Origin of the sequence: Methylobacterium soli, assembly GCF_008806385.1 — a bacterium.
Lineage (GTDB): Bacteria > Pseudomonadota > Alphaproteobacteria > Rhizobiales > Beijerinckiaceae > Methylobacterium > Methylobacterium soli.
On record NZ_VZZK01000005.1, the window covers coordinates 57,672 to 113,027 of the forward strand.

The 55,356-nt window shown below is 71.8% G+C and carries 50 protein-coding genes, 1 pseudogene and 1 riboswitch (2 of these 52 running past the window's edge); of the genes and pseudogenes, 26 read left to right on the forward strand and 25 right to left on the reverse strand.

Annotated features, from left to right (window positions below):
* A protein-coding gene (locus F6X53_RS06315; protein WP_150998393.1) for a Crp/Fnr family transcriptional regulator crosses the window boundary here: on the reverse strand, positions 1-509 show its 5' portion. Its footprint begins 178 nt before the window's first position; the window shows 509 of its 687 coding nt (coding positions 1-509); it begins with the start codon at positions 507-509; its stop codon lies off the left edge, out of view.
* A gap of 373 nt (positions 510-882) precedes the next feature.
* Here F6X53_RS06315 and F6X53_RS06320 point away from each other — a divergent pair, with 373 nt between their 5' ends.
* From F6X53_RS06320 to F6X53_RS06330, 3 genes are all read left to right on the forward strand, one after another.
* Positions 883-1,806 carry a UDP-3-O-acyl-N-acetylglucosamine deacetylase gene (locus F6X53_RS06320; RefSeq protein WP_238297092.1) on the forward strand — a complete coding sequence of 308 codons (924 nt, stop codon included), beginning with the start codon at positions 883-885 and terminating at the stop codon, positions 1,804-1,806.
* 299 nt (positions 1,807-2,105) lie between these two features.
* Positions 2,106-3,977, forward strand: coding sequence for an ABC-F family ATP-binding cassette domain-containing protein (locus tag F6X53_RS06325; RefSeq protein ID WP_150998396.1), 1,872 nt, complete (start codon positions 2,106-2,108; stop codon positions 3,975-3,977).
* A gap of 56 nt (positions 3,978-4,033) precedes the next feature.
* On the forward strand, positions 4,034-5,047 hold the full coding sequence (locus F6X53_RS06330) for an alpha/beta fold hydrolase (protein WP_150998399.1): 1,014 nt from the start codon (positions 4,034-4,036) through the stop codon (positions 5,045-5,047).
* 37 nt (positions 5,048-5,084) lie between these two features.
* Here F6X53_RS06330 and F6X53_RS06335 read toward each other — a convergent pair whose 3' ends face one another.
* Entirely contained in the window at positions 5,085-6,179 is a 1,095-nt protein-coding gene (locus F6X53_RS06335) for a hypothetical protein (RefSeq protein ID WP_150998402.1), read from the reverse strand.
* A 125-nt stretch (positions 6,180-6,304) separates the two neighbouring features.
* Here F6X53_RS06335 and F6X53_RS06340 point away from each other — a divergent pair, with 125 nt between their 5' ends.
* The 4 genes from F6X53_RS06340 to F6X53_RS06355 all read left to right on the forward strand — a co-directional run bounded on the left by F6X53_RS06340 (position 6,305) and on the right by F6X53_RS06355 (position 10,594).
* Positions 6,305-6,739 carry a GlcG/HbpS family heme-binding protein gene (locus F6X53_RS06340; protein ID WP_150998404.1) on the forward strand — a complete coding sequence of 145 codons (435 nt, stop codon included), beginning with the start codon at positions 6,305-6,307 and terminating at the stop codon, positions 6,737-6,739.
* A gap of 4 nt (positions 6,740-6,743) precedes the next feature.
* Positions 6,744-8,345, forward strand: a complete 1,602-nt coding sequence (locus F6X53_RS06345; protein WP_244965531.1) for a peptide ABC transporter substrate-binding protein — start codon at positions 6,744-6,746, stop codon at positions 8,343-8,345.
* 94 nt (positions 8,346-8,439) lie between these two features.
* Entirely contained in the window at positions 8,440-9,363 is a 924-nt protein-coding gene (locus tag F6X53_RS06350) for an ABC transporter permease (RefSeq protein WP_150998410.1), read from the forward strand.
* A 94-nt stretch (positions 9,364-9,457) separates the two neighbouring features.
* Positions 9,458-10,594, forward strand: coding sequence for an ABC transporter permease (locus tag F6X53_RS06355; protein WP_150998413.1), 1,137 nt, complete (start codon positions 9,458-9,460; stop codon positions 10,592-10,594).
* A 153-nt stretch (positions 10,595-10,747) separates the two neighbouring features.
* Here the strand turns inward: F6X53_RS06355 and F6X53_RS06360 are convergent, their stop codons facing one another.
* Positions 10,748-11,023, reverse strand: coding sequence for a hypothetical protein (locus F6X53_RS06360; RefSeq protein WP_150998415.1), 276 nt, complete (start codon positions 11,021-11,023; stop codon positions 10,748-10,750).
* Between the two features lie 113 nt (positions 11,024-11,136).
* Between F6X53_RS06360 and F6X53_RS06365 the strand changes: the two genes are divergently transcribed.
* Positions 11,137-12,627 carry an MFS transporter gene (locus F6X53_RS06365; protein ID WP_150998418.1) on the forward strand — a complete coding sequence of 497 codons (1,491 nt, stop codon included), beginning with the start codon at positions 11,137-11,139 and terminating at the stop codon, positions 12,625-12,627.
* Between the two features lie 18 nt (positions 12,628-12,645).
* On the opposite strand, the gene F6X53_RS06370 is transcribed toward F6X53_RS06365, so the two are convergent.
* A complete protein-coding gene (locus F6X53_RS06370) occupies positions 12,646-13,644 on the reverse strand; it encodes a glucokinase (protein ID WP_150998421.1) in 999 nt (332 codons plus the stop codon).
* 91 nt (positions 13,645-13,735) lie between these two features.
* Positions 13,736-14,491 (reverse strand): trehalose-phosphatase, encoded by a 756-nt coding sequence (gene otsB / locus F6X53_RS06375; RefSeq protein WP_238298038.1) that lies wholly within the window; start codon positions 14,489-14,491, stop codon positions 13,736-13,738.
* 161 nt (positions 14,492-14,652) lie between these two features.
* Between otsB and F6X53_RS06380 the strand changes: the two genes are divergently transcribed.
* Both F6X53_RS06380 and F6X53_RS06385 read left to right on the forward strand, forming a co-directional pair.
* Positions 14,653-15,147 carry a DUF427 domain-containing protein gene (locus tag F6X53_RS06380; RefSeq protein ID WP_150998426.1) on the forward strand — a complete coding sequence of 165 codons (495 nt, stop codon included), beginning with the start codon at positions 14,653-14,655 and terminating at the stop codon, positions 15,145-15,147.
* A gap of 105 nt (positions 15,148-15,252) precedes the next feature.
* Positions 15,253-16,479, forward strand: coding sequence for a serine hydrolase domain-containing protein (locus F6X53_RS06385; protein WP_150998429.1), 1,227 nt, complete (start codon positions 15,253-15,255; stop codon positions 16,477-16,479).
* Positions 16,480-16,938: 459 nt separating this feature from the next.
* Here the strand turns inward: F6X53_RS06385 and F6X53_RS06395 are convergent, their stop codons facing one another.
* The 4 genes from F6X53_RS06395 to F6X53_RS33615 form a co-directional block, all read right to left on the reverse strand.
* Positions 16,939-17,370: a GFA family protein gene (locus tag F6X53_RS06395; RefSeq protein ID WP_150998435.1), complete on the reverse strand. Its 432-nt coding sequence runs from the start codon at positions 17,368-17,370 to the stop codon at positions 16,939-16,941.
* Positions 17,371-17,566: 196 nt separating this feature from the next.
* Positions 17,567-18,223: a DUF2147 domain-containing protein gene (locus F6X53_RS06400; protein WP_150998438.1), complete on the reverse strand. Its 657-nt coding sequence runs from the start codon at positions 18,221-18,223 to the stop codon at positions 17,567-17,569.
* Between the two features lie 265 nt (positions 18,224-18,488).
* The gene (locus tag F6X53_RS06405; protein WP_150998440.1) at positions 18,489-18,698 is read right to left on the reverse strand and encodes a hypothetical protein; all 210 of its coding nucleotides are present in this window, start codon (positions 18,696-18,698) and stop codon (positions 18,489-18,491) included.
* A 177-nt stretch (positions 18,699-18,875) separates the two neighbouring features.
* Positions 18,876-19,071: riboswitch (cobalamin riboswitch) on the forward strand.
* Complete coding sequence (locus tag F6X53_RS33615) at positions 19,066-19,188, reverse strand: hypothetical protein (RefSeq protein WP_280526003.1); 123 nt, start codon at positions 19,186-19,188, stop codon at positions 19,066-19,068. Its footprint overlaps the riboswitch before it by 6 nt.
* 186 nt (positions 19,189-19,374) lie before the next feature.
* On the opposite strand from F6X53_RS33615, the gene F6X53_RS06410 reads away from it, so the two are divergent.
* On the forward strand, positions 19,375-21,564 hold the full coding sequence (locus F6X53_RS06410; RefSeq protein ID WP_150998443.1) for a TonB-dependent receptor: 2,190 nt from the start codon (positions 19,375-19,377) through the stop codon (positions 21,562-21,564).
* A gap of 9 nt (positions 21,565-21,573) precedes the next feature.
* Positions 21,574-23,157 (forward strand): PepSY domain-containing protein, encoded by a 1,584-nt coding sequence (locus tag F6X53_RS06415; RefSeq protein ID WP_244965532.1) that lies wholly within the window; start codon positions 21,574-21,576, stop codon positions 23,155-23,157.
* Here F6X53_RS06415 and F6X53_RS06420 read toward each other — a convergent pair.
* Positions 23,104-24,075, reverse strand: a pseudogene (locus F6X53_RS06420) (DUF2336 domain-containing protein); the annotation flags it as partial. The gene F6X53_RS06415 and the pseudogene F6X53_RS06420 overlap by 54 nt on opposite strands.
* 345 nt (positions 24,076-24,420) lie before the next feature.
* Between F6X53_RS06420 and rnhA the strand changes: the two are divergent.
* The gene (gene rnhA / locus F6X53_RS06425; protein ID WP_150998449.1) at positions 24,421-25,212 is read left to right on the forward strand and encodes a ribonuclease HI; all 792 of its coding nucleotides are present in this window, start codon (positions 24,421-24,423) and stop codon (positions 25,210-25,212) included.
* 56 nt (positions 25,213-25,268) lie between these two features.
* Here rnhA and aptA read toward each other — a convergent pair whose 3' ends face one another.
* Entirely contained in the window at positions 25,269-26,606 is a 1,338-nt protein-coding gene (gene aptA, locus F6X53_RS06430) for an omega-aminotransferase AptA (protein WP_150998834.1), read from the reverse strand.
* Between the two features lie 164 nt (positions 26,607-26,770).
* On the opposite strand from aptA, the gene F6X53_RS06435 reads away from it, so the two are divergent.
* Positions 26,771-27,319, forward strand: coding sequence for a cupin domain-containing protein (locus tag F6X53_RS06435; protein ID WP_150998452.1), 549 nt, complete (start codon positions 26,771-26,773; stop codon positions 27,317-27,319).
* 63 nt (positions 27,320-27,382) lie between these two features.
* Here the strand turns inward: F6X53_RS06435 and acuI are convergent, their stop codons facing one another.
* The 4 genes from acuI to F6X53_RS06450 form a co-directional block, all read right to left on the reverse strand.
* On the reverse strand, positions 27,383-28,366 hold the full coding sequence (gene acuI, locus F6X53_RS06440; protein WP_150998455.1) for an acrylyl-CoA reductase (NADPH): 984 nt from the start codon (positions 28,364-28,366) through the stop codon (positions 27,383-27,385).
* Between the two features lie 52 nt (positions 28,367-28,418).
* A complete protein-coding gene (acuR, locus tag F6X53_RS06445) occupies positions 28,419-29,069 on the reverse strand; it encodes an acrylate utilization transcriptional regulator AcuR (RefSeq protein WP_150998458.1) in 651 nt (216 codons plus the stop codon).
* A gap of 95 nt (positions 29,070-29,164) precedes the next feature.
* Positions 29,165-29,287, reverse strand: a complete 123-nt coding sequence (locus F6X53_RS33620; protein WP_280526004.1) for a hypothetical protein — start codon at positions 29,285-29,287, stop codon at positions 29,165-29,167.
* Positions 29,288-29,445: 158 nt separating this feature from the next.
* On the reverse strand, positions 29,446-30,705 hold the full coding sequence (locus F6X53_RS06450) for an MFS transporter (protein WP_150998460.1): 1,260 nt from the start codon (positions 30,703-30,705) through the stop codon (positions 29,446-29,448).
* Positions 30,706-30,891: 186 nt separating this feature from the next.
* Between F6X53_RS06450 and F6X53_RS06455 the strand changes: the two genes are divergently transcribed.
* A complete protein-coding gene (locus F6X53_RS06455) occupies positions 30,892-31,827 on the forward strand; it encodes a LysR substrate-binding domain-containing protein (protein ID WP_150998463.1) in 936 nt (311 codons plus the stop codon).
* 21 nt (positions 31,828-31,848) lie between these two features.
* Here the strand turns inward: F6X53_RS06455 and F6X53_RS06460 are convergent, their stop codons facing one another.
* The 5 genes from F6X53_RS06460 to F6X53_RS06480 form a co-directional block, all read right to left on the reverse strand.
* Positions 31,849-32,448, reverse strand: coding sequence for a cytochrome b (locus tag F6X53_RS06460; protein ID WP_150998466.1), 600 nt, complete (start codon positions 32,446-32,448; stop codon positions 31,849-31,851).
* Positions 32,445-33,497, reverse strand: coding sequence for a catalase family peroxidase (locus F6X53_RS06465; protein ID WP_150998469.1), 1,053 nt, complete (start codon positions 33,495-33,497; stop codon positions 32,445-32,447). The genes F6X53_RS06460 and F6X53_RS06465 overlap by 4 nt, the downstream gene beginning before the upstream one ends.
* Before the next feature lie 337 nt (positions 33,498-33,834).
* On the reverse strand, positions 33,835-36,282 hold the full coding sequence (gene gyrB / locus F6X53_RS06470) for a DNA topoisomerase (ATP-hydrolyzing) subunit B (protein ID WP_150998472.1): 2,448 nt from the start codon (positions 36,280-36,282) through the stop codon (positions 33,835-33,837).
* 234 nt (positions 36,283-36,516) lie between these two features.
* Positions 36,517-37,161, reverse strand: coding sequence for an MBL fold metallo-hydrolase (locus F6X53_RS06475; RefSeq protein ID WP_150998475.1), 645 nt, complete (start codon positions 37,159-37,161; stop codon positions 36,517-36,519).
* 134 nt (positions 37,162-37,295) lie between these two features.
* Positions 37,296-38,963, reverse strand: coding sequence for an alpha-amylase family protein (locus tag F6X53_RS06480; RefSeq protein WP_150998478.1), 1,668 nt, complete (start codon positions 38,961-38,963; stop codon positions 37,296-37,298).
* A gap of 183 nt (positions 38,964-39,146) precedes the next feature.
* On the opposite strand from F6X53_RS06480, the gene F6X53_RS06485 reads away from it, so the two are divergent.
* The 4 genes from F6X53_RS06485 (at position 39,147) to F6X53_RS06500 (ending at position 44,690) form a co-directional block, all read left to right on the forward strand.
* Positions 39,147-39,632, forward strand: a complete 486-nt coding sequence (locus F6X53_RS06485) for a hypothetical protein (RefSeq protein ID WP_150998481.1) — start codon at positions 39,147-39,149, stop codon at positions 39,630-39,632.
* 48 nt (positions 39,633-39,680) lie between these two features.
* Positions 39,681-40,283 (forward strand): hypothetical protein, encoded by a 603-nt coding sequence (locus F6X53_RS06490; RefSeq protein WP_150998484.1) that lies wholly within the window; start codon positions 39,681-39,683, stop codon positions 40,281-40,283.
* A gap of 115 nt (positions 40,284-40,398) precedes the next feature.
* Positions 40,399-43,464, forward strand: a complete 3,066-nt coding sequence (locus F6X53_RS06495; protein WP_150998487.1) for a penicillin-binding protein 1A — start codon at positions 40,399-40,401, stop codon at positions 43,462-43,464.
* A 128-nt stretch (positions 43,465-43,592) separates the two neighbouring features.
* A complete protein-coding gene (locus tag F6X53_RS06500; RefSeq protein ID WP_150998490.1) occupies positions 43,593-44,690 on the forward strand; it encodes a hypothetical protein in 1,098 nt (365 codons plus the stop codon).
* Positions 44,691-44,789: 99 nt separating this feature from the next.
* Here the strand turns inward: F6X53_RS06500 and F6X53_RS06505 are convergent, their stop codons facing one another.
* On the reverse strand, positions 44,790-45,017 hold the full coding sequence (locus F6X53_RS06505; protein ID WP_150998493.1) for a hypothetical protein: 228 nt from the start codon (positions 45,015-45,017) through the stop codon (positions 44,790-44,792).
* A gap of 228 nt (positions 45,018-45,245) precedes the next feature.
* Between F6X53_RS06505 and F6X53_RS06510 the strand changes: the two genes are divergently transcribed.
* Positions 45,246-45,515: a hypothetical protein gene (locus tag F6X53_RS06510; RefSeq protein WP_150998496.1), complete on the forward strand. Its 270-nt coding sequence runs from the start codon at positions 45,246-45,248 to the stop codon at positions 45,513-45,515.
* 90 nt (positions 45,516-45,605) lie between these two features.
* Positions 45,606-46,277 (forward strand): hypothetical protein, encoded by a 672-nt coding sequence (locus tag F6X53_RS06515; RefSeq protein WP_150998499.1) that lies wholly within the window; start codon positions 45,606-45,608, stop codon positions 46,275-46,277.
* Positions 46,278-46,362: 85 nt separating this feature from the next.
* Here F6X53_RS06515 and trhA read toward each other — a convergent pair whose 3' ends face one another.
* Together trhA and F6X53_RS06525 are read right to left on the reverse strand one after the other, a co-directional pair.
* On the reverse strand, positions 46,363-47,046 hold the full coding sequence (trhA, locus tag F6X53_RS06520) for a PAQR family membrane homeostasis protein TrhA (protein ID WP_150998502.1): 684 nt from the start codon (positions 47,044-47,046) through the stop codon (positions 46,363-46,365).
* 150 nt (positions 47,047-47,196) lie between these two features.
* Entirely contained in the window at positions 47,197-48,318 is a 1,122-nt protein-coding gene (locus F6X53_RS06525) for a COX15/CtaA family protein (RefSeq protein WP_150998505.1), read from the reverse strand.
* Between the two features lie 255 nt (positions 48,319-48,573).
* Here F6X53_RS06525 and F6X53_RS06530 point away from each other — a divergent pair, with 255 nt between their 5' ends.
* Together F6X53_RS06530 and F6X53_RS06535 are read left to right on the forward strand one after the other, a co-directional pair.
* On the forward strand, positions 48,574-48,780 hold the full coding sequence (locus F6X53_RS06530) for a DUF2842 domain-containing protein (RefSeq protein WP_150998508.1): 207 nt from the start codon (positions 48,574-48,576) through the stop codon (positions 48,778-48,780).
* A gap of 95 nt (positions 48,781-48,875) precedes the next feature.
* Positions 48,876-49,244, forward strand: coding sequence for a hypothetical protein (locus F6X53_RS06535; protein WP_150998511.1), 369 nt, complete (start codon positions 48,876-48,878; stop codon positions 49,242-49,244).
* Between the two features lie 13 nt (positions 49,245-49,257).
* On the opposite strand, the gene F6X53_RS06540 is transcribed toward F6X53_RS06535, so the two are convergent.
* Positions 49,258-50,316: a polysaccharide deacetylase family protein gene (locus tag F6X53_RS06540; RefSeq protein WP_150998514.1), complete on the reverse strand. Its 1,059-nt coding sequence runs from the start codon at positions 50,314-50,316 to the stop codon at positions 49,258-49,260.
* Positions 50,317-50,478: 162 nt separating this feature from the next.
* Here F6X53_RS06540 and F6X53_RS06545 point away from each other — a divergent pair, with 162 nt between their 5' ends.
* Entirely contained in the window at positions 50,479-51,678 is a 1,200-nt protein-coding gene (locus tag F6X53_RS06545; protein WP_373875985.1) for a GNAT family N-acetyltransferase, read from the forward strand.
* Positions 51,679-51,728: 50 nt separating this feature from the next.
* On the opposite strand, the gene F6X53_RS06550 is transcribed toward F6X53_RS06545, so the two are convergent.
* Complete coding sequence (locus tag F6X53_RS06550; RefSeq protein WP_150998520.1) at positions 51,729-54,047, reverse strand: exopolysaccharide transport family protein; 2,319 nt, start codon at positions 54,045-54,047, stop codon at positions 51,729-51,731.
* Between the two features lie 189 nt (positions 54,048-54,236).
* Here F6X53_RS06550 and F6X53_RS06555 point away from each other — a divergent pair, with 189 nt between their 5' ends.
* Both F6X53_RS06555 and F6X53_RS06560 read left to right on the forward strand, forming a co-directional pair.
* Positions 54,237-54,809, forward strand: coding sequence for a polysaccharide biosynthesis/export family protein (locus F6X53_RS06555; RefSeq protein ID WP_150998838.1), 573 nt, complete (start codon positions 54,237-54,239; stop codon positions 54,807-54,809).
* A 218-nt stretch (positions 54,810-55,027) separates the two neighbouring features.
* On the forward strand, positions 55,028-55,356 hold the beginning of the coding sequence (locus tag F6X53_RS06560; protein ID WP_150998523.1) for a glycosyltransferase family 4 protein. 886 nt of this gene lie beyond the right edge of the window; 329 of the gene's 1,215 nt are visible here — the first part of the coding sequence; the start codon lies at positions 55,028-55,030; its stop codon lies beyond the right edge, outside the window.

Genomic DNA, 55,356 nt, shown 5'->3' on the forward strand with positions numbered 1-55,356 from the left:
GGCGTGACAACCCGCTCGTCCCCCGCGCCGGCGCGCGGCACCGACAGGCGCAGCAGTTCCGCATAGAGGCGGTGGCGCAGATCGAGAAGCGCATGCTCCATCAGGCGGGTATTGAGTTCGCGCACGCGCTTCGTGAGCAGGCGAAAAAGCCGGTCGGCGATCGCTTCCGAGGCGAACACCATCTGGCGGAAGACGGCGGCCGGCACCACGCAGACCTCGCCGCGGGTAAGCGCCGTGACGTTGGCCGAGCGGCCGATCCCGTCGAGAGCCGCCAACTCCCCGAAGAACGCGCCGGCCCGCATCTCGCCGAGGATGACCTCCTTGCCCGATTGTGAGCGATTCAGGATGCGCACCTCGCCCGCGGCCAGGAAGTACACGTCGGTCGAGACGTCGTCGTAATCGACCAGAACCTCGTTCTCGTCGAAGCGCCGCCAATGACATCGGGTCTCGAAGGACGCGAGCTCGATGCCTGGCTCCTTGAAGAACGGAATGCTCGCTAGCCGACCCATTCCCTCAGCCCCTACGCAATCCGACGCGATCACGTCCCGCACGTCCCCGCGCGCAAGCCTTCGGTCAACAAGGCCAGGTGGGGCAATGGGCCGGTTGGACCCGAATGTCGGCAACGTCAAGCTGTACGGGATCGTGGCGACAGCGGTTTCGCCGGTCAAGTCGAGGAAACACGAAGGGCGTGGATGATCTACGCGCGAGAAAGCCCCTGCGCGGCCATTCGCGATGACGAACCTTTTACTTCCTCAACGGATCGGCGCCGGATAGGCAGCGCGGCCGGATCAGCACCGGCCGAGGCTCGAGAGCCACCATGCCGGATCTTCCGATGAACGCCGCGGCGCTCCTGTCCTGCCATTCCCACTGAGTCCGGGTGCGATGTCTGCCCCGCCAGCCATGATCGCGCAACCCGACGATCCGGTCGCGCGTAGTGGCGCCGCGTCGCCCATGCAGGCGACCATCGCGGCGGCCTTCGCCTGCCAGGGCCGCGGTCTCCACACCGGGCGTCACACGAACGTCCGCGTCACCCCGGCGGAGGCGGGCACGGGCATCGTTTTCCGGCGCCAGCTGCGGAGCGGCCGAACCATATCCGTCCCGGCCCTTTGGCAGGCCCGGGTTTCCCAGCCCTTGTGCACGGCGCTCCAGGCACCCGACGGCACGCTGGTCCGCACCGTTGAGCATCTGCTCGCGGCTCTCAGAGCGCTCGCGATCGACAACGCGCAGGTCGAGCTCGACGGCGAGGAACTGCCGATCTTCGACGGGAGTGCGGCACCCTGGTGCGCGGCGATTCGGGATGCGGGGCGGGTCGATCTTGCCGTTCCGTGTTCCAGGATCCGCGTGCGGCGCACCGTCGAGGTGCGTGACGGGCGGCGGTCGCTGCGGATCGAGCCGGCCACGAGCCTGTCCATCGCCGCGAGCCTTTCGCTCTCGCATTTCGGCGAATTGCGGTGGGAGGGCATGATCACACCGGAAATCTTCGAGCGCGATCTTGCCCCTTCGCGCAGCTTCGGCCGCCTCAAATGGGCGCTGCCCGCGAAGCTTTACGCATACGCCACGGGCCGCCCGCTCCTGCGCGGAGCCAACTTCTCGACCACGGCCGCGATCTACCGGGACCGTATCATCGGGGGGATGCGCGTACCCGAGGAACCCGTGCGTCACCGCGTCCTCGATCTCATCGGGGACCTGTCGCTCGCGGGGCATCCGATCCTGGGGCACGTCACCGCGGCACATACGGGCCACGAGCTGAACCATGCCCTCGTGGCCAAGCTGATGCGAGACAGCGCGGCCTGGGAGTTGATCTGAGACGGTTCAGGATTCGAGGCGCTCGCCGAGCCATCGCTCGATGGCATCGCGCAAACGCAGGAGCCAGTTGCTGGACTGCTCAGAACCGAAGACGAGCTGCGTGACGCGTAGCATCCGGGACCATCTACGCCCCATCGAAGGGGGCGCCGCGAAGGGCCCCCCCCGGCGAAATCGGCGCAGCCTGACGGGCTGCGTTCACCGCCTTTATGTCCTGTGGATCCTCGAACTCGCAACCCTCGCGACGCGATAGGGCGCTTTGGCCGCTTGCCTCGGGCCGCCCGCCTCGCCAGAACGCACCCATGCTCCGCGTCAACGATCTCACCTACCGCATCGGCGAGCGCGTGATCCTCGATCGCGCCTCCTTCGCGATTCCCGACCGCGCCCGCGTCGGACTCGTCGGCCGAAACGGGGCGGGCAAGACCACCTTGTTCAAGGCAATCCTCGGCGATATCCCGACGGAGGGCGGCACCATCGGGCTGCCGAGGGGGATGCGCATCGGCGCCGTCGCGCAGGAAGCGCCGGCCGGTCCCGAGACCCTGCACGCGGTGGTCCTGGCGGCCGACACCGAGCGCAGTCGCTTGATGGCGGAGGCCGAGCAGGCCGAGGGCTTGCGTCGCGCGGAGATCGAGACGCGCCTTGTCGATATCGGGGCGCACTCGGCGCCCGCACGCGCCGCGGCGATCCTGCACGGTCTCGGCTTCGATGCCGAGGCGCAAGCCCGTCCCTGCTCCGATTTCTCCGGCGGCTGGCGCATGCGGGTTGCCCTCGCCGCGGTCCTGTTCTCCGAGCCCGATCTGCTCCTCTTGGACGAGCCGACCAACTATCTCGATATCGAGGGCACGCTCTGGCTCTACGACTACCTCGAGCGTTACCCGCGCACGGCGATCATCATCAGCCACGACCGCGACCTGCTCGACGAGTGCGTGGACCACATCCTCCATCTCGAGCGCGGGCAGCTGACCCTCTGGCGAGGCGGCTACACCGCGTTCGCCCGGCAGCTCTCCGAGAAGCGCGTGCTGCAGGTGAAGGCGCGGGCAAAGCAGGAGGCGGAGCGCGCCCATCTCCAGAGCTTCATCGATCGCTTCAAGGCCAAGGCGACGAAGGCCCGGCAGGCTCAGTCGCGGGTGAAGCGCCTCGCCAAGATGGAGCCGATCGCGGCTCTGATCGAGGATGACGTGCCGGTGATCCACCTGCCGAGTCCGGAGCGCCCCCTCTCGCCGCCGATCGTCGCGATGGAGCGGGTCCAGGCGGGCTATGCGGACCGGATCGTGCTTTCGGGGCTCAATCTCAGCCTCGCGCCCGACGATCGCGTGGCCTTGCTCGGCGCCAACGGCAACGGCAAATCCACCTTCTGCAAGCTGATCGGCGGCCGGCTCCCCCCGCTCGCGGGCGAACTCAAGCGCTCGGGCAAGATGGAGGTCGCGTATTTCGCGCAGCATCAGCTCGACGAGCTGCGCCCCGCCGAGAGCGCCTACGCGCATGTCCGCGAGCGGATGCCCGACGTGCCGGAGGCCAAGGTGCGCGCCGCGACGGCCCGCCTCGGCTTTCCGGCCAGCAAGGCGGACACTCCGGTCGCGCAGCTCTCCGGAGGCGAGAAGGCGAGGCTGCTGATGGGCCTTGCCGCCTTCAATGGGCCTCACCTCCTCATCCTCGACGAGCCGACGAACCACCTCGACATCGAGAGCCGCCAGGCCCTCGTCGAGGCGATCAACGATTACGAGGGCGCGGTGATCCTGGTCTCGCACGACCGCTTCCTGGTGGAGGCCTGCGCCGACCGTCTCTGGCTGGTGTCGAACGGGTCGGTGAAGACCTTCGATGGCGACATGGACGATTACCGCCGCCTCGTCCTCGCCGGGCCGGAGCGCGAGGAGACGCGCCAGGCGGAAGGCACGGGCGGCCAGAAGGCGGAGGCGCGCCGCTCCGCCGTCGAGCGCCGCGCCGCGCTCGCGCCGCTTCGCAGGAAGCTGGAGGCCGTCGAGGCGCGGATGACCAAGCTCTCGGAAGCCATTGCCAAGATCGACGCGGCGCTCGAGGACGGCTCCGCCTTCCAGCAGAACGCCGCCAAGGCCGGGGAGATCGCGCGGATGCGGGCGGAGGCTGCCGGCGCCCTCGGCAGCGCGGAGGAGGAGTGGCTGGCTTTGAGCGGGGAGATCGAGGCCGCGAACGCCTGAGGCAACGTTCGCCGCGGCCGCGACGTTGTCGCCCGAACCCTGAGACGAGGCGCAAAATGGCGATCCGATCCGACCGATTCCTTCCGGCCCGGGCGTCCGGCATCGCCAAGACCCTTGGGCTCGGCTCCCTCGGGGCTGCTGCCGGATGGCTCGCCTACAGCCGGCTTGCCATCGACCATCGGATGCCGCTGCCCCCTGCCCTCCCGGGTCGGCGCGAGGATCTGCGCACCCGGAGCGGTCGGGCCAGCTTCTACGGCGATGGGCCACCCGAGGGCACGCCGCTCCTGCTGATTCACTCGATCAACGCGGCCGCGAACGCCTACGAGGTTCGCCCGCTCTACCGGCACTACGCGAAGGCGCGCCCGGTCTACGCCCTCGATCTGCCGGGCTTCGGCTTCTCGGAACGCCGGCGACAGGTCTACACGCCGCGCCTGATGGTCGACGCGATCCACGCGGTGGCGGGCGAGATCCGGCGGCGGCACGGGGGCGTGCGGCTCGATGCCGTCGCGCTCTCGCTCTCGGCGGAGTACCTTGCCCGCGCGAGCCTGGAGCAGGCGCAGGATTATCGCAGCCTCGGTCTGATCAGCCCGACCGGGTTCGACGCCCGCCTCTCCGGCCGGGGGCCGCTCGGGGGACACCGCGGCAACGACGTCGCCCGCTCGGCCGTGGACTTTCCGCTCTGGGGCCGAGCCCTGTTCGACGCCCTCGTGAGCCGCCCGAGCATGCGCTACTTTCTGGAGAAGACCTGGGGCTCGCGCCGGATCGACGAGGGCCTGCTCTCCTACGATTACGCCTCCGCGCATCAGCCGGGCGCCGAGCACGCGCCCTTCTCGTTCCTGGCCGGACATCTGTTTCCGACCGATGCCACCCGCCTCTACGAGGCCCTGTGGCTGCCCGTCTGGATGATCCACGGGATACGCGGCGACTTCGTGGATTACCGCCACGCCGCGGGCTTTCACGAGCGGCCGAACTGGACGATCGAGCGCATGCCGACCGGGGCATTCCCGCATTTCGAGCGGCCCGGCGCCGTGACGCGCAGCTACGACGCCTTCTCGGCCGACCTCGCCTGAGGGGGCCCGGGTTTCCGGGCCCTCGCTCGGAGCAAAATCAAGGCACCCGCCAGCGGCTATAGCCGGTCAGGCGCGCGAGATGGTCGGCCGCGGCCTCGGCGAGATCGGCGGGGATGCGCTGCCAGGGCGCGGGGGTGCGGAAGCCGAAATGGGCGATCGTCTCGGCCATCAGGGACTCGATCTGGGCCTCGGTCTCGGGTGAAATCGCCTGTCCCGCCAATTCGTTAGGCGGGCGCGCCGGAGCCGGCTTGACGACGCTGCCCCAGGGCGCGCCCCAGAGCGCGCGGGCGAAGCGCTCGTTCGACAGGGCGGCATGGGCCTCGATCCGGCTGCGCAGGTCGGGCGCGTCGCCCCGAAACGGCTCGGGATCGAGGCCCCGGCCCCAGGCGGCGTTGTCGAGGACGTGGCCGATATGGCGGGAATGACCGCGAAACTGGGTGTGGACCCGGAGGCGGCGCAGGCGGCGCGCCGCCTCGACGGCGATCGGGCCGGGGCTGCGGTTGGTGACGAGGCGCTCGGCTTCCGCGCTCATCAGGGGTCCGAGGCGGTCCTCGAGGCCGAGATCGCGGACGATCCGCCCCAGGAGCGGGGCCTCCGAGCGGACATCCCGCAGGGGGATCGCGGTGACGCGGCCATCGGCGGCGCGGCGCCAGGGCTCGATCAGGGCGGCGTAGTCGAAGCGGCCGGAGCGCCAGGTCTGGCGGGCGAAATCTCGGAAGGTGCGGGTCTCGCGCACCAGCTGGGCCAGGTGGGCATAGGCGGAGTTGAGCTGCTCGAATTGCGGCTTGACCACGATCGCGACCTCCATCCGGAAGCCGTGGGCCTGGAACAAATCATGCACGATTTGCGGAATTCCGAGCTCTGGCTTCTGAACCGCGAAATCCTCGTACGACAGGATCACGGTCTCGGCCCGGGTCGAGGCCAGAACCCCGGACAGGCGCGCGAGGCTGGCCGCCCGCTCGCGGGCCGGGCGGCGGCCGTCGAGGGCCTCGCCGAGGGGCTGGTGGTTCACGTCCGATCCGTCCGGGCTGCCGGGCGGGGCGAGCGCCGGATAATGGAGCCCGACGGCGCCGAGCCGCGGCCGGAGGTTCGTCAGCACGGCCTGAAGCGAGGTGGACCCCGTCCTCGGCATTCCGATATGGATGATCCCCCGGCGCATGATCCCCCGCTGGCCCGACTTGTCCTGATACAATCTGGGCGTGTTCTTAGACGATGATGCCCGTAAAGGGCGAGGCCGCCCGCCATCCGAGATCCGAGATGCCCGAACTGACCCTCGCCGCCGCCCGCACCATCGTGACGACCGCCCTGGAGACGGCCCGCGCCCGCGGCCTCAAGCCGCTCGCGGTGGTGGTCTATGACGCCCGCGGGTCTCTCAAATGTGTCCAGGTCGAGGACGGCACCTCGCTCCGCCGCGCCGAGATCGCGCTCGGCAAGGCCAACGGGGCCCTGGCGCTCGGCCTCGGCTCCCGGGCCATCGCCAAGCGGGCCGAGGAGCAGCCGCATTTCGTGGCGGCCGTCAGCCATCTCGTCGGCCCCGCCGCCCTGGTGCCGGTGCCGGGGGGCGTGCTGATCCGCGACGGCGCCGCGATCCTCGGCGCGGTCGGGATCTCGGGCGACACCTCGGACAATGACGAGACCTGCGCGGTGGCGGGCATCGCGGCGGCGGGCTTTGCCGCCGAGACCGGCGCCTGAGCCCGTGCAGCCGCGCCGCAGGGATTGCCTCGCGGGCGCCGCCGCGCTCGCGGCCGGCCTCAGCCTGCCGGCGCGGGCCGCCGGCGAACCCGGCCTCTACCGGCGCGGCAACGACGCCGACCCGGAGACCCTCGACCCGCACAAATCCTCGACGGTGGCCGAGGCCCATATCCTGCGCGACCTCTACGAGGGGCTCCTCACCTACGACAACCGGGGCGCCATCATCCCGGGGGCGGCCGAGAGCTGGTCGGTCTCCGAGGATGGGCTGACCTACACGTTCCGCCTGCGGGCGGACGGGGCCTGGTCGAACGGCGATCCCGTCACGGCGCAGGATTTCGTGTTCTCGCTCCGCCGCATCCTGGCGCCCGCGACGGCGGCGAAATACGCCGAGGTGCTCTATCCCCTGCGCGGCGCGGCGGCGGTGAACCGGGGCGAGCGCCCGCCCGAGGAACTCGGCGTCGCCGCCCCCGATCCCCGCACCCTGGTGATCACGCTCGAGGGGCCGACGCCCTACCTCCTCGAACTCCTCACCCACCAGACCTCGATTCCCGTGCACCCGCCCTCGGTCGAGGCCCATGGCGACGGCTTCACCCGGCCGGGCCGCCTGATCTCGAACGGGCCCTACATCCTCGCCGGGCTGGTGCCCAACGACCGCATCACCCTGGAGCGCAACCCGCGCTTCCACGACGCGGCGCGCGTCGCGATCCCCCGCGTCGCCTTCATCCCGACGCCGGACCTCGCCAGCGCGGTGCGGCGCTTCGCGGCCGGCGAGGTCGATTCGCTGGCCGACCTGCCGGGCGACCAGATGGCGGCGCTGAAGGCCCGCTTCGGCGATCAGGTCGTGCTCGGGCCGGCGCTCGGCGTCGCCGCCCTCGCGGTCAACACCCGCAAGGCCCCCTTCTCGGATGCCCGGGTGCGGCGCGCCCTCTCGCTCGCCATCGACCGGGAATTTCTGGCCGACGCGGTCTGGGGCTCCACCATGGCGCCGGCCTACGCCCTCTGCCCGCCGGGCCTCGACCATTACGGCACGCCCCCGGAGACGACCGGCCGCGAGGCGCTGCCGATCGACAACGAGGCCGAGGCCCTGCGTCTCCTGGCCGAGGCCGGGTTCGGGCCGAAGGGGCGCCCGCTCAGCGTCGAGTACCGCTTCAACACCACGGACAACAACCGCAACACCGCGGTGGCCATCGCAGAGATGTGGCGCGGCCTCGGCATCGAGACCCGCTTCGTCTACACCGATGCCAAGACCCACTTCGCCTATCTGCGCGACGGCGGCGATTTCGACGTGGCCCGGATCTCCTGGATCGCCGATTACGCCGACCCGCAGAACTTCCTGTTCCTGCTCGTGACCGGCAATGACGGCATGAATGCGGGCCACTACGCCAACCCCGCCTACGACGCCCTGCTCCGGGAGGCCGCGGCCGAGCGCGACCTCGCCCGCCGGGCCGACCTCCTGGCGCGGGCCGAGGCCATCCTGATGCACGACCTGCCCTGGATCCCGCTCCTGCATTACCGCTCGAAGGCCCTGATCGCCCCCCGCCTTCACGGCTATTGCCCGAACCTGCGCAACGCCGCCCCGACGCGCTTCCTGAGGCTCGACGCGTGAGGGACCGGGCCGGAGCGGGCGGGGCCCGCGCCCCGGGGCCGCGGACGGTGCCACCGGATGACCGGGCGGGCGCGACCCGCGTCCCGAGCGCCCGATGATCGCCTACACCCTGCGCCGCCTGCTCCAGGCCGTGCCGACCCTGTTCCTGGTGATCACCCTCAGCTTCTTCCTGATGCGCCTCGCGCCGGGCGGGCCCTTCGACCTGGAACGGCCCCTGCCCCCGGCCGCGATGGAGAACCTGCGCCGGGTCTACGGCCTCGACCAGCCGCTGCCGGTGCAGTTCGCCCGCTATCTCGCGGCCCTGGCGACGGGCGATCTCGGGCCCTCCTTCTCGTTCCGCGATCTCAGCGTCGCCGACCTGTTCGCCCGCGGCCTGCCGGTCTCGATGACGCTGGGCGCCCTCGCGCTCGCCCTCGCGCTCGGCCTCGGGATCGGGCTCGGCGTTCTCGCGGCCAGCCGGCGCGGCGGCCTGATCGACCGCCTCGTCGGGGTCCTGGCCTCCGTCAGCCTGTCGGTGCCCAATTTCGTGGTGGCGCCGCTCCTTCAGATCGCCTTCGGGCTATCGCTGCGCTGGCTGCCCCTGAGCGGGTGGGAGGGCGGCGCGCCCGCGCACCTTATCCTGCCGGTGATCACCCTGGCGCTGCCCCAGGTCGGCGCCATCGCGCGCCTCACCCGCACCGCGATGGCCGAGGCGCTCGGCGCCCCGCATATCCGCACCCTGCGCGCCATGGGCGTGCCGCCCCTGATCGTGGCCCGCCACGCCCTGCGGGGCGCGCTGCTGCCCGTGGTGGCGATCCTCGGGCCCCTGGCCGCCGCCCTGCTGACGGGCTCCGTAGTGGTCGAGACCATCTTCGGCCTGCCCGGCATCGGCCGCTACTTCGTCGATGGGGCGCTGAACCGCGACTACACGCTGGTGATGGGCACCGTGGTCCTTGTGGCCGTGCTGGTGCTCCTCCTCAACCTCGCGGGCGACCTCCTGTCGGCCGTCCTCGACCCGCGCCTGAGGCTCGGGGCATGAGGAATCGGGGCATGAGGATTCGGGGCATGAGGATTCGGGGCGTGAGCGGCGCGGGCGCGCTCCGCCCCCGCGTCGCGACCGGGCGAGGGTGGGCATGAGCAGGATCGCGCCCGCGGCCCTGCCGCGCCGGGCCGCGCCGGGCCGGCTCGCCATCGGGCGCCTCGCCTTTCGGCGCCTCGCCCGCAATCGCGGCGCGCTCGCGGCTCTCTTCGTGCTCGTCGCCGTGGCCCTTGCCTGCCTCGTCGGGCCGTTCCTCACCGGGCACGCGCCGGAGCGCGCCTATCCGGACCTGCGCCAGCTGCCCCCGGGCTTCGCCGCCGAGCCGGGGCCGGAGCGGCTCGGCCCGGCCCTCGCGCGGCTCGCCTTCCGGATGCGGGCGCGGGTGGAGGGCTACGCCGTCGAGGACGGGCGCCTGCGCCTGACGCTCGCGGCCGAGCGGCCGATCGCGACGCGCTCCCTCGTCTACCTGCCCCGCTCCGACCTGTTCGGCGAGCCCCACGTGGTCGAGCGCGCGCCGGACGGGACCCGCCTCGTCATCGCGGTGCCGATCCGGCGCCTGCACTTCCTTCTCGGCACCGACGTGCACGGGCGCGACCTCCTCACGCGCAGCCTCGTGGCGGGTCGGGTCTCCCTGCTGATCGGCCTCGTGGCGACGGCGGTCGCGCTCCTCGTCGGCGTCGCCTACGGGGCGGTGTCGGGGTTCCTGGGCGGCCGGACCGATGCCGTGATGATGCGCCTCGTCGACATCCTCTACGCCCTGCCCTTCGTGTTCTTCGTGATGGTGCTGGTGGTGTTCTTCCGCGCCAGCCTCGCGTTGATCCTCGTCGCCATCGGGGCCGTCGAGTGGCTCGACATGGCCCGCATCGTGCGCGCCCAGACCCTGGCCCTGCGCCGCCGCGACTTCGTGCGCGCCGCCGAGGCGCTCGGCCTCTCGACGCTGGCGATCCTGCGCCGCCACATTGTCCCGAACACGCTGGGGCCCATCACGGTGGCGGCGACGCTGCTGGTGCCCCGGGTCATCCTGCTGGAAAGCTTCCTGTCCTTCCTGGGCCTCGGCGTGCAGGAGCCGCAGACGAGCTGGGGCGTCCTGATCGCGGAAGGCGCCCGCGCGATCGAATCGGCGCCCGGGATGCTCGCCGGCCCGGCCTGCTTCCTGGTCGCCACCCTGATGGCCCTGAACATTTTGGGCGACGGTCTCGCGGACGCGCTCGATCCGCGCGGCGCGGCCTGAGGCGCGCGGCGCGGCCTGAGGCGCCGGTTTTTCCGAGGGCGCGCAGCTTGGCTCACGCGTTCAAGTCAACGGCAGGTCGGATCGGCCTCCGAGGCTGAACAGGAGCTTATCCGCGGGCCTGTCCGCAGGCGCGCGCGAGAAAAACGCCGGCCCTCAGCGCGCCTGGACCAGGGCCGGATAGACCATCCGGACGGCGCGGGGCGGGGCGGGGGTCGGGCTCGCCGGCGGGGCGGCGCGCGGCGGGGCCGGGACCGCGAGGCCGATCTGGGCCGGGCGCAGCGCCCACCATTCCGATCCGGTCAGCGACACGGGCTTGCGCTCCCGCGCGAGGGTCGCGTCGGCGCCCTGCGTCGGGGCGGCGGCGAGGCTGAGGAGGGCGGTGAGGCCGAGGATCGCGATCCGGGCCGAGAGGTTCAGGGCAGGTTTCATGGGGCGCAGCCGTTTGAGCGCCCTAGATGACCTCGCTCGGGTGAAGGCTTGTCCGGCTCCGGACGATTCGCGCCTGCCCGCCAACAGAAGTCTTTGCGGAGGGTAAACGATCGATGGTGAGCAGAGCCGAGACGGCCCCGGACGCGACGCGTGCCGCGAAGACGCCCGAGCGCGTGCCCATGGGAACGGTGGTGGACACCGACATCTCCGCCCGCCTCGACCGGCTGCCCTGGGGGCGCTTCCACGTCCTCGTCATCGTGGCACTCGGCATCACCTGGGTGCTCGACGGGCTCGAGGTGACGCTCGCCGGCTCCCTCGTGGGCGCCCTGCGGCAGCCGCCGATGTCGTTCTCCGAATTCGATGTCGGGCTCGCGGCGAGCTCCTACCTCGTCGGCGCCGTGACGGGGGCGCTCGGCTTCGGCTGGCTCACCGACCGGATCGGGCGCAAGAAGCTGTTCTTCATCACGCTGGCCCTCTACCTCGCGGCCACCGCCGCGACGGGCTTGTCCTGGAATATCTACAGCTTCTGCCTGTTCCGCTTCCTCACCGGCGCGGGGATCGGCGGCGAGTACACGGCCATCAACTCGACCATCCAGGAACTGGTGCCGGCCCGCGTGCGCGGCTGGACCGACCTCGTCATCAACGGCTCGTTCTGGATCGGGGCGGCGCTCGGCTCCTTCCTGTCGATCGTGGCGTTGCGCCCAGGGCTGATCGACCCCGCCTGGGGCTGGCGCATCGCCTTCTTCGTCGGCGGCGGCATCGGCCTGGTGATCCTGCTCCTGCGCACCTGGATTCCCGAGAGCCCGCGCTGGCTCGTGACCCACGGCTACGTGGCCGAGGCGGACCGGGTGGTGACGGGCATCGAGAAGCGCTTCACCGACGAGGGCATCACCCTGCCGCCCCCGGACGAGAGCAAGCGCCTGCGCCTCAAGACCCGCAGCCACACCCCGCTCTCCGAGGTGTTCGGCGCGATGTTCCACACCAGCCGGCGCCAGACCTTCGTGGGCCTCGCCCTGATGATCGCCCAGGCGTTCTTCTACAATGCCCTGTTCTTCACCTACGCGCTGGTGCTGGAGCGCTTCTACGGGGTGCCGGGCGACCATGTCGGCTGGTATCTGCTGCCCTTCGCCCTCGGCTCGTTCCTGGGGCCGCTGGTGCTCGGGCGCCTGTTCGACACGGTGGGCCGCCGCCCCATGATCGCGGCCACCTACGGCATCTCGGCGGTGCTGCTCGCGGGCGCCGGATACCTGTTCCAGATCGGAATGTTCGGGCCCGTCGGGCAGACGGCGGTCTGGATGGTGGTGTTCTTCTTCGCCTCGGCGGCCGCCTCCTCGGCCTACCTGACGGTGGCCGAGACCTTCCCGCTGGAGATCCGGGCGCTCGCGATCGCGGTCTTCTACGCCATCGGCACCGGCATCGGCGGCGTCTCGGGGCCGCTCCTGTTCGGCAGCCTGGTGGAGAGCGGCTCGCGCGGCTACGTGCTGGTCGGCTACCTGATCGGGGCGGCCCTCATGGCGGTGGCGGCCGTGGTCGGCGGCCTCTACGGCACCGCGGCCGAGGGCAAGTCGCTCGAGGCGGTCTCGAAGCCGCTGGCGGCGGCGTGAGTGGGGGGTGGGCGCCCCTTACGGCGCCCGCCAGACCTGCCCGTGATACACGAAGGTCTCGGCCTCGCTCGCCAGCGCCGCGAGCCCGGTGAGCGCCGGGTCGTGGACCGCGATGACGCTGGTCGGGATGTCGCGCATCATCGTGGCGAAGGGCGCCTTGCGCTCGAAGGCGGCCCGGAACGGCCCGGCCTCCAGCACCCGCACGATCCGGGGCGCGATGCCGCCCCCGATATAGACGCCGCCGGTGGCCAGGAAGGTGAGCGCGAGGTCGCCGCAGACCCGCCCGAGCAGGCGCGCGAACAGCGCGAGCGCCTCCGCCGCGTGCGGATCGTCCGCCGCGAGCCCGGCCTGGGTGATGGCGGCGGGATCGAGCTTGTCGCCCTGCGCGCCGGTGCGCACCTGACGGACCGCCGCGTGGATGCGGGCAAGGCCCGGCCCCGAGAGCAGCGTCTCCACGGTGACCCGGCCCTCGACCCGCTCGAGGGCGTGCCAGAGCGCCTCCTCGTCGGCATCGATCGGGCCGAAATCGGTGTGCCCGGCCTCCGTCGACACGATGGCGAGGCGGTCCGAATAGGGCACCAGCGCGGCCGCCCCGAAGCCGGTGCCGGGCCCGAGGACGAGGCGGGCGCCGCCCTTGGCCGTGTGGCAGGGGCCGATCGGCGTCAGGTCGTCCGGGGCGAGGCCGGCCGCCCCCGCCGCCACCGGCACGTAATCGTTGACCACCACCGCCGAGGACAGGCCGAAATCCGCGCCGAGCCGGGCCCCCGCGATCACCCAATGGGCGTTGGTGAGCTGCACCTCCGGCCCGTCGACGCGGCCCGCGATGGCCAGGATCGCCGAGCGCGGCGCCGGCCCGCCGCCCTTGGCCAGCGCCGCCCGGACCGCGCTCGACGGGTCGGGATGGCCGGCCGTCGCCTCGTGCGAGAGCAGGCGCGGGGCCGCGCCCTTCGCTTCCACGAGGGCGAAGCGGGCATTGGTGCCGCCGATGTCGCCGACGAGAACCGGGAATTCGATCATGCGCGAGACGTCCCTCCTGCGCCGGCTGTGCCGGCCCTCGGCCGGCCCGCATCCTAGCGCGAGCGTTCCGGGGCGGGGAGGCCCCGGGCGATCACGCCGGCGGGAGGGCGGAGGGGTCGAAGGCGCCCGTCTCGGCCCAGGCGTAGAGCAATGTCCGCACCGCCTCCGGATCGGACAGGCGGCGCGGCGCCACCGTCTCGCCCGGGCCGACCCGGATGCTCAGGCCCCCGTCCTGGTTGACGGCCTCGAAGGCGAGTTCGTCCGTGCGGTCGTCGCCGAGGAAGACCGCGCGCCGGCCCGCATAGGGGGGGCGCTGCATCAGCGCCCGGATGGCGTGGCCCTTGGTGGCCGCGGCCGGCACGATCTCCCCCACCGCCTTGCCGAGCTGCAGCCGGTACTCTCCGGCAAGCTCCGCCGCGACCGCCCGGACGGCGGCCTCGGCCCGCGCGGCATCCGAGGGGGTCGCGAGGCGCCAATGCACCGCCACGGAGGCGCCCTTGTCCTCGATCAGCACCGCGTCGAGATCGGCCACCAGCGCCTGAAGCTGTCCGACCCGGGCGCGCAGCGACGGATGGTCCTCCGGCCGCCCGCCCGCCTGGAACCCGTCGACCCGCAGCTCGACCCCGTGCAGGCCCGCCACGTCGAAGCGGGCGGGCGCCAGGAACTCGTCGATCACCGCGACCGGCCGCCCGGTCACGACGGCGAGCGCCCCGCCGAGGCGCCCGCGCAGCCGCTCCAGCGCCGGGGCGAGTTCGGGGGCGACCCGCACCTGGTCGGGCCGCGGCGCGATCTCCACCAGGGTGCCGTCGAAATCGAGGAAGAGGGCGTAGTCGCTCGGGCCGGTCACGCGGGCCTCCATTCGTGAGACGGGGCCTGCGCTAGCACGCCGCGCCGCAGGGGCAAACGCCCTGCCCTACCTTTCCGGGCAAGCGTCCGCGACCCCGGATAAGCCTCCGCGACCCCGGGCCCGCACGGCCGAACTCCCGAAGGACATCCCAAGGACTTCCCATGCGCCCGGTTCCCCTCATCCCCGGTCCCGGCCAGGAGAGCGTCTGGGATTACCCGCGCCCGCCCCGCCTCGCGCCGGTCGCCGAGCGCCTGCGGGTGATCTTCGGCGGAGAGACCATCGCGGACACGCTCGCGGGCTTCCGGGTCCTGGAGACGAGCCACCCGCCGACCTACTATTTTCCGCCCGGGGACGTTGCCGCCGGCGTGCTCGGGCCTCCGCGGCGCGCCGGAACTTGCGAGTGGAAGGGCCGCGCCGTGCTGTTCGACCTGCGCGCGGGCGGCCGCACGGCGGCGGGCGCCGCCTGGGCCTACCCGAATCCGACGCCGGCCTTCACGGCGATCGCCGGCTACCTCGCCTTCTATGCCGGGCCGATGGAGGCCTGCCTCGTCGGCGACATCCGGGCCGAGCCCCAGCCCGGCGGCTTCTACGGCGGCTGGATCACGCCGGCCTGCCTCGGCCCGTTCAAGGGCGGCCCCGGCAGCATGGGCTGGTGAGCCGCCGGGCGGGGGGAACCCGCCCCGGTTTGGCGGCGGCGCGCGCCCCCGCTAAACCCCTTGTCGATCCCTTCACGATCGACGGAGCGGGCGCGGATGCACGGCATGACGGACAGGGGCCAGGATCTCGACCCACGCGCGGTGGGGCTCTGCCCCGAGCGGCTCGGGCGCATCGACGGCTGGATGGAGCGGCTCGTGGCCGAGGGCAAGCTCGCGGGGCTCTCGGTCACGGTCTCGCGCCGGGGCCGGACCGCCTATGCGCGGGCAGAGGGCCGCGCCGACCTCGCCCGCGGCACGCCCTTCACCCTCGACACGATCACCCGCATCTACTCGATGACGAAGCCGCTGACCTCGGTGGCCGTGATGATGCTCTTCGAGGAGGGCCGCTTCCAGCTCGACGACCCGGTGGCGCGCTTCCTGCCGGAATTTAGCGAGATGCGGGTGCTCACCGGGGGCAACCGGATCAAGTTCGACAGCGAGCCGGCCCGCCGCCCCATCACCATCCGGGACCTCCTCACCCACACCTCCGGCCTCACCTACGGCTTCATGGAGGCGACCCTCGTCGACGAGCTCTACCGGCGCAACGGCGTCGATTTCCACCTGCCCGATGCCAGCCTCGCCGAGGTGGTCGGGCGCGTGGCCAGGCTCCCGCTCCTGTCCCAGCCCGGGGCGCAGTGGAACTACAGCGTCGCCACGGACGTCCTCGGCCATCTCGTGGCGGTGGTCTCGGGCCAGGATTTCGCCGATTTCCTGCGCACCCGGATCATCGCGCCCCTCGGTATGGTCGATACCGACTTCTTCGTGCCCCCCGAGAAGCTGCCGCGCCTGGCCGCAAACTACACCCTGTTCCGCGACCGCAGCCTGAAGCTCTACGACGATTGCGTCGACACGCCCTATGCCCGGCCCCCCGCCATCGCGTCGGGCGGCGGCGGCCTCGTCTCGACGGCGGCCGATTACCTGCGCTTCTGCTGCTTCATCCTCGGGGGCGGCGCCCTCGACGGCACTCGGCTCCTCGGCCGCAAGACCGTCGCGCTGATGCTCGCCAACCATCTGGGCGGCGACCTCGCCAGCATGGGCACGCCGCGCTTTGCCGAATCCTCCTATACGGGAATCGGCTTCGGCCTCGGCTTCTCGGTGATGCTCGACCCCGCCCGCGCCCAGATCCTCGGCTCCCCCGGCGAGGTCGCCTGGGGCGGGGTGGCCAGCACCGCCTTCTGGATCGATCCGGCCGAGGACATGGCGGTGGTCCTGCTGACCCAGCTCGTCCCCTCCTCGGCCCTGCCGATCCGCCGGGAATTGCGGGTCCTCACCTACGCGGCCCTGGTGGATTGAGGGGGCGGCCCTCCGGCGCCCGGGACCGTCGGCCGCGCCCGTGCCGAAGCGGGCGCGGATCCCCTCTCCCGTGCGGGAGAGGGACAGGGTGAGGGTCGAGACCGTTCAGAACGAGGTGCGCCCGATCGGCGCCCAGTCGGCGATACGACCGCATGCTCCATCCTGAAGGCGCTCATCCCTCACCCCAACCCTCTCCCGCACGGGAGAGGGGGGCCGCCGCGCTGCCCGCGCCGTCATCCCGAGACCGCGAAACGGAGCCCTGGAATGACGCTGTGCCCCACCTCTCCCGTCCGAGAGTGGTCGGATCCGCGATAGCGGAACGGGTGAGGGGTGCGACTTCTCCGGACAACGCGCACCCCTCACCCCAACCCTCTCCCGCACGGGAGAGGGGGTCCGTCGCGCCGAACCGGACCGGGGCTGCCTGTTTTCCAGCCCGTTGCAACGCGATCGGGCGCGGCTCTAGGTCGCTGCGATCCGGTAGGGCAGCGGCGAGCCCTGCGGGTAGCGGGGCAGGTCGTCGGGGCCGAGGCCCCAGGGCAAGGCCTCGCTGATCCAGACATGCATCTCGGGCTGGATCGCGTTCGGATCGTCGAGGGTGGCGAGCGGGATGCCGAGGCGCGGGGCGTCGCGCGGCTCGAGGAACAGGCGGGTGCCGCAGCGCGGGCAGAAATGCCGGAACAAGCGCTCCGAGGAGCGCCAGCGCGCCGTCGTGCCCTCCCAGCGCACGGCGCGGCGCGGGAACTGCGCCTGGGCGAGGTACGGCGCCGCCATGGCGCCGCGGCAGGTGGCGCAATGGCAGATGCGGGCGCCGAGCGTCGGGACGGTGGCGACGTAGCGGACCGCCCCGCAGAGGCAGCCGCCCCGGTAGGGCGGCGGCGCGTTCCTGGGCATCTCAGGCAAATGTCATCATCCCGCACATCCTGATCGGACCCGGGCCCGTCGCGTCCCCTGACCGCCCCGCAGGCCGGGCATCGGGAGGCCGCGCGGGGCCGCAGGGCCAAGGCATATCAGGCCGCCAGGATGGCGTCTCGCCGGATTGCGCGCGCGCCGCGCCAGTGGCGCGGGCCGCGCGCCCGGGCGCCGCAGCCTACTCGGCGGGGGCCGCCGGGGCGGCCGCCTTCGGGGCCGGCTTCGGGGCGGGCTTGGCGGCCTGGGCCGCGGTGCCGGTGGTGCCCGGATTGGCGCCGGCCGAGGCGGCGGGCTTGGGAGCCCACTCGGCATCGGCGCGGGGGCCGCCCGGTCCGTTCGTCGGGCCGGTGAGCTGGCCGAGCGCCTGGTCGGTGACGCGGGACCAGGTCTGCGAGCCGCACAGGATCGCCAGCATGCAGCCGCGGATCGAGAGCTCCGTCGGCTGCTCGGTCCAGATCGTCACGTCGTAGAACTTGCCCTCGTCGGCGTTGTAGATCTTGCCCTCGTAACGGGCATCGGCGTTCGGCTTCAGGCCCATGATGAGCTGGTGGCCGAGCGACGGCCGGGTCTGCTTCTTCGGGTCGGGATTCTTGAAGTCGATGCGGGGCTGGCCCTTGTCGTTCAGCGGAACCTTGAGCCAGACCACGTAGCCGCAGACGTTCTTCTCCTGCGGGCCGCACTTCTCGACGCGGATGCGGGCGCGCCCGTCCTCCGTCAGCCAGGTGCCGCTCGGGTCTGCCGGCGCGGCCGCCTGGGCGAGCCCGGTCAGGGCCGCGAGGGCGAAGAGCGGCGCGGCCACGCGTCCGCCAGCGGCGCCGATCCGTCGAAACGTCATACGAGAACTCCCATCGCACCGAGCCCGCCGCGCGGTTGCCGAGACGGCACCCGAGAGCGCGTGCCCCTTGTCGAAGCCCCGCCATCGTCCGCGAAGGTGACCGGATCATGACCGAGGCGTGTCGACGCCGGGCCAATCCGACCGTCAGACCGCGCCTGTACGCTCCCGGCGCCGGCGCCGCGCCCGATCCCGGAACGCGAAGGGGCCGGCGCTCGCGCGCCGGCCCCCTCCCCGCATCGCCGCCTTAAGGCCGGCGGCCTGAGCCTTACTCGGCGGCGGTCATCTCGGCGGTGAAGTGACCGCACCAATCCTGCGCGGCGACCACCGGCCACAGGCCCTTGGACTCGGGCGCCGGCTGGCTCACCGGCGGGTTGAAGCGGCAGAGGCCCTCATCGCCCGCCGAGGCGGCGCCGTTCAGCTTGTGATCGTCGAAGAAGCGGCAGCTCTGGCAGGCGGCGTTGTGGGAGGTGGCCATGGGTCTAATCTCCGTCTGGATGGCTGCGGGCCCCCGGGGACCCGTTGATTCCGTACAGTTCTTAATTAGAACAACTCCAATGAAGCGTCAATGCGCGTCCGCGCCGGCCGGTTCCCGTCATCCCCGCATTTGCGCGCGTGGCCGGCCCGCCGAACGTTGACGCGGCGGGCCCGTACGGCTTAGCTTGCGCCGGACGGTTCCTCATCGAGGATCAAAAGGGAACGCGGTGGGGCGCTTGCGCCGATGCCGCGGCTGCCCCCGCAACTGTGAGCGGCGAGCCTCCATCAACACGTCACTGGGCGGATCGGCCTGGGAAGACGATGAGGGGCAGCGACCCGTGAGCCAGGAGACCTGCCGTCAGCCGTGGTCACACGCGAAGCGCGTCGGGCGGGGTGTCCTGACGGGTGTCGATCCGCATGCCGGGACCGGCATGCCGGGCGGCCTCGTTCGCGGTGACGTGCCACAGCCGAGCGCGTTCCGCCCGTTCCATGACCTCCCCCGCCGCCAGGCCCCTGCCCGCTTCCGCGCACCCCCGCGCCGTGCCGCCTCGCGCGGCCGGCCGCGGCGCGCCCGGACCGGGCCGGACCGATCGGCGCGATCGCGATTGTAACATTGTTACATTCGCGCTAGGTCAGGGAGCGGCGGCCGCGCCCCGAAAGTCGATCCCGAACCCGCCATGTCGCTCCCAATCCCCTCCCGCCGGCCCCTCGGCCGGCGCGCGCGCGCGCGCGCCCTCACCCTCCTGCTCGCCACAGGCTGCCTCGCCGAGGCCCGCTCGGAGACCCGCGCACAGGATGGCCCGGCCTCCGGCGTCACCCTCGACACCCTCTCGGTCGCGGGCTCCGGCCTCGCGCCGGCCGGCCTCAACCTGCGCACCCCCGACCGGGGCGCCAGCCGCCTCGGCCTGACGCCCCTCGAGACGCCGGCCAGCGTCGACGTGATCGCGGGCGAGACCGCGCGCCTGCGCGGCCAGAACACCATGGTGGAGGCGGTGACCCAGAATGCCACCGGCATCACCACCATCGCGTCGCCCGGCAACGGCAACGGCGCCTTCACGGCCCGGGGCTTCGCCGGCCCGAACTCGATCCAGCAGCTCTATGACGGCACCCGGCTCTATGTCGGCGCCGGCACCGTCACCTTTCCGTTCGACACCTGGAACATCGAGCGGATCGAGGTGCTGCGCGGGCCGGCCTCCGTGCTCTACGGGGACGGGGCCATCGGGGGCGTGATCAATGTCGTGACGAAGAAGCCGGTCTTCGTGCCCCTCAACGAGGCGCGCGCCGTGCTCGGCTCGGACGGGGTGGCGCGGCTCGCGGTCGATTCCGGCGGGCCGATCGGCGAGTCGCTGGCCTATCGGCTGAACGTCAGCGGCAACCGGGCCGGCGGCTGGATGACGCCCGAGGGCGATTTTCGCAATCTCGCGGTCTCGGGCGCCGTGATGCTCCGGGCGACGCCGGACCTCGACATCACCCTGAGCCACGACCTCGGCTACCAGGAGCCCGCCCGCTACTGGGGCACGCCCCTGGTCGAGGGCCGCATTCTCGATCGTCTGCGCTTCAACAACTACAACGTGCGCGACGCGAAGATCACCTGGACCGACAACTGGACCCAGCTCAAGGCCGAGTGGACGCCCACCGCCGACATCACGATCCGCAACACGGCCTACCGGCTGCAGAGCCGGCGCCACTGGCGCGACGTCGAGCAATACGCCTTCAACCGCCAGACCGGCCTCGTCGACCGCTCCGACTACATCGAGATCTACCACCAGCAGGAGCAGATCGGGAATCGCTTCGACGCGGCCTTCAAGGGCGAGGTCCTGGGTTTCCGCAACGCGTTCCTGGCGGGCTTCGACGTCAACGCCATCGCGTTCCGCCACACCAACAATTCGCCCTATGGCGGGGAGACCAGCGTCAATCCCCTCGCGTATGATCCGGGCTCCTTCCTCAACCTCGCCGGGACCCTGCCGAAATACGCGACCCAGACCCGCCAGGCCTCGGTCTTCGCCGAGGACCGGCTGATCCTGTCCGACCGGCTCTCGCTGCTCGCGGGCGTGCGCTACGACGTGCCGAGCCTGCAGCGCACCGACCTGATCAGCGGCAGCGCCTTCGAGCGGACCTTCACGGCGGTGAGCTACCGCTTCGGCGCGGTCTACAACCCGACGCCCGAGACCGCCCTCTACGCCCAATATGCCACCGCGGTGGACCCGGTCGGCAGCCTCATCACGCTGTCGCAGAGCCTGGCCGGCTTTCAGCTCTCCACCGGCCGGCAGGTCGAAATCGGCGCCAAGGGCCTGTTCTGGGACGGCCTCGCCGAGTGGACGCTCGCGGGCTACCGCATCGTCAAGGACAACCTGGTCTCGAACGTGCCGGGCCAGCCCGGCGTCGCCACGCAGGTCGGCCGGCAATCCTCGCAAGGGTTCGAGGCCGCGCTCTCGTTCCAGGTCACGCCGGCCTGGCGCATCGACGCGAACCTCGCGCTGCTCCATGCCCAGTACGACGACTTCAACCAGAGCGTGAACGGAGCGGTCATCTCCTACGCCGGGCGCCAGCCCATCGACGTGCCCGAGCGCGTCGCCAATCTCTGGCTCAACTACGCCTTCCTGCCCGCCTGGGAGGCGCGGGTCGGGGTGCAGTATGTCGGCGAGACCTTCAGCGATTTCGGCAACACCGCCCGGCGGCCGGATTACGCCCTCGTGCATCTCGGCCTCGACCATCAGGTCGGCCCGGGCTCGCGCCTGTCGCTGCGCGTCTACAACCTCCTCGACACGGTCTACGCCGTCAGCGGCAACGCCGTGGACGGGGTCGGCACCAACTGGCTCCTCGGACGCCCGCGCTCCTTCGAGGTCGCCTTCACGACGGCGTTCTGAGCCGGGCCGGTGCGCGCGCTCCTGAAGGCCGGCAAACGCTGGCTCGTCCTCGGCCATCGCTGGCTCGGCATCGGCACGGCCCTGTTCTTCCTCGCCTGGCTCCTGTCGGGGCTCGTGATGATGTACGTGCCGTTTCCGGGCCTGACCGAGGCGGAGCGCCTCGCGGCCCTGCCGCCCCTCGCGCTCGCGCAGGTGGCCGCGCCGCCCGGCGCGGATCTCGTCGCGGGCGCGCGGATCGAGCTCGAGATGCAGGGGGACGAGCCGGTCTACCGGCTGGTCTCGCCGGAGGGCCGGCACCGCGCCCTCTCGGCCCGGACCGGCGCCCCGATGCCGGCGCTCGACCAGGCGGCGGCCCTGGCGCTCGCCCGCGCCCGGTTCGGGGCGGGCGCCTGGGTCGACACCGTGGCGCGCGACCAGTGGAGTGTGGCCGGGCGCTACGATCCGCACCGGCCCCTGCGCCGCGTCGGCCTCGGCGACGCGGCCGGGACGGAGCTCTACTTCTCCGGGCCGACCGGCGCCTTGGTGCTGGAGACCACGCGGCGCGCGCGGGCCTGGAACTGGCTCGGCGCCGTGCCGCACTGGCTCTACCCGACGCCCCTGCGGGCGCGGCCCGGGCTCTGGCGCGACGTCGTGCTCTGGGTCTCCGGAATCGGCATCGCGGGCGCCGTCAGCGGGCTCAGCTTGGGGATCTGGCGCCTGCGCCTGCGCCGGCCCTACCGCTCCGGCAGCGTCACGCCCTATCGCGGCCTGGCGCGCTGGCACCACCTGTTCGGCCTCGTCGGCGGGGTCGCGATCCTGACCTTCGTGACGAGCGGCTGGCTCTCGGTGAACCCGAACCAATGGTTCTCCGGCCCGAGCCCGACCACGGCGATGCGGGCGGGCTTTGCCGGCGCTTCGTCGCCGGCGCCGGACCTTCCGGCGATCCGGGCGGCGATCCCGCCCGGCACGGTGTCCCTGCGCTGGCTCGCCCTCGGCGGGCGGACCCGCCTCGTCGCCACGGACGCGGCCGGGCGCCGCAGCGTGACGCCTGCCCTCGGCCCGGACGAGATCCGGGCGGCGGCTCCCGGCCTGATCCCGGGGGCGCGGCTCGCGCGGATCGAGCGGCTCACGCGGGACGACGTCTACTGGTATTCCCACCATGACAGCCGCGTCCTGCCGGTGCTGCGGCTCGTCTTCGACGACCCGGCCGCGACCTGGTTCCACGTCGACGCGATGACCGGCGAGCTTCTCGACCGCCTCGACCGCAGCGGCCGCGTTCAGCGCTGGCTCTTCGCCGCCCTGCACCGGCTCGACCTGCCGCTCCTGATCGGCCACCGCCCGGCCTGGGACCTCGCCCTCTGGTCACTCACGAGCCTCGCCCTCGTGGTGGCGCTCACGGGGGCGGTGCTCGGCTGGCGCCGGCTCCGGCGCAGGCCGGCGGGGACGCGCCGGGGCTCAGGCCGAGCGCGGCAGGCCGACCTTGTCGCGGGCCGCCGTGAAGCGGACGACGCGCTGCGCGGTGGCCACCGAGAGGTCCTGGAACGCCTGGAAGGCGCTTCGCAGATCCTCGGTCGCCGGCGGCTCGCCCGCGCGCGCGGCGAGAAACAGCTTTAGGGTCTTCCAGCCGAATCTCGCCGCGCGCACGAGGAACAGGAGCGCCTCCATCGTGGGGGCCCGGTGGGCCGCGACCGCCATCCCGGAGGGCACGCCGGCCAGGCGCGCCAGCGCCACCAGCGCCTGCGTGGTCTCTCCGGTGGTCAGCCAGGTCTGCACCAGGGCCTCGTCGAGCCCGTCCCGGGCCCGGGCCGCCACCGCGACCTCCGCGGGCGTCAGGTCGAGGGGCGGCGGCGCGAGCCCGGTGGCCGCCGCGAGCGCCGCCTCGGCGGCGGCGCTCTCGCCGAAATCGCGCGTCAGGGCGTGGCGGGCCCGCTCCTGCGCGAGGCCGACGAGCTGGGCCATCTGGGCCGGCGGCAGGTCGGTGCGCGCCGCCAGCGCATCCGTCAGGGCCACGTCGTCGCGCGCCCGGGTGGTGAGGATCCGGAAGCCGCCCTCCGAGAACCGCGCGCCGCGATTGCTCGCGACGCCCCGCACCACCTGCGCGTCGCCGCGCGTCACGATCACGTCCGTCACCGCCTCGCCGATCGTCTGCCGGCGCGTGATCGCCAGGAGGTGCTCCTGGCCGCCCGTGTTCGCGATCCGCACGAGGTCGCCCTCGTCGATGCGCTCGGAATGCTCCAGAACCGGGCCCGCCACCGCGGCGGAGCGATCGTAGGCGAGGTCCCGGATCACCTGGATCGGGGCGTTCGGTAGGGCCGCGAGCCGCGCCGCCAGCGCCGCCCGGGCCTTCGTCTCGATGTCGCGCGAGAGCCGCAGGATGACCGCGTCGAAGGCGTCGATCTGGGCCTCGTTCAGCCGCGGCGCCTCGACGGCGAACAGGTCCGTCATCTGGCGGAGCATGCCCATGCGCTTGTGGGGATCGCCGCTGGCGATGGCGCCCTCGACGTCAGCGACAACAGAGCTGATCGCATGCATGAACAGGATCCGGATTTCGTCTTCCGGATCTTGCGGCGAAGTACTTGAAAACACGTTAAAAGGCTGATCTGCCACGAGAAAATAGCGATCTATTGAACAGTTTTTGATCAAATCCCGATCGCGCCGGCGTGGACATCCGAGCGGAGCTGCGCGCGGGTGGACAGGAACTGGACGGGAAATCCGGACAGGGATCTGGAAAGGAATGGGCGGGCAAGAGGCACCGGAGCGTTCCCGCGCCGGGTGGATCCGTCTAACCTGACGCGTGGGCGGCGCCCGGCCGCGTCAGCGTCCCCCGTCACACGCCTCCGTCACCGTCCCCCCCATGTCCCAACAGGTCACCTGCCCATGCGAACCGTCGTTTACGCCGATGGCGGCTGCGATCCCAATCCCGGCCCGGGCGGCTGGGGCGTCGTGATCGCGGGGCCCGACGGCCCGATCGACCTCTGCGGCGGCGAGCCCGGCACCACCAACAACCGGATGGAGCTGACCGCCGCGATCCGGGCGCTCGAATCCTTCCCCGAGGGCGCCCAGATCGAGATGCGCTGCGACAGCCAGTACGTGGTGAAATCCGTCACCGAATGGATGCGGGGCTGGAAGGCCAAGGGCTGGCGCACCACCACGGGCGAGGTGAAGAATGTCGACCTGATGAAGCGCCTCGACGCGCTCGCGGCCGCCCGCGACGTGCGTTGGACCTGGGTGCGCGGCCATGCCGGCGACCCGATGAACGAGCGGGCCGACCGCCTCGCCACGCGCGGCCGGCGCGAGGCCCGGGGCCTGCCGGCGCCCGCCCCCCAGGCTGCGCCGCAGCCCCTGCCCGCCCTCTCCGCCTTGCCGCAGGCCGCGGCGGCGTCCGCGCCGGGCCTCGCGGCCCCCGCACCAAATCTTGCGCCCGCACCGAGTCTCGCGCCGGCACCTGGACCGCGCACCGCCCCGGTGCCGATCGATGCGGCCCTCGGCCTCGAGGTCTCGCGGGCGGCCAAGCGCGCCGGCCAGACCACCTCGGCCTTCGTGGAGGAGGCGCTTCGCCTCGTCCTCGCCCTCGGGCCGGAGGCGACGGCGCGCCTGCGCGCGGAGCTTCCCGGCCAACCCGCCGCCCCGAAGGCCAGCCCCCGGAGCAAGCCCGCCTCCGCGGCCTGAGGGGCGCGCCCCGCCCCGCTCCCGACCGCCCCGCCCCGCTCCCGACCGCGCCGCCCTCAGGCGACGCGGTCGATGGCGTCGGCCAGGATCCGGGTCATCTCGGCGATGTGCTCCGGCTCGGCGATGAGGGGCGGCGACAGGGCGATGATGTCCCCGGTGACGCGGATCAGGAGCCCGCGCTCGAAGCAATCGACGAAGACTTCGTAGGCGCGCGCGCCGGGCGCGTCCGGGCGGGGCTGCAGCTCGATCCCCGCCACGAGCCCGATGGTCCGGATGTCGATGACGTGCCGGCGCCCGCGCAGGTCGTGGACCGCGCCGGCCCAATCCGCCGCGAGCGCCGCCCCGCGGGTGAGCAGCCCCTCCTCGGCGTAGATCCCGAGGGTCGCGAGCCCCGCCGCGCAGGCGAGCGGGTGGCCCGAATAGGTGTAGCCGTGGAACAGCTCGATGGCGTTCTCGGGCCCGTGCATCAGGGCGTCGTGGATCGTCCGGCTCGCGAAGACGGCGCCCATCGGCACCGTGCCGTTGGTCAGCCCCTTGGCGGTGGTGACGAGGTCCGGAACCACCCCGAAATAATCGGTGGCGAAGGGGGTGCCGAGGCGCCCGAACCCGGTGATGACCTCGTCGAAGATCAGCAGGATGCCGTGGCGGGTGCAGATCTCGCGCAGGCGCTCGAGGTAGCCCTTGGGGGGGATCAGCACGCCCGTGGAGCCGGCCACCGGCTCGACGATGCAGGCCGCGATGGTCTCGGCCCCGTGCAGGGCCACGAGGCGCTCCAGATCCTCGGCCAACTCCGCGCCGTGCTCGGGCTGTCCCTTCACGAAGCTGTTGCGGGCGGGGTCGTGGGTGTGGCGCAGGTGATCGGTGCCGGGCAGCTGCGTGAAGACGCGCCGGTTGTTGACGAGCCCCCCGACCGAGATGCCGCCGAAGCCGACCCCGTGATAGCCGCGCTCGCGCCCGATCAGCCGAGTGCGGGTGCCCTGGCCGATCGCCCGCTGGTAGGCGAGCGCGATCTTGAGGGCGGTGTCGACCGATTCCGAGCCGGAGCCCGTGAAGAACACCCGGTCGAGCCCCGCCTCCGGCCCGCCCGGCGCGATCGCCGCCAGCGCCTCCGCGAAGGCGAAGGCCGCCGGGTGGCCCATCTGGAACGAGGGCGCGAAATCCAGGGTGAGGAGCTGCTGCTCGACGGCCTGCGCGATGGCGCGGCGCCCGTGCCCGGCATTGACGCACCAGAGGCCCGCCGTGCCGTCGAGGACCTGGTGCCCGTCGGTCGCCGTGTAATGCATGCCCTCGGCCGCGGCGAGCAGGCGCGGGGCCGCCTTGAACTGGCGGTTGGCCGTGAACGGCATCCAGTAGGCGTCGAGGCTCGGGGCGTTCTTCAGGGTCGGCTGGGACATCGTCGGGCTCTGGGACATCACGGGGCTCCTGGGCAGGCCCTCAGAGGCGCCGGTTTCGGGGCCCACAACAAGCCCTTTTCTGCGCCGCCGCAAGTGCTTGCGAATTCGGCGCCCGGCGGCCTAGTGTTGCCGGATCCTCAACACCCTCAACGCGGACCAGCGCCATGAGCGTCGATGTCGGAGAGCGCCTGCGCCACGTCCGGACCCTGCACGGGCTGTCCCAGCGCAATCTGGCCAAGCGCGCCGGCGTGACGAACTCGACGATCTCGCTGATCGAATCAAACCAGATGAACCCCTCGGTCGGGGCCCTCAAGCGCATCCTCGACGGGGTGCCGATCGGCCTGTCGGAGTTCTTCGCCCTCGCGCCCGAGCGGCCCCGCCGGGTCTTCTATGCCGCCGGCGAGCTCACCGAGATCGGCAAGGGCGCGATCTCCTACCGGCAGGTCGGCGACAGCCTGTTCGGGCGGGCGCTCCAGATCCTGAAGGAGCGCTACGAGCCCGGCGCCGATACGGGCCGGGTGCCCCTCGCCCATGACGGCGAGGAGGGCGGCATCGTGCTGAGCGGGCGCCTCGAAGTTACGGTCGACGACGAGCGCCGCATCCTCGGGCCCGGCGACGCTTATTATTTCGAGAGCCGGCGCCCGCACCGCTTCCGCTGCGTCGGGGGGGCGCCCTGCGAGATCATCAGCGCCTGCACGCCGCCGACCTTCTGAGGGCGCCCGCCCGCGCGGCGCGTCGGCCCGCGCCCGGCTCCGGGCCAGGGCTGACCGCGCGCCCTACCGGTTGACGTCCACCGTGATGCGGCCCCGGACCTGGCCCGCCATCAGGCGCTCGGCGGTCGCCACCACCTCGGACAGGCCGATCTCGCCCGCCATGGCGTCGAGCTTGCCCGGATCGAGGTCGCGGGCGAGGCGCTGCCACGCCTCCAGGCGCTCGGGGCGCGGGCACATCACGCTGTCGATGCCGACGAGCGTCACGCCGCGCAGGATGAAGGGCGCCACCGAGGCCGGCAGATCCATGCCCTGCGCGAGGCCGCAGGCCGCCACCACGCCGCGATAGCGCGTCGCCGCGAGCACGTTGGCGAGGGTGTGGCTGCCCACGGCATCGACCGCGCCCGCGAAGCGCTCCTTGGCGAGCGGCTTGCCCGGGCTCGCGAAGGCCGCCCGCTCGAGGATCTCGCTGGCGCCGAGGCCGCGCAGGTATTCCGCCTCCTCCGGCCGCCCGCTCACGGCCGCGACCGTGTATCCGAGCCCCGAGAGCAGCGCGATGGCGGTGCTGCCGACGCCGCCGGCCGCCCCCGTGACCACGACCTCGCCCTTGTCGGGGGTCACGCCGTGGCGCTCCAGCGCCATGACGCAGAGCATGGCGGTGTAGCCCGCCGTGCCGATCGCCATGGCCTGGCGCGGCGTGAAGGCCTCGGGCAGCGGCACCAGCCAGTCGCCCTTGAGGCGCGCCAGCTGGGCGAGCCCGCCCCAATGGGTCTCGCCGACGCCCCAGCCGTTGAGCACCACCCGGTCACCCGGCCTGTAATCGGCATGGGCCGAATCCCGCACCGTGCCCGCGAGGTCGATGCCGGGCACCATCGGGAACTTGCGCACCACCGGGGCCTTGCCGGTGATGGCGAGCCCGTCCTTGTAGTTCAGGGTCGAGTGCGCGACCTCGACCGTGACGTCGCCTTCGGGCAATTGCTCCTCGTCGATCTCTGTGAGGGCGGCGCGGCTGCCGGCCTCGTCCTTCTCGATCAGGATCGCTCTGAACATCGACATCTCCTCCAGTGTCGTCGTGGGAACCGGGTGTCGCCTCGGGAGCGCCTCAGCGCTGCAGGCCGGCCAGGAAGGTCTCGGTGAAGAGATCGAGCGGCGCCGGGCTCCGCTCGAGCTTGGCGCGCAGCACCGCCCCCTCCCAGCCGATCCAGAAATAGGCCGCGAGCGCCGCGCAATCGGTCTCCGGCGCGATCTCGCCCGCCTCCCGCGCGGCCTCGAAGCAGCGCGCCGTGCGGGCCTGCCAATCGAGCAGGACCCCGTGCAGCCTGTCCCGGAAGGGCTCGGGCAGCGCCCCCATCTCCTGGCCGAGATTGCCCACGAGGCAGCCGCGCCGGAAATCGTGCCGGGCCATGCCGGCGCGGGCGTCGGCGAGAAAATCGCGCAGGCGGTCGAGCGGGGCGCGGCTCTCGTTGCGCAGCCAGCGATCGAGCTTGCCGGCGAAATAGGCGGCGTAGCGCTCGATCAGGGCGGCCGCGAAGGCCTCCTTGCTGGGGAAGTAATGGTAGAACGAGCCCTTGGGCACGCCGACGCCGCGCAGGATCGCGTCGAGGCCGGTCGCCGAGAACCCCCTCTCGGACAGGGCCGCGACGCCCGCGCGCAGCAGCGCCTCGCGGGTCTCGCCGTAGCCGGCGACCTGTCTGGCGGGGCGCCCGCGCCGCCGCGCCGGCGCGAGGATGTCGAGGGCGGGCTCGCTGGCCATTCGCCGATTAATAGACCGATCGTCTAGAAGCGCAAGACGGCCCCGAGCCGGACGGCGCCCCGGGGCATCGGGGCGGGCTTCGCTGTTTCCCGGCCTCAGAAGTATCCGCCGGTGCTCTTCTCGGCGTCCCGAAGTTCCAGGGTGCGGGCGCGGGCCAGCGCGCCGAGGCTCAGGAATGGCGTGAGCAAGACAGCAATGAGAATGCCGGTCAGCGTCATGCCGGAGATCTTGCGGCATGAGCCTTAAGGAAGCGTCTCGCCGAGGAAAGACTGATGAACCGGACGGACGGCGCGCACGAAAACCGTGTTCGGCGGCTCAAGCCCGATCATCGGGTCCCGCCCCCGCATTCGACCCGGCCATCGGCGAAGCCGGCGCCTCAAGGATTGCGGATCCGGGAGGACTGCCCGGCGACGAACAGCGACAGGCCGACATTGAGGGCCGCGATCCCGAGCAGGACGCTGAGCAGGCGGTCGGGCCCGAACCATTCCGAGACGTAGCCGCAGGCGAGCGGCGTCACGGCCTGGCCGAAGAGCGGCAGCCGCGCCAGCCGGCCCATCACGGCGGCGTAGGCGTGCTGGCCGTAGAGCGCGAGGGGCAGCGTGCCCCGCACCACCGTCCGCATCCCGTTGCCGGCCCCGTACAGGATGATGGCCAGCCACGCGAGCGAGGGGGCGACGGCGAGGAGCAGCAGGCCGAGCGCGACGCTCCCGCTCGCGACGAGGAGCGCCCAGCGCGGATGCGCGCTCCGCCCGAAGGCGAGCTCCACGATGCGGGCGCCCACCTGGGCGGGGCCAATCAGCGCGCTGAGGGCGACCGCGGTGGTCGCCGGGACGCCCTTGGCCTGGAGCAGGAGCAGGAGCTGAACCGACATTGCCGCCATGATGACCGCCGCCGACGCGAAGGTGAGCGACAGGATGCGCTCCCCGGGCAGGCGCGCCGGCGCGGAGGCCCAGGCGAGCGGCTCGGCAGGATCCGGAACGGCGGAACCCGTGGCGCCCGAGCCGGGGGGCGCCGGGGCGGGCTTGTCCTGGCGGGGCAAGGCCCAGGCGAAGAGCGGGGCCACGACGCAGACGGCCAGGGCCGCGTAGGCGAGGCAGGCGCCCCGCCATCCGACCCATTCCACCAGGGCGCTGGTCGCCGGCCAGCACAGCGTGATCGCGAAGCCCGAGGCGATCGCCACCTGGGTCATCGCGCCCCGCGCGGAGGCCCCATAGGCCTGGCCGATCGCCGCGAAGAGCGGATCGTAGAGCGCCGCGGCCATCCCCAGCCCCATCACGGCCCAAGCCAGCAGGAAGAAAGGCAGGCTGGTCGAGAGCGCGAGCAGGACCTGCCCGGCGGCGATGATCAGGGTCCCGGCGATCAGCACCGGCCGCCCGCCATGGCGCCGGATCAGCCGTCCGACCCAGGGCGACGGCAGGGCCGAGACCAGGATGGCGAGGGAGAGCGCCCCCACCACCACGCCCTGCGGCCAGTCGGTGGACCGCACGATGGGCTCGGCGATGACGGCGATCAGGAAGAAGGAGCCGCCCCAGAGGATGATCTGCGTCAGCCCGAGGGCCGCATTGCCGGCGAGCGTCGGAGCCTCGCGACCGCGGGACCGGGGCGGGCTCGGGCGGGGGGACGTCGCGTCGGGCATCCGCGTGGGTCCTCGGTGCGGTCTGTCTCGGGTGATGCCAGGCGCGGCGCGCACGGGATCCGGGCCGGCCGGGGGATCGGGTCCCGGGCCCCGCGAACGGCTTGGCCCTGCCGCCTCTTCTCACCCCGGCTTCGATAGGTAAAATACGAAAACAGGAAGCCTGTGATACGCCGAGGCTATCGAACGATGATCAATTTCCGCCTGATCCGGCACCTGTGGCTGTTCCTGGCCGTGGCGGAGGAGAAGCATTTCGGGCGCGCGGCAAGGCGGCTCGGCATGTCGCAGCCGCCCCTGACCGAGCAGATCCAGGCGCTGGAACAGGCGCTGCGCGTGAGCCTGTTCGTGCGCAACCGGCGCGGGGCCCAGCTCACGCCGGCCGGGGCCGCCATCCTGCCGGCGGTCCGGAAATTCGCCGAGCAGCTCGCGCGCCTGGAACTCGCCGTCCGGGAGGCCATCGACGGCCAGACCGGCACCCTGACGATCGGGTCGATCAGCTCGGCGATGCTGGAGGACCTGCCGCCCCTGGTCGAGCGGCTGCGCCAGGCCTATCCGCAGCTGACGGTGGCCGTGAAGGAGATCGACAGCGTCGACGCGGTGCCGGCCCTGGAAGCGGGCGACATCGACCTCGCCCTCGCCCGGCTCGAAGGCGAGCTCGGCCCGGCGATCCGGTCCTGGCCGGTGGCGCAGGACCGCCTGGCCGTCGCCCTGCCGCAGGGACACCGGCTCGCCGGGCTCAGCGAGATCCCGCTCGGCGCGCTGGCGCACGAGGATTTCGCGATGTTCTCGCGTCGGCTGAGCCCGGTCTATTTCGACCACGTGCTGGCGGCCTGCAACGCCCAGGGCTTCTCGCCCCGGATCCTGCACGAGGTGCGCTCGGTGACCTCGCAGATCGCCTTCGTGGGCTGCGGCCAGGGCACCGCGCTCGTGCCGCTGCGATCGGAGCGGCTTGCCCCGCCCAACGTCGTCGTCCGCCCGCTGAAGGAGCGGGTCGAGATCGTCGCGGCCGCGCTGGTATGGTCGAGCGCGCGTCACAACCCGATGGTGGACGCCGTCCTGGCCCTCATCGGGCCGAAGGGACCGGCCGCCGCACCCGAAGGCGCGACGGTGGCGGTTGGCGCGTGAGGCCGCGGCGGTCCGCCGGGCTCACGCCTTCCGGGTCGCGGCGTGGCCGGCGTCACTGTCCGTCCCGGGCGCGGCGCCGATCCGGGACCCGATCGGCGCCATCGCCTCGAAGACGCCGTCGCGGCGAACCAGCGCGTGGAAGAGGGCCGCCGCGACATGCGTCAGGACCAGGGCGAAGAACGCGAAGGCCAGGTAGTAATGCGCGTTCCAGAGGAGCGTGTGCAGAACCTCGCTCTGCGGGACGATCGCGGGCAGCCGGATGCCGCCGTAGAGCACGACCGGATAGGCGCCCGCCGACAGCATCGCCCAGCCGAGGAGCGGCAGGGCGAACATCAGCGCGTAGAGGCCGTAATGCGACAGCTCCGCGGCGAGCCGCATCGGGGCCGGCAGATCGGCCGGGAGGGGCGGCGCCCCCGAGCGGGCGCGGACGGCGAGCCGGACCAGCGCGAGGGCGAGGATCGCGAGGCCGAGCGTCTTGTGGGTCGCGAGCAGCGGCACGTATTTCGGCATGACAGAAGAGACCATGCCGACGCCGATGAAGAACATCGCGATGATGCAGAGCGCCATCGACCAGTGCAGCAGCCGCTGCGCGGCCGTGAATCGGGTGTTGCCCGCGATCATGGCGCTGCCTTCGGGTGATGGGGATAATCCGCGCTCTCCGCAGTCCGGAGATCGTAGGATTTCGCGTAGGCCGCGGATCGCGCGGCCGGGAACGGGTCGTCGGAGACCCGGATCCCGTCCGGCAGGATGGTCGGATCGAAGTTGATGGCGCGGCAGGGGCCGTCGGCTTCCGCCTCGATGCGCTGAACCAGGAGGGTGCCGGCTTCGATGCTGCGCCGTCCCTCCGGCCAGGCGCGGCTCGGATCCGCGGTCTGGTCGCCCGGATCGGCCAGCGTCAGGACGAGGGTCCAGCGCGCCGGGGCGGCCGCGACCCGCTGCGTGATCTCCCGTTCGAGGACGTCGTCGCCGCGCCGGCCAAGCTCTTCGGGCGTGATCCGCTCGGGCGGCGCCTCCGGACGCAGCGACCAGCGCGCGGCGTGCTCCGTGCCGGCGCCGTCGACGAACAGGAAGGCGTTGAGGCTGTTATAGGGCTCCTCGGCGTAGCTCGCGGTCCAGTCCGGGCTCTTCGCCCAGGCGCCGAAGGTCGCGATTTCCGGATGCGCCGCGGCAAAGCCCGCCATCGCGTTCGGCTCCTTGCTCGCGGAGGTCTGGAGGAGCGCGTAGAAGGCCTCCGGCGTGGAGACGGGGAAGACCGGGGCGTTGATCAGGGCGGCGCGCCAGACCGCGCCCCGCTGCGTCGCGATCTCCAGGCCCATGCCCCGCACCCGCACGCTCGCATCCGCCACCAGGGGCTCCGGGGTGCCGAGGTTGAACCGGCCGAGGACGGGATGCTGCCCGGCTTCGAAGGCCTGCGCCCGCGAGATCGCGGCCCCGGCCCCGTTCGACTGGAACTCGCCCGTGAAGCAGATTCCCTTGGCGTGGTTCCGGCGATGTCCGCGCACCGGGCCGGTGGGCGGCGCGAGCGCGTCGACGAGCTTCGTCGGGGTCAGGCGATCGGGCGAGAGCCACCCCGCCGTGTAGGCGAGCGCGCCGGTGGCGGCGACGCAGACGGCGCCGATCAGGGCGAGCGAGGCCAGGGTGGAACGCGGCCGTGATGCCGGCTGCGGCATGCCGGATTCTCCGTCGGGTGGGCTTGGCCCCCGCCCGGAACGGGTGCGTGGGCCAGCAACGGATGAAGCAGAGACTCGCCGAGCGCTAGGCCGGAAGCGGTTCTGTTTACGCTGCCGACTGGTTTACGCAAGAGGTGGACCAGGTCCCGTACCGATCTGACCTTCGGCGGGCCCCGCATGTCTGTCCGAGCCTTGCTGGCCGCCGGCTCGAACCCGGCCGCCCGGGCATCCGCGCATCGGACATCTTGCGCGCGCCGGGCGAAACCATGCTCCCGGCCCGCAGCGGGCCCCGTCGGGCTGGATCACCCGGCGCGGGCCGGTGAGCGCCGGCTGGCGCTCAGACGTCGAGATTGGCCACGGTGAGCGCGTTCTCCTGGATGAACTCGCGGCGGGGCTCCACCACGTCGCCCATCAGCTTGACGAAGAGGTCGTCCGCGTCGGTCGTGTCCTTGACCTTCACCTGCAGGAGCGAGCGCACCTCGCGGTCGAGGGTCGTCTCCCAGAGCTGCTGGGCGGTCATCTCGCCGAGACCCTTGTAGCGCTGGAGCTGCAGGCCCTTGCGGCCGAACGCCATCACGGCCTCGAACAGCCCGACGGGGCCGTGCAGCACCGTCTCCTCGCCCTTGCGGGCGAGGGTCACGGGCTCGCCGTAGATCTCGCGCAGGGCCGGCCCGCGCTCGGTGAGGCGCCGCGCCTCCTGGGAGGCGATCAGCGAGGCGTCGAGGCTCGAGACCTGGCGCACGCCGCGCAGGGTCCGGCTCAGGACATAGCCGCCCTCCTGGGCCTCGCCCGCCCAGCCCTGCTCGATCTCGTCGGCGATCCGGTCGAGGCGCTTGGCCGTCATGGCGGCCAGGACCTCGGCCTCGCCCGGGTTGTCGGCGACCTCGGGCCGCAGGGCGCCCGCGATCACCGCCTGCTCCACCACGGAGCGGTCGTAGCGGGTGTGCAGCCCCGACAGGATGCCCCGGAAGATCCGGGCCTCGTCGACGAGCACCTTGAGCTGGTCGCCGGCGAATTCGGTGCCGGAGGCGAGCCGCAGGGTCGCACCCTCGATGCCCTGGTCGATCAGGTAATCCTCCAGGGCGCGCTCGTCCTTGAGGTAGAGCTGGCGGCGGCCGCGCTCGGCTTTGTAGAGCGGCGGCTGGGCGATGTAGAGGTGCCCGCGCTCGATCAGCTCCGGCATCTGCCGGAAGAAGAAGGTCAGCAGCAGGGTGCGGATATGCGAGCCGTCCACGTCCGCATCCGTCATGATGATGATGCGGTGGTAGCGCAGCTTCTCCGGGTTGAAGCCCTCGCGGTCCGTCGCGGAGCGACCGATGCCGGCGCCGAGCGCCGTGATCAGCGTCCCGATCTCCGCCGAGGACAGCATCCGGTCGGGCCGGACGCGCTCGACGTTGAGGATCTTACCGCGCAAGGGCAGGACGGCCTGGAAGGTGCGGTCGCGGCCCTGCTTGGCCGAGCCGCCGGCGGAATCGCCCTCCACCAGCAGAAGCTCGCACTTCGTGGGGTCGCGCTCCTGGCAATCGGCGAGCTTGCCCGGCAGCGAGGCGATGTCGAGCGCCCCCTTCCGGGTCACGGTCTCGCGGGCCTTGCGGGCCGCCTCGCGGGCGGACGCCGCGAGCACCACCTTGGCGATCACCGCGCGGGCCTGGGCCGGATTCTCCTCGAGCCAGTTCGACAGGCCCTCGCTGAGGACGTTCTCGACGGCCGGGCGCACCTCGGAGGAGACGAGCTTGTCCTTCGTCTGCGAGGAGAATTTCGGGTCCGGCACCTGCACGGAGATGACCGCCGTCAGGCCCTCGCGGCAATCCTCGCCCGTGAGCGAGACCTTCTCGCGCTTGGCGATGCCGGAGGATTCTGAGTAGCCGGTGATCTGGCGCGTCAGGGCGGCGCGAAAGCCCGCCATGTGGGTGCCGCCGTCGCGCTGCGGGATGTTGTTGGTGAAGGGCAGCACGGTCTCGTTGAACGAGTCGTTCCACCAGAACGCCACCTCGACCCGGATGTCGTCGCGCACGGCGCGCACCAGCAGGGGCTTGGTCATGCCCTCGATGGGTTTGCGCGAGCGGTCGAGATAGCGCACGAAGGCCTCGATGCCGCCCTCGTAATAGAGCTCCTCGCGCTTGTGCTCGGCGTGGCGCGCGTCGGTCAGCACGATGCGCACCCCGGAATTCAGGAAGGCGAGCTCGCGCAGGCGCTTCTCCAGCGTCGCGAAATCGAACTCGATCATCGTGAAGGTGTCGGTCGAGGGCAGGAAGCTAACCTCGGTGCCGCGCCGGCCATTGCCGGGGCCGAGCACCTTCAGGGGCGCCACGGCATCGCCGTGGCGGAACTCCATCGTGTGCTCCTTGTCGTTGCGCCAGATGCGCAGGCGCAGCCACTGCGACAGGGCGTTGACGACCGAGACGCCGACGCCGTGCAGGCCGCCCGAGACCTTGTAGGAATTCTGGTCGAACTTACCGCCCGCGTGCAGCTGGGTCATGATGACCTCGGCCGCCGAGACGCCCTCCTCCTTGTGGATGTCCACCGGGATGCCGCGGCCGTTGTCGGACACGGTGCAGGAGCCGTCGGCGTTGAGCGTCACGGTGACGAGGTCCGCGTGGCCCGCGAGCGCCTCGTCGATGGCGTTGTCCACCACCTCGTAGACCATGTGGTGGAGGCCCGACCCGTCGTCGGTGTCGCCGATATACATGCCCGGCCGCTTGCGCACGGCATCGAGCCCCTTGAGCACCCGGATCGATTCCGCGCCGTAAGCATCGGCGTGTTCAGTCTGCGGATTGTCGGCCATGAAGTTCCTCGGGCAGGCGGGTGTTCGCTTGAGCTATTCGGGCCCGGCTCACGGACCCCTGCGCCTGCGATTCGTTTGACCCGCCTGATATAGGGATTCCGCCTTGAAATTACATCGTTTCCGGCGCCGTGGCGGCCGGGCCCGATCCCCTGTTCTGGCGGTTTCGCCTTAACGTCGCGTTAGGGGCGTTGGCCGCGCGACCGGCGTTCCGGGCGCGCCGCAGAGGCCCGATCCTCATTCCTGCAGGAACGGGTTCGTCAGGCGCTCCTCGCCGAGCGTGCTGGTGGGGCCGTGGCCGGGGATGAAGGCGATGTCGTCGCCGAGCGGCAGCACCTTCTCCTTGATCGCCCGGATCAGCGCCTCGTGGTTGCCGCCCGGCAGGTCGGTGCGCCCCACCGAGCCCTTGAACACCACGTCCCCCACCAGGGCGAAGCGCGCGTCCCGGCTGACGAACACGACGCTGCCCGGCGAGTGGCCGGGGGCGTGCAGGATGTCGAAGGCGAGGGGCCCGACGCTGACGGCGTCGCCCTCGTCGAGCCAGCGGTCCGGCGTCACCGCGCGGGCCTCGGGCAGCCCGTAGCCGGCGCCGGTCTCGGGCAGGGAATCGAGGAGGAAGCGGTCGGCCGCGTGCGGGCCCTCGATCGGGACCTGGAGGCGCTCACGCAGCTCGGCCGCGCCGCCCGCATGGTCGATATGGCCGTGGGTCAGCAGGATCTTCTCGATGGCGATGCCCTGCTCGCGGATCGCCGCCTCGATCCGGTCGAGATCCCCGCCGGGATCGACCACGGCGCCGACCTTGCTGGCCTCGTCCCAGATCAGGGTGCAGTTCTGCTGGAAGGGGGTGACCGGAATGATTCCGGCGCGGGGCGTGCCTGGCATCGGGGCTCTTCTCGGATTGGTGTTGCGGCTCTCGATTGCGCCCGGCCGGACGCAGGATCCGGCCTTCTAGCGCGGGTTGCAGGCGGGGGCGAATCCGGCCCTCCAAGCCCGAACCGGCCTCAGCCGGGCCGGACTCAGCCGGGGCTGCGCCGCAGCAGCGCGTCGAGGCCGCCGACCCGGTACCAGTGATAGCCGTAGCCCTCGAGGCAGATCGTGTGGCGGCCATCCTCCGCCGCCTCGCTGCGGCTGCCCGTGAGGAGGTCGATCAGGAGGTCGCCCTCCGGCGCGGCGATGCCGGTCCGGAGCGCCACCTCGAGGGGCCGCGCCGCGAGGTTGTGCACGCACAGGACGGCGTTGTTGCGCCAATCGTAGCGCAGCGCCAGGACCGCGTTCTCGCCGGTCTCGACGGCGCTGATCTCGCCCCAGCCGATCTCGGGCGCCTCCTTGCGCAGGCGGATGATGCTCTGCATCCAGGCGAGGAGCGAGTCCCGGTCGTGGCGCTGCTCGGCGACGTTGACGTGGGGGAAGCCGAACGGCCCCTTGGCGATCACCGGCATCACCGGGCGCTCGGCCTTCGAGAAGCCCCCATTCGCCTCCCCGGTCCATTGCATCGGCGTGCGGGCGCAGTCGCGCTCCTTCAGGCTCAAGTCGTCGCCCATGCCGATCTCGTCGCCGTAGCGCAGGACCGGCGTGCCGGGCAGGGTGAACATCAGCGAGTAGGCGAGCCGGATCCGGCGCGGGTCCCCCTGCAGCATCGGGGCGAGGCGGCGGCGGATGCCCCGGTCGTAGAGCTGCATCTCCGCCTCGGGCCCGAATGCCCGGAACACCGCCTGCCGCTGCGCCTCGGTGAGGCGCCCGAGATCGAGCTCGTCGTGGTTGCGCAGGAAGGTCGCCCACTGGGCGGTGGCGGGGCGGGCCCAGGTCTTCTCGATCGCCTTGACCAGGGGGCGCCCGTCGCTCGCCGCGAGCGCGTAGAAGGTCGCCTGATTGACCTGGAAGTTGAACATCATGTGCATGCGGTCGCCGTCATCCCCGAAATAATCGAGGTCCTGGCGCGGCAGGATATTGGCCTCGGCCAGGATGATGGCGTCGCCCTGGCGCCATTGCAGGAACTCGCGGAAGTTGCGCAGCAGGTCGAATTGCTCGACGGGCTCGCCTTTCACGTCGGCGCCCTTGCGGGCGATCACGAACGGCACCGCATCCATGCGGAAGCCCGAGACCCCGAGCTCGATCCAGAAGCCCATGATCTTCAGGATCTCGGCGATCACCGCCGGGTTGGCGGTGTTCAGGTCCGGCTGGAAATCGAAGAAGCGGTGGAAATAATAGGCCTTCGCCTTGGTGTCGTAGGTCCAGGTCGTCCGCTGCACGCCCGGGAACACCATGCCCTCGTCCGCATTGGCGGGCCGCTCCTCCGACCAGACATACCAGTCGCGATAGAGGGAATGCGGGTCGGAGCGCGCCGACTGGAACCAGCGGTGCCGGTCCGAGGTGTGGTTGACCACGAGGTCGATGATCACCCGCAGGCCCCGTTGCCGCGCCGCGTGCGTGAAGGCGACGAAGTCGCCGAGGCTGCCGTAATCGGGATCGACCCCGTAATAATCCGAGATGTCGTAGCCGCCATCCTTCTTCGGCGAGGGCTGGAACGGCATCAGCCAGATCGCCGTGACGCCGAGGCCCTGGAGGTAATCGAGCCGCCGCTCCAGCCCGGCGAAATCCCCGATCCCGTCGCCGTCGGCATCCATGAAGGTCCGCACCGAGAGGCAGTAGATGACGGCGTTCTTGTACCAGAGATCGTTGATCATGCGGGCTCTCGGCGAAATGGCAGCGCTTCTTAACGCACAGGTTGCAAAACCGTCGCTTTTTCAGTGTCGGCCGAGGCTGTGCCCGATTTTTTCAGGTTCCAAGCTTGACTGTACTCGGTTTCGGCCGGACACAGGCCGGGTTCAGCCCCGCGGGAGACGGGCGACATCTGGGGGGAAGTGTTGATGCGTAAGTTCCTGCTCGGCCTCGCGTTCCTGGCGCTCGCCCTCCCGGCCGAGGCGCGCAACTTCGCGGTGCCGGAGAAGAACCCGGCCGTCACGCTCCGCCTGCCCGACACGTGGAAGTCCGAGGAGATCGAGTACGGCTTCTCGGCGAAATCGCCGGACGGCGACATGTTCTTCTCGGTGGAATCGGCCAGCAAGAAGAAGCTCGACGCGATGCTTCTGGCCAACAAGAAGTGGATGAAGGAAAACGAGATCGACGACAAGGTGAAGCCGGAAGAGCGGGAGATGGACTTCAACGGCACCGCCGGCCAGGTGATCCGCTACAACACCACCGATCTCAACGGCAAGACCATCGTCGACTTCGTCATCCTGAGCGGCGGCGAGAACCAGGTGATCATGATCACCCTCTGGGGCTCCGAGGAGGAGCGCGCGGCCAACAAGGCCGACATCGCCGGCATCATGAACAGCGTGCGGCCGATCCAGTAGGCGCGGCGGACGAGGGCGGCGGACAAGGGTGGCGAGGGGGAGCGGGCGATGCGCATCGGGATCGGGCTGGCGGCGGCGATGCTGCTGTGGTGCGGGACGGGCCCGAGGGCCGCGCCGGCCGCCGACGATTTCTGGTCGGGCGCCGCGAAGCCCGCCCCCGCGAAGCTGGAGCCGCCAGCGGTCCCGGCGCGCCCGACCCTGGCGGATCTCGATGCCTTCGAGAGGGCCACCGCCGAGCTCTGGCTGCGCCTGCCCTTCGGCGCGCGGCGCAACCTCCTCGTCAGCCGCAAGGCCGAGGCCTTCGGGGATTACGAGGCGCGTCCCTCGTCCGTCTTCAAGCCCGGGGAGGCGCTCATCACCTATGTCGAGCCGGTGGGCTATGGCTGGGTTCCGGTCGGGACGGACCTCCACCGGCTCGGCGTGACGGTCGATTTCGAGATCACGACCCCGGCCGGCAAGGTCCTCGGGGGCCAGAACGGCTTCCTCGATTACGGCCTGACGAGCCATGCCCGCGTCCGCGAGCTCTTCATCAACCTGACCCTGACGCTCGACGGGATCGCGGAGGGCGATTACGTCCTGGTCTTCACCCTGCACGACAAGGCGAGCGGGCGCAGCGCCCGCGTCCCGCAGCCCTTCACGATCAAGGGCTGAGGGCCCGGGCCAGCATCTTAAAACAGCCGCGTTGTGCACCCCATCTTAGGGCGCGGCCGCGATCCTCCCGGCCGCTTCGCGTCTCCGCGTCCCGCCCGGTGCCTCAACCCGCCCGATGAACACCATCCTGATCAAGCTGTTCGCGACCGCCCTCACCCTGAGCCAGGTCACGACGCGGCCGGACGCGGTGAAGACGCAGTTCGATCCCGTGGCAGACGCCGCCCAGGTCGTCCAGATCCTGCGCGACGGCTGCGCCCACATGCGCAAGGCCTTCGACATCGAGGACATCAACCTCGACGAATTGATCTCCACCGCGATGGAGGATCCCAGCACGGTGGCGGGGCCCTCCGCCCCCAAGCTCCTGCACGGGCTCGATATCGGTGAGCTGAGCACGAGCTACCGCCAGTTCTGCAAGGGCGAGGACCCCAAGGAGTCCCCCTTCGTCGCCGCCGAGGTGATCGCCTTCTACAACAAGGCCGCCGCCGACCTGCCCGCCGCCGAGGCCCTGAAGGACCCTAAGCTCCCGGGGGCGAGCCTGATCCTCGACGGGGCCGGCAAGCCCTATTCGGAGACCTTCGAGGCCAATGGCCGCCGCCTCGTGGTGCCGGTCGCCGAGGTGCCGCCCCTCGTCCAGAAGGCCTTCATCGCCGCCGAGGACAAGCGCTTCGAGAGCCACCACGGCATCGACGAGCGCGGCGTCATCCGGGCCTTCATCGGCAACCTCGCCTCGCCCGGGCGCCCGCAGGGCGGCTCCACCATCACCCAGCAGGTGGTTAAGAACCTCTCGGTGGGCGACGACGTCACCTACGAGCGCAAGATCCGCGAGATGATCGTGGCGGCGCGCCTCGAGCGCATCCTGACGAAGCCCCAGATCCTCGGCCTCTACCTCAACGGGATCTATCTCGGCCGTGGCGCCTACGGCATCGAGATGGCGGCGCGCAGCTATTTCGGGAAATCGGTGGGGCAGCTCGGCTTGTCCGAGGCGGCGCTGCTGGCCGGAATGCCCAAGGGCCCGAACTACTACAGCCCCGACAAATACCCCGACCGGGCCCGCGAGCGGCGCGCCTACGTGCTGGCGCGCCTGAAGGAAGAGGGCGCGATCACCGACGCCCAGATGGCCGAGGCGGTCAAGGCCGATCTCGGCCTCAAGCCGATCGAGACCGCGCGGCGCGACTCGGGCTTCTACGTGGTCGATTACCTCGCCCGCGAGGCCCGCACCTTCGGCGGCATCGAGTCCCTGACGAGCGCCTCCTACACGGTGCGCGCCACCGTCAATGCCGGGCTGCAGCGGGCGGTCGAGACCGCCCTGCAGGACGGGCTCGCCACCTACGAGCGGGGCACCGGCCGCCAGAGCTTTTCCGGCCCCGAGTTCAACCTCGCCGACAGCGTGCGCCGGCTCGAGGCCGCGACCCCCGCCCCCGAGGCCGCCCCCCAATCCGCCCCGAATGTGACGGGCGCGCAGGCGCCGGCCGAGCCGAAGCCGGAGGGCGCCCAGGGGAAGGCCGCCCGGACTCCCGCCGGCGCCAAGCTCGCCGGCGCCAAGCCCCCCGGCTCGCGGGCGACCGGCCCCAAACCCGCCTGGCTGCGGGCGCTCGAGAGCGCGCGGCCCGTCCTCTACGACGTGCACTGGCCGCTCGCGGTGGTGCTGGAGCCCGGGCGCGGGTCGGTGAAGGTCGGGCTCGCCGACGGCCGCATCGCCAGCCTCGATCCCGGCATCGCCCGAGGCAAGCTGCAGGCCTACGACGTGGTGCGGGTGAGGCTGCGCGAGGGCAAGGGCGCGCCCCGCGCCGAGATCCGGGTGCGGCCAAACGTGCAGGGCGCGGCCCTGGTGCTGGAGAACCGCACCGGGCGCATCCTCGCCATGGCGGGCGGCTTCTCCTACCCGCTGAGCCAGCTGAACCGCGTCACCCAGGCGGTGCGCCAGCCGGGCTCGACCCTGAAGCCCCTCACCTATCTGGCGGCCCTCAATGCCGGGCTCCAGCCGAACACCCTCGTGATGGATTCCGCCATCACCCTGCCGCCCATCGGGGGCGTCGGGGACAGCTGGTCGCCGAAGAACTACGAGGGCGGCGGCTCCGGCGCCACGACCCTGCGCCGCGGCCTCGAATTCTCGAAGAACCTCGTCACCGCGCGCCTGCTCCAGGGGGGCATCGCCGACAAGGCGCCCGCGAGCCTGGGCCGCGTCTGCGACATCGCCCTCGAGGCCCAGATCTACGCAGAATGCGAGCGCTACTACCCGTTCGTGCTCGGCGCGCAGCCCGTGCGCATGCTCGACCTCGCCGCCTTTTACGCGGCGGTGGCCAATGAGGGTGGGCGCCCGACCCCCTACGCCCTCGAGGGCATCGAGCGCGACGGCAAGCCCGTCTACGCGCACGCGGCCCGGGAGCCGGTGCGGATCGGCTCGGCCGACCGGGTTGCCTTCTACCAGCTCAAGACCATGCTGCAGGGGGTGACGAGCCACGGCACCGCCGCCGCGCTCGCGCGCTTCGCCCCCTACATCGCGGGCAAGACCGGCACCTCGGAGAACGAGAACGACGCCTGGTTCGCGGGCTTCACCAACGAGATCACCATCGTGGTCTGGGTCGGCTACGACAATGCCGACGGCAACCGCCGCACGCTCGGGCGCGGCCAGACCGGCGGCCACGTCTCGGTCCCGATCGCGGGCCAGATCCTGCAGGCGGCCTGGGCGAACGGCATCGGCAAGACGCCCCTCGCCCCGCCCTCGCAGGAGGCCCGGCGCTTCCTGATCGACCTGCCGATCGATGCCCGCAGCGGCGAGCGCGTCGCGGGCGGCGGCTTCCTGGAGCATTTCCGCACGCAAGGGGATGGCCGCATGGCCGACACCCAGTTCCGCCTCGTGCCCCGCGAGACCCTCTACGCCATGCGGCCGGACGCGGAGGACGGCGATGCCGGCCTCGGCGGGGCCGGCCTCGGTGGGGCCGAGCAGGGGGCGGATGCCGCGGGCGACGTCTACGGCAACCGGGTGCCGGAGGCCGACCTCCTCGACCCCTTCGGCGAGCGCCGCCCGCAGGCGCCGCGCAGCCGGCGGGCGCAGGGCGATCTCGACGGCTACCAGCCCTGGCCGGGCCAGACCAACCGCTCGCCCTTCGGCGAGGACGACTGGCCGCGGCCCCGCCGGCGCGACCCGGACTACCTGTTCGGCGACGATCCGCGCTACTGATGCCGGATCCCGCCCCAGGCGGGGCCGCGATCCTGTGCCGAATTCTGCCGGCCTCGCGGGCCGAATTCCGCGAGGCTCGCGGATGAGCGCCCGCTCCCACCCATCCCGTATTCCTGAGGCTTGACGACGTGCAGACGCAGCTTTCGGCGACCCTGGCCCTTGCGCTCGCGGCGGGCACCGTGTCGGTGGCCCAGACGCAAGCCCAGGCACAGACGCAAGCCCAGGCGCAAGCGCCCGCCCCCGGCATGGCGCAGCAGGCCGCGGCCGCCCCCGAGCGGATCCGCGAGGTGGCCTCCGTGGAGGCCGTCGACCCCGCCACGATCAAGCCCGGCACGGTGCTGTTCACCGATCACCGCGACAAGCCGGCCGTCCCTGAGAACGGCCTCGTGCCCTATCTCGACTGGGCCCGGACGCGGCCCGCGGAGGCCGCCGCCCTCGCGCCCTTCCCGGCCTACCGGGAGCCCGATTACACGGTGACGGTGAACGGCGTCGCCAAGCCCCGGCACGAGACCCTGAAGGTCTACGTGGCCGAGGGGCGCTTCGTGGTGGCGCGGCCCCCGGAGGCGATCGACCTCCAGGCCTTCGCCAATCTCGGCTTCGTCCAGAGGATGGACCCGGCCATCAAGCACAGGACGTTGGCGCCTGCCGACGTCACCCCAACCAAGGACCCGCAGGCGGCCTTCGCCAAGCGCCCGGACCGGCCCTGGTGCGGGCCGGAGGGCACCGTCTGCATCGAGTCGCGCTACGATCTCGAAGGCAAGCTGCCCCTCGGCGTGAAGCTCGCCAACAAGCTGGAAGAGGGCGGCGCCAAGAAGATCGCCGAGTTCGTCGCGTTCCAGAGCGAGCTGCGCACCCTGCCGCCCGCCGAGGCGGCGGCGCTCTCCGGCCTCACCAAGGTCGACACCCCGGTGACGGGCGGGCTCGAACAGACCATCTTCTGGGTCAACCAGATCCTGCGCTTCGGCAAGTTCCTGGCGGTGTTCCAGCCGATGCCGGGCGACCCGACCAGGACCGTGGTCACCACCTACATGGCGCTCGCCATCAAGGCCGACGTCCTCGACCGCAAGGCCGAGTATGCGCGCGTGCCGGTGCTCAAGAACCTCCTGCCGGCGCAGGTCCTGATGGGCAATTCGAGCTTCAACACCGGCACCTCGATCAGCGCCGGCCTGCCCACCTACGCCCGCAACCGGATCACCGCCTTCGCGGACGCGCTGGGAAAGCGCTGAGGCGCCGAGAACGCTGCGGCGCCGAAAACGCTGCAGCGCCTGGATCAGGTTGCCTCGCGCAACGCCGTCAGCCGGCGCGGGGGGCGGTCCCCGCCCCGCTCAGTAGCCGCGGTTGACGATCGAGGGCAGCGAGGGCTGCGTGTAGAGGCGGTTCACGTCCCGCCGGGTCTGGGTGCCGTTGGTGTCGTTCGAGCGGCGGTAATTGTCGGTGTTGAAGGTCTCGGACAGGCCGCTGCGGCTGTCGCTCCCCTCGACGCTGTTGCAGGCGGCGAGCCCGCCGGACAGGGCTGAGGCGAGGGCGGCGAGGACGAGGGGTTTGAGGCGCATCGCGGGACTCCACGGGGTTTTGATCGTCGGCACGGTGGTGGTGCCCTGCCCCGCACGCCGTCAAGCGCATGGTTCACGTTCCGTGGACCTTTCCGGTCAGGGTGATGTCCGGTGGCCACGAAAAACACACCAATCCGCGTCGAAAGGGCCACGCAACTCCGGCAATCGTGTGGAGGAGCCGGCCCGAACCCTGGCGAATCCCCAAGCTTTTGGCGAAGACTGGCCCCGATGAGCAACGTCCTGCCCTTCCGCCAGCGCCAACCCGCCGCGCAACTCGCGCGCTGCGAGGTGGTCGCCGTCGCCGGTGACCTCCTCGACCTGCTGGAGCAGCTGGAGGATCTCAGTTCGCGCGCCGCCGCCATGGGGCGCCCGGCCCTCGAGGTCGAGCGCACGGTCCAGAACCTTCTCGACGCGGTCAGCGCCGTCGAGCGCGCCCTCGACTGCATCGGCGAGGGCGGCGAGGCGCCGCCGGGCGGCAGCTCCAACGGTTCGATTTAATCTCCTGATTGCATCGGAACTGTCTCGGTTAACCCTCCGTTGAAGGTGAGACGTCGCGCCGCAGGCGCCAGGATCCTTCCGGAGAGGCCGATGCCACCGACTTTGAGCCGCCACGCGACCCGCCGGAGCCTCGTGGCGCTGACCGCGACTGGCCTGATCCTCGGCACCGCCGCGAGTGTCCACGCCCAGGATGCGGGGGGGCTGGGCGGCCTGTTCCAGCAGCTCTTCGGGGGCGCCAGGCCCGCCCAGCAGGCCGCGCCTCAGCCGGCCGAGGTGCAGATGCCCTCCCCCGAGCGCTATTACGGGCGCCGCCACGACCGGCGCGCCGAGGGGGCGCGGCTTCGCCCGAAGATCCGCTACGCCGCCCTGCCGAAGCCCGAGCCCCTGAAGGTGACGATCACCGACCGGCAGACGCCCCTCGACATGAAGGCAGGCCCGGCCGCCGCGCTCCTGCGCGACGAGACCCTGCGGCCCGGCGACATCGTGGTGCTCAAGGACGGGGCGCGGGTCTTCACCGGCAATCCCGACAAGCGCCACGCGATGCACGAATTCCAGGCGGTCGAGCAATCCTCCCGGGTCGACCGCAAGACGCGCCGCCTGCTCGCCGCGATGATCGCCCCGGTCGGCGCCATGCCGGCCGACCAGGCCCGCAAGGCCCTCGCCCGCCTGCACAAGGCCACGCCGGAGGCCGCCCCGCCGGCCCAGCAGCAGGCCGAGGCGACAGCCATGCGGGTGATCTATCCTTGGAACACGAATCCCTGACCCTCGCATCGCGGCCGGACGTGAAGACGGGCGGACCGCGCGGCGGCCCGCCCGTCTTCACGTCCGGCCGGCGGAAGGCCGCCGGTCAGGCGGCCGCGGCCCCGGTGAGGCTCGCCCAGACCGTGCCGAAATGGCAGGCCGTCGCCACCAGCACGAAGGCGTGCCAGATCGCGTTCTGGAACGGCAGGTTGCGCCAGACGTGGAAAATCACCCCGATCGAGTAGAGCAGGCCGCCGATGGCGAGCAGCCACAGGGCCGTTGGCTGCAGCACCGCGATGACGGATTCATAGGCGAAGAGACCGCTCCATCCGAGCATCAGGTAGAGGGCGATCGAGAGGCGGTCGAAGCGGCCGGGCAGCAGCAGCTTCACGGCGATGCCGATGCCGGCCACGATCCAGATGAAGGCCAGGAGCGCGTAGGCCGTCGCGCCGGTGCCCACGAGGGCGACGAGGGGTGTGTAGGTGCCGGCGATCATCAGGTAGATCAGCGCGTGGTCGGCGCGGCGAAGCAGCCATTTGCGCGGACTGACCGGGTAGAGGTTGTAGGTGGCGGAGACCGCCAGCATCGAGACCAGGGCAGCCGCGTAGACGACCACCGAGGCTCGAACGCCCCATCCGATCTGTGTCGCCGCAGCTGTCGCGATCAGAGCGACAGACGCCGCAAGACCGAATGCCACGCCGATACAATGGATGACCCCATCGGCGACCATCTCGCGCCGCGAGTAATTCCAATTCAGTCCCGTCGGTCGTCCATCCTCCGCAAGGAACATCTCTGCCTCCTGCATTCTGCGGAAGCTAAGCGTAAACGCCTGAAGTCGTTCCCACGGCGAACTACGGTATCATCCTTCATTCCACAGAAATCAGCCGAAATGGTGAAGATTTGTGCGTTGCGGGACATTGGCCGCGAAGCAAAGCCGGCTTCATGCCCGCCGGACCGACATCGCCTCGTAGCCGAACGGCGTCTCCGGGACGCCGGTTCCGGCTCTCGCAACGACCGTGCCGCGGCTCAGGCGCGCATGCACCACCGCCATGGTCAGGACCGCCATGGCGAAGACCTGGTGAGCGAGCGCGGCCCAGAGCGGCACCGCGAGCAGCAGCGCCGTGATGCCGAGCATGGCCTGCGCCAGGGTGAGGCCGGCGATCCCGATGGCGCGCCGGGCGGCTCCGCTGCCGGGGCGGCTCACGATGGCGTCGAGGGCGTGCAGGATCGCCACCGTGACGAGGAGATAGGCCGTCATCCGGTGGTTGAACTGGACCAGGGTGGCGTTGTCGACGAAGTTCTCGATCCAGGGCCTGACCACGAACAGCCCCTCCACGGGCGGGATCAGGTCGCCGTTCATGCTCGGCCAGGTGTTGTAGACGAGGCCCGCATGCGAGCCGGCGACCAGCCCGCCGAGGAAGATCTGCAGCAGGACCAGCGCCGGCAGGAGGAGGGCCGTCGCCCGCAGGCGGCGCGGGGCCGGGGCGATCGCCTCGCCGCGCTCGCCCGCCGCGAGCCAGACGAGGCCCGCCAGGATCAGGCTCGCGGTGGTGAGGTGGAGGGCGAGCTTGATCGGCGCCACCGCCGTCATGCCCGGCTGCAGGCCCGACGCGACCATGATCCAGCCGATGGCGCCCTGCAATCCGCCGAGGATGCCGAGGCATAGCAGCCCGAGCCCGAGACGGCGGCTGAGGCGGCCCCGCCACCAGAACCAGAGGAGCGGCAGGAAGAAGACGAGCCCGACGATGCGCCCGAGCAGGCGGTGGCCCCATTCCCAGCCGTACAGGACCTTGAAGTCGGCAAGCCCCATCCCCTGGTTGAGGATGCGGTATTGCGGCGTGTCCTTGTACTTCTCGAATTCCGCCGTCCAGGCCTCGGCCGAGAGAGGCGGCACCGCGCCGGTGACGGGGCGCCACTCGGTGATCGACAGGCCGGATCCGGTCAGCCGGGTCGCGCCGCCGACCGCCACCATCGCCACCACCAGGGCGGCCAGGAGATAGAGCCAGCCGCGCACGGCCCGCCTGGGATTTCGTCCGGATCGGGCGGTGGCGGCAGGCATCATCGCGGGGTCTCGTCTGTCGGTCGGCGGACGGCGCGGCGGCGGACGTCGTCGGCGGGGCGCTGGGCGGAAGGGTGTTGCGCGTGCGTGAGTTAGGCAAAGGCCGCCCGGGGGGCAACGCCCGGCGGTGCCGCACCCGCCCCGAAGCCAGGTTGAGCAGAGACGCGACCGCGGGCGCGCCGTGCGACCCCGTGGGGCCGTTGCCTTCGCGCGCCCGGGCGATTAGCGCTGGCGCGGATTGTCACGACGAGGAGCCCGATGCGCCGCCGCACCCGCAGCCTGATCGGCACGATCGGCATCCTGGCCTTCGTGATCCTCTACGCGCCCCTCGCGATGGCGATCGCCGACAGCCGAATCTCGCAGGCGCCGGCCCTGATCCAGACCGTGCTCTACTGCCTGCTCGGGATCGCCTGGATCTTTCCCCTGATGCCGGTGATCCGCTGGATGGAGCGGCCGGATACGTGAGATTTCGCGGAAGTGCCCGCGTTTTCGCCGCACTCGGGACCGAGAAGCGGCCTCGCCTTCCCGAGCAATCCGAACTCCTCCCGCAAAGCCGCTCCATGCCACGCCCGTTCCAGAGCCGCCTCGGCTTCGCCGGCCTCCTCTGCCTGATCCTAAGCCCCTCCGCTCTGGCGCAGGACACGCCCCGCTCCGTCAACGATTGCGAGCGCCTCAAGAACGACCTCGCCTACAACCAGTGTCTCTCGATATTCGGCCCTGCGGCCAAGAACATCGCGGGCGGCGACGGCAGCGCCGCCTCCGCCCCGGCCACCGCGACCACGGCGGCGCTTCCCGTGGCCGACGATCCGGCGCCCGAGGCCAGGAGCGGCCGGCGCGGGCGCTACCGCGTGCGCCGCGGCCGCCAGAGCGCGGTCTTCACGGCGGGCTCCGACGAGAGCCGCAGCTACCGCCGGCGCCGCCGGCGCTGAGGCCGCCCGCGCCTCACGCGACGTTGAGGCGCCGGCCGCGATTCCAGGCCAGGAACGGCACCCCCGAGAGGAGCCCCGCCAGGGCCGCGCGCGACTGGTAGGCGCCGTTGATCGAGACCCGGGGCAGCGCCTGGAGATGGGCGCAATGCGCGGCGAAGAGATGGCCCGGCCGGGTCGTCACCGCCGTGGCGAAGCCGAGCTCCCGCGCCATCGCGAATTCCCGCGCCGCCGCCGAGGTCGGGTCCCCCACCGGGAAGGACAGGTGGCGCACCGGCCGCCCGAGCTCCGCGACGATGCGGTCGCGCGCCTCCGCGATCTCGCGGCGCGCCACCGCCGCCGGGTGCTTGGCGAGCATCGGATGCGTGCGGGTATGGGCCCCGATCGTCACCGCCGGGTCCCGGCCGAGCGCCCGCAGTGCGTCCCAATCGAGGCAGAGCTCGCCCGCCACCCCCCCGTCCGCGAAGCCCGCCTGCCGGCAGAGATCGGCGATGATTGCGAGGAGCCGCGCCTCGGGGCCGCCGCGCAGGGCGCGGTAGACGGCGTCGAAGGCCGCATTCTTCTCGTCCGCGTCGCGCGCGGGCAAATCGAGGGGGTCGGGGCCGCCGATCCGGACCCGGTCGAGGCGGGCGATCGCCCGCTCCAGCTCGTTCCACCAGAGGCGTCCGCGCTGGTCGGCGAAATCGGTGGTGACGAACAGGGTCCAGGGCGCCCCGTGGCGGCGCAGGATCGGCACCGCATGCTCGACATTGTCGCGGTAGCCGTCATCGAAGGTCAGGACCGCGAAGGGCGCCTCCGGATCGGGATGCGCCAGCCGGTCGGGCACCGCATCGAGGGGAACGAGGCTGTAGCCGCGGGCGCGCAGGCTCGTCAGGGTGAGATCGAGGAAGTCCGGCGTGATCGTGAGGATGCGGTTCGGCGCGAAGGGCGCGGGAGGCTCCGGGCTCACGTGATGGAAGGTCAGGATCACCCCGAGCCCCCGCGCCGCCGGGGCGAGCCAGCGGTCGGCGCGCGTCGCCGAGACGACCTCGAACCCGGCCTGGAGCAGGCGATGGCGGTTTCGCGTGGAAAGCATGGCGCGGCCCGTGAACGGCCCGAAAGGGCTTGGTCCCGCAAGGCTTAAGCCTTCGACCGACAAGGTTTCGTTACCTACGCCCTGAGATCGGCCCGGGATGTACACGCCCGTTAAGGCACGACGCCTTTATGTCCTGGAGCGAGTGCTGAGGGGACGACGCAAATGACAGTTCTCGTCCATGCTATGGGTGGAGCCCGCATGGCCACGGCAGAGACGCGCGGTGGGCTGAGGGCGGAGGTCTGGACGGAGCTCGGCGCCGTCGAGGCCCTGTGGCGCAGCATCGAGGCCGGGCCCGCCTGCCTCGGCACGCCCTACCAACGCTTCGACTGGGTCGCGTCCTACCGGGTGGCCGAGGTCGATCCGGGCGCGCTCCGGGTGATCGTCCTGCGCGAGGCCGACGGACGGCCGCGGCTTCTCCTGCCCCTCACGGTGACGCGCGAGCGCGGCGTTCGGGTCGCCCGCGTCGTCGGCGGATACCACGCGAATTATCACCTGCCCCTGTTCGCCTCGCGGGAGGCCGCGGCGATCCCGGGCGACGACCTGCGGGCCCTCCTGGCGGAGGTCGGCCGCGAGGCCGGCATCGACGTCTACGTTCTCGCGCATCAGCCCCGGACCTGGGAAGGCGCGGCCAATCCCCTGAGCCTCGGCGGGATGGCCTCCCCGAGCGACGCCTACGGGATGAGGCTCGGACTTGACCCCGAGGAGACGGTGCGCCGCGCCTTCAGCGCCGATGCGCGCAAGAAGCTGCGCCAGAAGGAGAAGCGCCTCGTCGAGACGGTCGGCCCGGTGGCGTATCGCTGCGCGGCGACGCAGGAGGAGAGTGCGACCTTTCTCGCGGCCTTCTACCTCCAGAAATCCGCCCGCTTCGCGAGCCTCGGCATTCGCAATCCCTACGCGGAGGCGCCGATCCGCCGCTTCCTCGCGCGCGCCGCCGGACCCGGCGACGGCTCCGGCCGTCCGGCCATGGAGCTTCACGCCCTCGTGGCGCGCGACAGCGGGCGCGTGCTCGCGACCTTCGGGGCGGCGGTGAGCGAGGATCGCTTCAGCGGCATGATGACGGCCTTCGAGGCCGACCCGGAGATCGCCCGCTGCAGCCCCGGCGACCTGCTGCTGCATCACCTCGTCCGCGAGCAGGCGGCGCGCGGGCGCCGGGGCTTCGATCTCGGGGTCGGCGAGGCGCGCTACAAGGCGAGCATCTGCGACGAGACCATCGAACTCGTGACGGTGACGATCCCCGTGACCCTGCGCGGGCGCCTCCAGGGCCTCGCCCTGGAGGGGCTCGGCCGCCTGAAGGCCCGCATCAAGCGCAGCCCGCGCCTCTGGGCACTCGCCCAGAAGGCCCGCCGTCTGCGGGCCGGCTGACGTCCGGGGGGCGAGCCGCGCCGGACCCGTCCGGTCGGCGCGGCCGCGCCTCAGGCGGCCGAGAGGCGCAGGGGCATGTCCGCAACCTCAGGATAGGATGAGGCCGGGCGTCCGCTCGCCTGTTCCTGCACCACGTCGTCCTGCGCCACCAGAACCTGGCCGGCGCCGGCATCCTCGGCGAGCCCGTAGAGGGCGACGAGATCCGGATCGTCCGCCTCGGCATTCGAGGCGATGACGACGCCGTCCATGCGGGCGGCGACCGCGCTCAGCAGCGCGCGCGAGGCCTGGCCCGGGCGGAAGCGCAGGCGGCAGATGACCCAATCATAGGCCTCCGCCATGGCGTCCAGGGTGATGGCGAGGGCCTGCGGCTCCTCGAACAGAACCTCCGTGTCGACGAAGCCGCAGGCGACCCGGTGCAGCCGGGAGGCCGGCAACGCCTGGATCACGTCCAGGAAGGCGGCATCGCCCGCCACGAGGTCGGTGAGCCCCGGCGCGTCCGAATGCGAGGCCGGGCCGTTGAGATCGACGATGAGCGTCTGCGAGCCGGGCGACAGGGCCTCGGCGAGGCTCTCGGCGAGGCTCTTCTCAGGGTTCCGGCCGGGTCCGTTCGGGCGGCGCGCGTCGGTCTCGACCACGAGGACGCCCCGTCCGCCCGCCATCGGCGCCGTGTCGCGCAGGCGCGCGATGAGCGGATCGAGATCGAACGCCGCCGCCTCCTGGATCGGCGCCTCTTGGACCGCCGCCTGGACCGCCGCCGCCGGAGCGGCGGGCCGAACCATCGCGGGCACGGCCGGCTTGAGGACGGCCCCGGCCCGGAAGCCGGTCTCGAAGGCGGCGAGGCCCGGCACCATTGGCCAGGATGCCGGGGGCGCGGCCTCCGGGAAGGCGAAGGGCACGGGCTCCATCCGGGGCGCGGCCTCGCTCCTCCGAACCTGCGAGGCCGCGCCCGCGTTGCCGGCGGGGGCCGCCAGGAGGTGGCGCGCGATCACGGAACCGGCCGCGAACAGGAAGGCCAGGAGCGCGGCGAAGCCGATGATCGGCAGCTTCTTGGGGAAGGAGGGAGTCTCCGGCGTCACCGCCCGCGAGACGATGCGCGCATCGGCCGGCGTCGCGCTCTCGGCGTCGCGCGCGGCGGCCTCGCGGTAGCGCGAGAGGTAGGATTCGAGCTGCTCGCGCTGGGCCTTGGCCTCGCGCTCGAGGGCGCGCAGCTGCACCTCGCTGGTGTTGCCCTTGGCGACGACGTCGCGCTGGCCGTCGACGGTGGCCTGCAGGCTGTCGACCCGGGCCCCGGCGATCTTGGCGTCGTTCTCCAGGGTGCGCACCACCCGCTCCGCGGCGGACTTGATCTGCTGGTCGAGGTCGGTGACCTGCGCGGTCAGCTCCTTGATGCGCGGATGGGCCGGCAGCAGCGTGCGCGATTCCAGCGCGAGCTGCGCCCGGAGGGTGATGCGGCTCTCGACGACGCGCCGGATCAGCTCGTTGTTGGCGACGTCCGGGATCTCGAAGGCACGCCCGTCCTTGATCATCTCCTTGATCAGCTTGACGCGCCCGGCGAGGTCCGCCTTGACGGTGCGGGCCTGGGAGAGCTGGCTCGACAGCTCGCTGAGCTGCTGGCCGTTCAGGGGCTGGCCGGCGCCGCCGCCGGAGGCGATCAGGCCGTTCTTGGCCCGGAAGGTCTCGACCTTGGCCTCGGCCTCGGAGACCCGGCTGCGAAGGGCCTCGATATTGCCGCCGAGCCAGGTCGAGGCGTAGCGGGCAGTGTCGACCTTCGCGGCCTCGAGCGAGGCGATGTAGAGCTCCGCGATGGTGTTGGCGGCCTGGGCCGCGAGGCCCGCATCCTTCGAGCGGAACTCGACCGAGAGGATGCGCGACTTGCCGGCCGGAAAGACCAGGAGCCGGTCGAAATAGGCGTCGAGAACGCGGTCCTCGGGGGGGCGCTCCAGCGGATTCTTGGCGAGGCCGATCAGCATCAGGGTGCGCTGGATCGGGCCGAGCCCGTCGACATTCGGGTCGAATTCCGGGTTGCCGACGAGCTTGAGCCGCCGGATCGCCTCGCGGGCAAGGTCGCGGGACATCACGACCTGCACCTGGCTCGCCACCGCCTGCTCGTCGATCAGGGCGGGCTGCTCGCCGCGTTCCTGGGCGGTGCGGGCGAAGGCCGTGTCGCGGCTCTCCAGGAGGATCTTCGCCTCGCCGGTGAAGCGGGGCGGCACCACCTGCACGAAGGCCACGGCCGCGATGCCGACCGCGAGGGTCGGGAGCGCGATCCAGGCCCAGGATCGCCGGAGAAGCCCGCCGACCTGCGCGAGGGCCAATCCCTCGCCCGGTGGCGTCGTGGAATGAAGACGGGCGGAGGTGGCGCGGGGCATGGCACGATCTTCACGCAAGGCAAGTCGATCCGACGTCAGGAGCGGGATCGTCCCCGATAAAAGCCTGTTAAGATTGCCTGACCGTTAAGATCCGTACCCTGCGCGGCGCGCGCTTTCGGGACGTCAGCTTTCCTTAACCATATTCGCCCAGAACGGAGCCAACTCAGGCCCTTCAACGCGGCAGTGGTGATGAACCGGCGCGGATTGCTTCTCGCTCTCACATCGAGCCTCGCGCTCGGCGGCTGCCTGCGTCCGGATTACCGGACCGAGCAGCTCGATGCCACCGGGACCGGCTCGATCGGCGCGCGATACACCCTCTCGGCCGGCGACCGGCTCCGGGTCATCGTGTTCGGCCAGGACAACCTCTCGAACATCTACGCGGTGGACGGGGCCGGGCGCATCGCCATGCCGCTGATCGGCACGGTGGCGATCGGCGGCCAGACGACGGCGGCGGCGGCCCGCACCATCGAGGCCAAGCTCGCCGCGGGCTTCGTGCGCGAACCCCACGTCACCGTCGAGGTCGACGCCTATCGGCCCTTCTACATCCTCGGCGAGGTCACGACCTCGGGCCAGTACCCCTTCGTCAACGGCATGACGGTGGAGACCGCGGTGGCGATCGCGGCGGGCTTCGGGCCGCGCGCGGCGCGCGACTACGCCGTGCTGACCCGCGAGGGCGCGGGCGGCCTCGTCTCCGGCATCGTCCCGATGACCTACCCGGTGCGGCCGGGCGACACCATCGTGGTCAAGGAGCGCTTCTTCTAGAGCGCGCTCCGCCGACGTGGATCCCGGTTCGGCGTGAGAGCGCGCGTCTGATCGGAGACTGGGAGCCGTCGCGACTTGTCCGCGACCCGTTAGGCCCGCCCTAACCCTCCGGGCTGATTAAGGGCGCCGGCGCGCCCGCCGCCGCGGCGCCTTAACGCCTCGACCACGGATGCGGATCTAGCCTCCAGACCGGCCGAACGCCGGCTGGAGTCGCTCCCGTGGTCGCCCCAATCCCCAATCCGCCCGAGACCCCCCCGCCCTACCGCATCCTGCACGTCTTCCGCGCGCCGGTCGGGGGGCTGTTCCGGCACGTCGTCGACCTCGCGCGGCTCCAGGCCGCGGCCGGGCATCAGGTCGGGATCGTTTGCGATGCGACGACCGGGGGCGAGCGCGCCGAGCGGGCCCTCTCCGAGCTCGCGCCGAGCCTCGGCCTCGGCGTGACGCGCCTGCCGATGCGGCGCAACCCGCACTTCTCCGACCTCGCGGTCCTGCGGGCCGTCGCCCGCCGGGCCGAGGCCGTCGGCGCCAACATCCTGCACGGGCACGG

Bases quoted from the DNA above. Each gene is read 5' to 3' on its own strand.
- F6X53_RS06515 (WP_150998499.1), top strand. From the start codon at position 45,606: ATGCCACCGACTTTGAGCCGCCACGCGACCCGCCGGAGCCTCGTGGCG.
- F6X53_RS06490 (WP_150998484.1), top strand. From the start codon at position 39,681: ATGCGCATCGGGATCGGGCTGGCGGCGGCGATGCTGCTGTGGTGCGGG.
- F6X53_RS06395 (WP_150998435.1), bottom strand. From the start codon at position 17,370: ATGCCCAGGAACGCGCCGCCGCCCTACCGGGGCGGCTGCCTCTGCGGG.
- F6X53_RS06380 (WP_150998426.1), top strand. From the start codon at position 14,653: ATGCGCCCGGTTCCCCTCATCCCCGGTCCCGGCCAGGAGAGCGTCTGG.
- F6X53_RS06465 (WP_150998469.1), bottom strand. From the start codon at position 33,497: ATGCCGCAGCCGGCATCACGGCCGCGTTCCACCCTGGCCTCGCTCGCC.
- F6X53_RS06365 (WP_150998418.1), top strand. From the start codon at position 11,137: ATGGTGAGCAGAGCCGAGACGGCCCCGGACGCGACGCGTGCCGCGAAG.
- F6X53_RS06355 (WP_150998413.1), top strand. From the start codon at position 9,458: ATGAGCAGGATCGCGCCCGCGGCCCTGCCGCGCCGGGCCGCGCCGGGC.
- F6X53_RS06410 (WP_150998443.1), top strand. From the start codon at position 19,375: ATGTCGCTCCCAATCCCCTCCCGCCGGCCCCTCGGCCGGCGCGCGCGC.
- F6X53_RS06525 (WP_150998505.1), bottom strand. From the start codon at position 48,318: ATGATGCCTGCCGCCACCGCCCGATCCGGACGAAATCCCAGGCGGGCC.
- F6X53_RS06485 (WP_150998481.1), top strand. From the start codon at position 39,147: ATGCGTAAGTTCCTGCTCGGCCTCGCGTTCCTGGCGCTCGCCCTCCCG.
- F6X53_RS06510 (WP_150998496.1), top strand. From the start codon at position 45,246: ATGAGCAACGTCCTGCCCTTCCGCCAGCGCCAACCCGCCGCGCAACTC.
- F6X53_RS33615 (WP_280526003.1), bottom strand. From the start codon at position 19,188: ATGGAACGGGCGGAACGCGCTCGGCTGTGGCACGTCACCGCGAACGAG.
- F6X53_RS06400 (WP_150998438.1), bottom strand. From the start codon at position 18,223: ATGACGTTTCGACGGATCGGCGCCGCTGGCGGACGCGTGGCCGCGCCG.
- F6X53_RS06405 (WP_150998440.1), bottom strand. From the start codon at position 18,698: ATGGCCACCTCCCACAACGCCGCCTGCCAGAGCTGCCGCTTCTTCGAC.
- F6X53_RS06550 (WP_150998520.1), bottom strand. From the start codon at position 54,047: ATGCCCCGCGCCACCTCCGCCCGTCTTCATTCCACGACGCCACCGGGC.
- acuI (WP_150998455.1), bottom strand. From the start codon at position 28,366: ATGTTCAGAGCGATCCTGATCGAGAAGGACGAGGCCGGCAGCCGCGCC.
- F6X53_RS06460 (WP_150998466.1), bottom strand. From the start codon at position 32,448: ATGATCGCGGGCAACACCCGATTCACGGCCGCGCAGCGGCTGCTGCAC.
- F6X53_RS06350 (WP_150998410.1), top strand. From the start codon at position 8,440: ATGATCGCCTACACCCTGCGCCGCCTGCTCCAGGCCGTGCCGACCCTG.
- F6X53_RS06475 (WP_150998475.1), bottom strand. From the start codon at position 37,161: ATGCCAGGCACGCCCCGCGCCGGAATCATTCCGGTCACCCCCTTCCAG.
- F6X53_RS06335 (WP_150998402.1), bottom strand. From the start codon at position 6,179: ATGCCGAGGACGGGGTCCACCTCGCTTCAGGCCGTGCTGACGAACCTC.
- acuR (WP_150998458.1), bottom strand. From the start codon at position 29,069: ATGGCCAGCGAGCCCGCCCTCGACATCCTCGCGCCGGCGCGGCGGCGC.
- F6X53_RS06330 (WP_150998399.1), top strand. From the start codon at position 4,034: ATGGCGATCCGATCCGACCGATTCCTTCCGGCCCGGGCGTCCGGCATC.
- F6X53_RS06480 (WP_150998478.1), bottom strand. From the start codon at position 38,963: ATGATCAACGATCTCTGGTACAAGAACGCCGTCATCTACTGCCTCTCG.
- gyrB (WP_150998472.1), bottom strand. From the start codon at position 36,282: ATGGCCGACAATCCGCAGACTGAACACGCCGATGCTTACGGCGCGGAA.
- F6X53_RS06325 (WP_150998396.1), top strand. From the start codon at position 2,106: ATGCTCCGCGTCAACGATCTCACCTACCGCATCGGCGAGCGCGTGATC.
- F6X53_RS06555 (WP_150998838.1), top strand. From the start codon at position 54,237: ATGAACCGGCGCGGATTGCTTCTCGCTCTCACATCGAGCCTCGCGCTC.
- F6X53_RS06320 (WP_238297092.1), top strand. From the start codon at position 883: ATGTCTGCCCCGCCAGCCATGATCGCGCAACCCGACGATCCGGTCGCG.
- F6X53_RS06450 (WP_150998460.1), bottom strand. From the start codon at position 30,705: ATGCCCGACGCGACGTCCCCCCGCCCGAGCCCGCCCCGGTCCCGCGGT.
- rnhA (WP_150998449.1), top strand. From the start codon at position 24,421: ATGCGAACCGTCGTTTACGCCGATGGCGGCTGCGATCCCAATCCCGGC.
- F6X53_RS06545 (WP_373875985.1), top strand. From the start codon at position 50,479: ATGACAGTTCTCGTCCATGCTATGGGTGGAGCCCGCATGGCCACGGCA.
- F6X53_RS06340 (WP_150998404.1), top strand. From the start codon at position 6,305: ATGCCCGAACTGACCCTCGCCGCCGCCCGCACCATCGTGACGACCGCC.
- F6X53_RS06535 (WP_150998511.1), top strand. From the start codon at position 48,876: ATGCCACGCCCGTTCCAGAGCCGCCTCGGCTTCGCCGGCCTCCTCTGC.
- F6X53_RS06505 (WP_150998493.1), bottom strand. From the start codon at position 45,017: ATGCGCCTCAAACCCCTCGTCCTCGCCGCCCTCGCCTCAGCCCTGTCC.
- F6X53_RS06495 (WP_150998487.1), top strand. From the start codon at position 40,399: ATGAACACCATCCTGATCAAGCTGTTCGCGACCGCCCTCACCCTGAGC.
- F6X53_RS06540 (WP_150998514.1), bottom strand. From the start codon at position 50,316: ATGCTTTCCACGCGAAACCGCCATCGCCTGCTCCAGGCCGGGTTCGAG.
- aptA (WP_150998834.1), bottom strand. From the start codon at position 26,606: ATGTCCCAGCCGACCCTGAAGAACGCCCCGAGCCTCGACGCCTACTGG.
- F6X53_RS06360 (WP_150998415.1), bottom strand. From the start codon at position 11,023: ATGAAACCTGCCCTGAACCTCTCGGCCCGGATCGCGATCCTCGGCCTC.
- F6X53_RS06530 (WP_150998508.1), top strand. From the start codon at position 48,574: ATGCGCCGCCGCACCCGCAGCCTGATCGGCACGATCGGCATCCTGGCC.
- F6X53_RS33620 (WP_280526004.1), bottom strand. From the start codon at position 29,287: ATGACGCTGACCGGCATTCTCATTGCTGTCTTGCTCACGCCATTCCTG.
- F6X53_RS06370 (WP_150998421.1), bottom strand. From the start codon at position 13,644: ATGATCGAATTCCCGGTTCTCGTCGGCGACATCGGCGGCACCAATGCC.
- trhA (WP_150998502.1), bottom strand. From the start codon at position 47,046: ATGTTCCTTGCGGAGGATGGACGACCGACGGGACTGAATTGGAATTAC.
- F6X53_RS06435 (WP_150998452.1), top strand. From the start codon at position 26,771: ATGAGCGTCGATGTCGGAGAGCGCCTGCGCCACGTCCGGACCCTGCAC.
- F6X53_RS06385 (WP_150998429.1), top strand. From the start codon at position 15,253: ATGACGGACAGGGGCCAGGATCTCGACCCACGCGCGGTGGGGCTCTGC.
- F6X53_RS06455 (WP_150998463.1), top strand. From the start codon at position 30,892: ATGATCAATTTCCGCCTGATCCGGCACCTGTGGCTGTTCCTGGCCGTG.